38 protein-coding genes and 6 riboswitches are annotated in these 42475 nt (G+C 70.1%); of the genes, 24 read left to right on the forward strand and 14 right to left on the reverse strand.

Annotated features, from left to right (window positions below; translation table 11 throughout):
• Positions 1 to 128: 128 nt before the first annotated feature.
• From A5694_RS13510 to cobM, 6 genes are all read left to right on the forward strand, one after another.
• On the forward strand, positions 129 to 611 hold the full coding sequence (locus A5694_RS13510; RefSeq protein ID WP_234787924.1) for a hypothetical protein: 483 nt from the start codon (positions 129 to 131) through the stop codon (positions 609 to 611).
• 175 nt (positions 612 to 786) lie between these two features.
• Positions 787 to 981: a DUF7676 family protein gene (locus A5694_RS25285; protein ID WP_428844276.1), complete on the forward strand. Its 195-nt coding sequence runs from the start codon at positions 787 to 789 to the stop codon at positions 979 to 981.
• An 81-nt stretch (positions 982 to 1062) separates the two neighbouring features.
• Positions 1063 to 1911: a nitrite reductase gene (locus A5694_RS13515; RefSeq protein ID WP_064922348.1), complete on the forward strand. Its 849-nt coding sequence runs from the start codon at positions 1063 to 1065 to the stop codon at positions 1909 to 1911.
• 8 nt (positions 1912 to 1919) lie between these two features.
• Positions 1920 to 2576 (forward strand): precorrin-8X methylmutase, encoded by a 657-nt coding sequence (locus tag A5694_RS13520; RefSeq protein WP_064922349.1) that lies wholly within the window; start codon positions 1920 to 1922, stop codon positions 2574 to 2576.
• Positions 2573 to 4087, forward strand: coding sequence for a precorrin-3B C(17)-methyltransferase (cobJ, locus tag A5694_RS13525; RefSeq protein WP_064922350.1), 1515 nt, complete (start codon positions 2573 to 2575; stop codon positions 4085 to 4087). Before A5694_RS13520 ends, cobJ begins: the two co-directional genes overlap by 4 nt.
• Entirely contained in the window at positions 4063 to 4839 is a 777-nt protein-coding gene (gene cobM / locus A5694_RS13530; RefSeq protein ID WP_064922351.1) for a precorrin-4 C(11)-methyltransferase, read from the forward strand. The genes cobJ and cobM overlap by 25 nt, the downstream gene beginning before the upstream one ends.
• Positions 4840 to 4936: 97 nt before the next feature.
• Here cobM and cbiE read toward each other — a convergent pair whose 3' ends face one another.
• Both cbiE and A5694_RS13540 read right to left on the reverse strand, forming a co-directional pair.
• A complete protein-coding gene (gene cbiE, locus A5694_RS13535) occupies positions 4937 to 6148 on the reverse strand; it encodes a precorrin-6y C5,15-methyltransferase (decarboxylating) subunit CbiE (RefSeq protein ID WP_419179745.1) in 1212 nt (403 codons plus the stop codon).
• 22 nt (positions 6149 to 6170) lie between these two features.
• The gene (locus A5694_RS13540; protein WP_131809581.1) at positions 6171 to 7988 is read right to left on the reverse strand and encodes a hypothetical protein; all 1818 of its coding nucleotides are present in this window, start codon (positions 7986 to 7988) and stop codon (positions 6171 to 6173) included.
• Positions 7989 to 8348: 360 nt separating this feature from the next.
• Between A5694_RS13540 and A5694_RS13545 the strand changes: the two genes are divergently transcribed.
• Positions 8349 to 9011, forward strand: a complete 663-nt coding sequence (locus tag A5694_RS13545) for an Abi family protein (protein ID WP_064922354.1) — start codon at positions 8349 to 8351, stop codon at positions 9009 to 9011.
• 166 nt (positions 9012 to 9177) lie between these two features.
• Here A5694_RS13545 and A5694_RS13550 read toward each other — a convergent pair whose 3' ends face one another.
• Positions 9178 to 9975 (reverse strand): dienelactone hydrolase family protein, encoded by a 798-nt coding sequence (locus tag A5694_RS13550; RefSeq protein ID WP_064922355.1) that lies wholly within the window; start codon positions 9973 to 9975, stop codon positions 9178 to 9180.
• A gap of 23 nt (positions 9976 to 9998) precedes the next feature.
• Positions 9999 to 10125: riboswitch (cobalamin riboswitch) on the forward strand.
• A gap of 20 nt (positions 10126 to 10145) precedes the next feature.
• Here A5694_RS13550 and A5694_RS13555 point away from each other — a divergent pair.
• Genes A5694_RS13555 through A5694_RS24095 form a run of 6 tightly spaced genes read left to right on the forward strand, consistent with a single transcriptional unit; the run spans position 10146 to position 16466 of the window.
• Positions 10146 to 12104, forward strand: coding sequence for a magnesium chelatase subunit D family protein (locus A5694_RS13555; RefSeq protein WP_064922356.1), 1959 nt, complete (start codon positions 10146 to 10148; stop codon positions 12102 to 12104).
• Positions 12104 to 12718 (forward strand): cob(I)yrinic acid a,c-diamide adenosyltransferase, encoded by a 615-nt coding sequence (cobO, locus tag A5694_RS13560; RefSeq protein ID WP_064922357.1) that lies wholly within the window; start codon positions 12104 to 12106, stop codon positions 12716 to 12718. The genes A5694_RS13555 and cobO overlap by 1 nt, the downstream gene beginning before the upstream one ends.
• Positions 12712 to 15063 carry a cobyrinate a,c-diamide synthase gene (locus A5694_RS13565; protein WP_064922358.1) on the forward strand — a complete coding sequence of 784 codons (2352 nt, stop codon included), beginning with the start codon at positions 12712 to 12714 and terminating at the stop codon, positions 15061 to 15063. The genes cobO and A5694_RS13565 overlap by 7 nt, the downstream gene beginning before the upstream one ends.
• A complete protein-coding gene (locus A5694_RS13570) occupies positions 15063 to 15977 on the forward strand; it encodes a cobalamin biosynthesis protein (RefSeq protein WP_064922359.1) in 915 nt (304 codons plus the stop codon). The genes A5694_RS13565 and A5694_RS13570 overlap by 1 nt, the downstream gene beginning before the upstream one ends.
• Positions 15978 to 15997: 20 nt before the next feature.
• On the forward strand, positions 15998 to 16336 hold the full coding sequence (locus tag A5694_RS13575) for a hypothetical protein (RefSeq protein ID WP_234786352.1): 339 nt from the start codon (positions 15998 to 16000) through the stop codon (positions 16334 to 16336).
• Positions 16314 to 16466, forward strand: coding sequence for a hypothetical protein (locus tag A5694_RS24095; protein WP_165604295.1), 153 nt, complete (start codon positions 16314 to 16316; stop codon positions 16464 to 16466). The genes A5694_RS13575 and A5694_RS24095 overlap by 23 nt, the downstream gene beginning before the upstream one ends.
• A gap of 7 nt (positions 16467 to 16473) precedes the next feature.
• On the opposite strand, the gene A5694_RS13580 is transcribed toward A5694_RS24095, so the two are convergent.
• Genes A5694_RS13580 through A5694_RS13590 form a run of 3 tightly spaced genes read right to left on the reverse strand, consistent with a single transcriptional unit; the run spans position 16474 to position 17578 of the window.
• The gene (locus A5694_RS13580) at positions 16474 to 16839 is read right to left on the reverse strand and encodes a hypothetical protein (RefSeq protein ID WP_064922360.1); all 366 of its coding nucleotides are present in this window, start codon (positions 16837 to 16839) and stop codon (positions 16474 to 16476) included.
• Between the two features lie 11 nt (positions 16840 to 16850).
• On the reverse strand, positions 16851 to 17273 hold the full coding sequence (locus tag A5694_RS13585; protein ID WP_064922380.1) for a nitroreductase family deazaflavin-dependent oxidoreductase: 423 nt from the start codon (positions 17271 to 17273) through the stop codon (positions 16851 to 16853).
• A gap of 14 nt (positions 17274 to 17287) precedes the next feature.
• A complete protein-coding gene (locus A5694_RS13590) occupies positions 17288 to 17578 on the reverse strand; it encodes an antibiotic biosynthesis monooxygenase family protein (protein WP_064922361.1) in 291 nt (96 codons plus the stop codon).
• A gap of 123 nt (positions 17579 to 17701) precedes the next feature.
• Between A5694_RS13590 and A5694_RS13595 the strand changes: the two genes are divergently transcribed.
• Positions 17702 to 18151 (forward strand): hypothetical protein, encoded by a 450-nt coding sequence (locus A5694_RS13595; RefSeq protein ID WP_064922362.1) that lies wholly within the window; start codon positions 17702 to 17704, stop codon positions 18149 to 18151.
• Here the strand turns inward: A5694_RS13595 and A5694_RS13600 are convergent.
• From A5694_RS13600 to A5694_RS13615, 4 genes are read right to left on the reverse strand one after another with little or no spacing between them, the layout of a single operon-like run.
• On the reverse strand, positions 18137 to 18871 hold the full coding sequence (locus tag A5694_RS13600; protein WP_064922363.1) for a cobalt-precorrin-6A reductase: 735 nt from the start codon (positions 18869 to 18871) through the stop codon (positions 18137 to 18139). The genes A5694_RS13595 and A5694_RS13600 overlap by 15 nt on opposite strands.
• A complete protein-coding gene (locus A5694_RS13605) occupies positions 18868 to 20319 on the reverse strand; it encodes a cobyric acid synthase (protein WP_064922364.1) in 1452 nt (483 codons plus the stop codon). The genes A5694_RS13600 and A5694_RS13605 overlap by 4 nt, the downstream gene beginning before the upstream one ends.
• The gene (cobF, locus tag A5694_RS13610; RefSeq protein WP_064922365.1) at positions 20319 to 21056 is read right to left on the reverse strand and encodes a precorrin-6A synthase (deacetylating); all 738 of its coding nucleotides are present in this window, start codon (positions 21054 to 21056) and stop codon (positions 20319 to 20321) included. The genes A5694_RS13605 and cobF overlap by 1 nt, the downstream gene beginning before the upstream one ends.
• Positions 21053 to 24625: a cobaltochelatase subunit CobN gene (locus A5694_RS13615; RefSeq protein WP_064922366.1), complete on the reverse strand. Its 3573-nt coding sequence runs from the start codon at positions 24623 to 24625 to the stop codon at positions 21053 to 21055. The genes cobF and A5694_RS13615 overlap by 4 nt, the downstream gene beginning before the upstream one ends.
• Before the next feature lie 32 nt (positions 24626 to 24657).
• Positions 24658 to 24790, reverse strand: a riboswitch (cobalamin riboswitch).
• Positions 24785 to 24974, forward strand: a riboswitch (cobalamin riboswitch). (Overlaps the previous riboswitch by 6 nt.)
• Before the next feature lie 37 nt (positions 24975 to 25011).
• Between A5694_RS13615 and A5694_RS13620 the strand changes: the two genes are divergently transcribed.
• Genes A5694_RS13620 through A5694_RS13635 form a run of 4 tightly spaced genes read left to right on the forward strand, consistent with a single transcriptional unit; the run spans position 25012 to position 29523 of the window.
• Positions 25012 to 26196, forward strand: a complete 1185-nt coding sequence (locus tag A5694_RS13620; protein WP_064922367.1) for an ABC transporter substrate-binding protein — start codon at positions 25012 to 25014, stop codon at positions 26194 to 26196.
• Entirely contained in the window at positions 26193 to 27230 is a 1038-nt protein-coding gene (locus A5694_RS13625) for a FecCD family ABC transporter permease (protein ID WP_064922368.1), read from the forward strand. Before A5694_RS13620 ends, A5694_RS13625 begins: the two co-directional genes overlap by 4 nt.
• The gene (locus tag A5694_RS13630) at positions 27227 to 28954 is read left to right on the forward strand and encodes an ATP-binding cassette domain-containing protein (protein ID WP_064922369.1); all 1728 of its coding nucleotides are present in this window, start codon (positions 27227 to 27229) and stop codon (positions 28952 to 28954) included. Before A5694_RS13625 ends, A5694_RS13630 begins: the two co-directional genes overlap by 4 nt.
• Positions 28951 to 29523 carry a DUF7676 family protein gene (locus A5694_RS13635; protein ID WP_064922370.1) on the forward strand — a complete coding sequence of 191 codons (573 nt, stop codon included), beginning with the start codon at positions 28951 to 28953 and terminating at the stop codon, positions 29521 to 29523. The genes A5694_RS13630 and A5694_RS13635 overlap by 4 nt, the downstream gene beginning before the upstream one ends.
• A 41-nt stretch (positions 29524 to 29564) precedes the next feature.
• On the opposite strand, the gene A5694_RS13640 is transcribed toward A5694_RS13635, so the two are convergent.
• Together A5694_RS13640 and A5694_RS13645 are read right to left on the reverse strand one after the other, a co-directional pair.
• Entirely contained in the window at positions 29565 to 31280 is a 1716-nt protein-coding gene (locus A5694_RS13640) for a PPE family protein (RefSeq protein WP_064922371.1), read from the reverse strand.
• Positions 31281 to 31313: 33 nt separating this feature from the next.
• Positions 31314 to 31497: riboswitch (cobalamin riboswitch) on the reverse strand.
• A 23-nt stretch (positions 31498 to 31520) separates the two neighbouring features.
• Positions 31521 to 32828 carry an aminotransferase class I/II-fold pyridoxal phosphate-dependent enzyme gene (locus A5694_RS13645; RefSeq protein ID WP_064922381.1) on the reverse strand — a complete coding sequence of 436 codons (1308 nt, stop codon included), beginning with the start codon at positions 32826 to 32828 and terminating at the stop codon, positions 31521 to 31523.
• Positions 32829 to 32868: 40 nt separating this feature from the next.
• Between A5694_RS13645 and A5694_RS13650 the strand changes: the two genes are divergently transcribed.
• The gene (locus A5694_RS13650; protein WP_064922372.1) at positions 32869 to 33525 is read left to right on the forward strand and encodes a pyridoxamine 5'-phosphate oxidase family protein; all 657 of its coding nucleotides are present in this window, start codon (positions 32869 to 32871) and stop codon (positions 33523 to 33525) included.
• Here the strand turns inward: A5694_RS13650 and A5694_RS13655 are convergent.
• Together A5694_RS13655 and A5694_RS13660 are read right to left on the reverse strand one after the other, a co-directional pair.
• Positions 33507 to 35096 carry a PPE family protein gene (locus A5694_RS13655; RefSeq protein ID WP_064922373.1) on the reverse strand — a complete coding sequence of 530 codons (1590 nt, stop codon included), beginning with the start codon at positions 35094 to 35096 and terminating at the stop codon, positions 33507 to 33509. The genes A5694_RS13650 and A5694_RS13655 overlap by 19 nt on opposite strands.
• A gap of 29 nt (positions 35097 to 35125) precedes the next feature.
• Positions 35126 to 35305, reverse strand: a riboswitch (cobalamin riboswitch).
• An 82-nt stretch (positions 35306 to 35387) separates the two neighbouring features.
• Positions 35388 to 37622, reverse strand: a complete 2235-nt coding sequence (locus A5694_RS13660; RefSeq protein WP_064922374.1) for an NADP-dependent isocitrate dehydrogenase — start codon at positions 37620 to 37622, stop codon at positions 35388 to 35390.
• Positions 37623 to 37764: 142 nt separating this feature from the next.
• Positions 37765 to 37885, forward strand: a riboswitch (SAM riboswitch).
• 131 nt (positions 37886 to 38016) lie between these two features.
• Between A5694_RS13660 and A5694_RS13665 the strand changes: the two genes are divergently transcribed.
• From A5694_RS13665 to A5694_RS13685, 5 genes are all read left to right on the forward strand, one after another.
• Positions 38017 to 39339, forward strand: a complete 1323-nt coding sequence (locus A5694_RS13665) for a bifunctional o-acetylhomoserine/o-acetylserine sulfhydrylase (RefSeq protein WP_064922375.1) — start codon at positions 38017 to 38019, stop codon at positions 39337 to 39339.
• Between the two features lie 11 nt (positions 39340 to 39350).
• Entirely contained in the window at positions 39351 to 40490 is a 1140-nt protein-coding gene (gene metX / locus A5694_RS13670) for a homoserine O-acetyltransferase MetX (protein WP_064922376.1), read from the forward strand.
• Positions 40487 to 41236: a class I SAM-dependent methyltransferase gene (locus A5694_RS13675; protein ID WP_064922377.1), complete on the forward strand. Its 750-nt coding sequence runs from the start codon at positions 40487 to 40489 to the stop codon at positions 41234 to 41236. Before metX ends, A5694_RS13675 begins: the two co-directional genes overlap by 4 nt.
• A gap of 161 nt (positions 41237 to 41397) precedes the next feature.
• A complete protein-coding gene (locus tag A5694_RS13680; RefSeq protein ID WP_064922378.1) occupies positions 41398 to 41874 on the forward strand; it encodes a DUF732 domain-containing protein in 477 nt (158 codons plus the stop codon).
• Positions 41875 to 42073: 199 nt separating this feature from the next.
• Positions 42074 to 42475, forward strand: a 402-nt coding sequence (locus tag A5694_RS13685) for a class I SAM-dependent methyltransferase (protein ID WP_207516003.1), incomplete at its 3' end; no start/stop codon positions are given.

Here is a 42475-nt window from a genome sequence, read left to right on the forward strand (position 1 = left end):
CTGCCGATAGAAAATTTTCCGATCATCACGGGTTGTGCGGAATATGATCTGGGCTTAGCGTGACAACGAGGCCCCGGTGGGCGGGGGCGGTAAGGTTTCGGCGAGCCCGAGAGGTCATGTAGCCCGCAGTGTCAGCCCTTCCCAGCGCCAACCACCGCACCCGTGCCGACCGGTGCCCGGGCGTGCTGCGCCCGTGGCCGGCTGAGGACGGGCTGCTGGCGCGGCTGCGGCTGGTCGGTGGCCGGCTTTCGGCGGCCTCGCTGGCGCGACTGCTCGACGCCAGCGCCGAGTTCTCCGACGGCTCCGTTCACCTGACCACCCGGGCCAACCTGCAACTGCGGGGCCTGCCCGGGCGCGACGGGCGCCTCGATCCGGCTGTCGTGGCCGCCATCGAAGCCACCGGGCTGCTACCGTCACGCAGCCACGAGCTGATCCGCAACATCCTGGTCTCCCCGCAGACCGGACATGCCGGCGGGCGCGTCGACCTACGCCCGGTGGCGGAGCGGCTCGACGCGCTGCTCTGCGCCGACTCGCGGCTGGCCCGGTTGCCGGGACGCTTCCTGTTCGTCCTCGACGACGGCCGCGGCCCCGCTGACCGAGAAAACCGCTGATTCCCGCCGGTTCAGCAGTACGCTCCAGCAGCGCCAAACAGGCCGCCGACCGGGTAACGCGGCGTGGCGACTCAAGCTGGCCGGTGTGGCTGCAATGCGCTGTCGACCGGACAGCAGAGGTGGCTCGACATGACTCAGGCCGTTATCGCCGAACCAGCCGTCGTCGAAGCCGGAGATCTGGTTCGGCACCATCCTCCACGGCGCCGCTTGGGAAGTGGTTGCGCCGAATGCGCCCGAGCGGATGTCGGTGGCGGACGGCTACGCCACCGTCGACTTCGGTCGCTGGCATTTCCACTTGCGCATCGGCAATCACATTGGGGCGACTGCCGATAGAAAATTTTCCGATCATCACGGGTTGTGCGGAATATGATCTGGGCTTAGCGTGACAACGAGGCCGCGGTGGGCGGGGGCGGTAAGGTTTCGGCGAGCCCGAGAGGTCATGTAGCCCGCAGTGTCAGCCCTTCCCAGCGCCAACCACCGCACCCGTGCCGACCGGTGCCCGGGCGTGCTGCGCCCGTGGCCGGCTGAGGACGGGCTGCTGGCGCGGCTGCGGCTGGTCGGTGGCCGGCTTTCGGCGGCCTCGCTGGCGCGACTGCTCGACGCCAGCGCCGAGTTCTCCGACGGCTCCGTTCACCTGACCACCCGGGCCAACCTGCAACTGCGGGGCCTGCCCGGGCGCGACGGGCGCCTCGATCCGGCTGTCGTGGCCGCCATCGAAGCCACCGGGCTGCTACCGTCACGCAGCCACGAGCTGATCCGCAACATCCTGGTCTCCCCGCAGACCGGACATGCCGGCGGGCGCGTCGACCTACGCCCGGTGGCGGAGCGGCTCGACGCGCTGCTCTGCGCCGACTCGCGGCTGGCCCGGTTGCCGGGACGCTTCCTGTTCGTCCTCGACGACGGCCGCGGCGACCTGATCGACCGGACCGCCGACACCGGCCTGGTGGCGCTCAGCGACACCGAAGCACAGCTGCGGGTCGGGGAGAGCTGGGGCGCCGTGCTCAACCTCGCCGACGCCGCCGAACGGGTGGCCGCGGTGGCGGCGGCGTTCCAGGCCGCCCGCGGCGACGGACCCGACGCCCCCTGGCATATCCGGGAACTTTCCGGCCCGCTTGCGCCTGCCGTCACGGCCGACGCCCGCCTGCCCGGACCGTCGGGTCCGCTACCCTACGGTCCGGTGCCTGGCGGCACCCATGTGCCGGTGCCTGACGGGGTGTTGACAGCCGCATTCGGACGCACCCTGCTGGATGCCGCCGAGCTCGTCGTGACCCCGTGGCACGGCATCTTCGTCCCTGCGTAGGAGTTGGCTTGAACAGACCCACCAAGCGCTACGACTACCTCGACGACGGCCCGGCCATCTACGTCGAATCGTTCGCCACCATCCGCCGCGAGTCCGACCTGTCGCATATCCCGGCGAGTGCGGAGCGGCTCGCGGTGCGGATGATCCACGGCGCCGGGCAGACCGACGTCGCCAAGGAACTGCTGATCCACCCCGAGGCGGTGCCCGCCGGCCGCGCCGCCCTCGACGCCGGCGCACCGATCCTCTGCGATGCCCGGATGGTGGCGGTCGGGGTGACCGCCGGGCGGCTGCCCGCCGGCAACGCGGTGCGCTGCTACCTGCGCGACGAACGGGTGCCCGAGCTGGCCCGCAAGTGGGGCACCACCCGTTCGGCGGCGGCGGTCTCCTTGTGGGAGCCGGAGCTCGCCGGTGCCGTCGTCGCGATCGGCAACGCCCCCACCGCGCTGTTCCATCTGCTGGAGCTGATCCTCGACGGGGGGCCGCGCCCCGCGGTGATCGTCGGCTGCCCGGTGGGGTTCATCGGCGCCGCCGAGTCCAAGGAGGCGTTGGCCGCACTGCACGCCGAGCACGGCATCGACATCCCGTTCGTGACGGTGCGCGGCCGGCGCGGCGGCTCGGCGATCACCTCCTCGGCGTTGAACGCCCTCGCCTCGGATGCCGAATGACCGGCACGTTCTACGGGGTGGGCCTCGGGCCCGGTGACCCGGAGCTGATCACCCGCAAGGCCGCGCGGATCATCGCCGACGCCGACGTGGTGGCCTATCACGCCGGGGTCAACAAGGCGTCGTATGCGCGCACCATCGCCGCTGATCTGATCCGTCCCGGCGTTCTCGAGGAGGAGCTGCGCTACCCGGTCACCACCGGCGTCACCGACCACCCCGGCGGCTACGCCGGAGCGCTCGCCGACTTCTACGAGGCCTCGGCGGCACGGCTGGCCGCCCACCTGGATGCGGGCCGCACGGTCGCGCTGCTGACCGAGGGCGATCCGCTGTTCTACGGCTCGTTCATGTACATGCACGACCGGCTGTCGACGCGCTTCGACACCGAGATCATCCCCGGCGTGCCGGCGTTCAGCGCCGCCACCGCCGCACTCGGGATGCCGTTGGTGCGCCAGACCGACGTGCTGACCGTGCTGCCGGGCACTCTGGCCGAGCACGAGCTGGCGATGCGGCTGGCCGACACTGACGGCGCGATCATCATGAAGCTGGGCCGCACCTTCCCGGCCGTGCGCCGCGCGCTGGCCGCCGCCGGCCGGTTGGAGCACGCCTACTACGTCGAACGGGCCAGCCATCCGCAACAGCGCTGGCTGCCGGTTGCCGCCATGGGCGAGGCCGACGAGGTGCCGTATCTGTCGCTGATCGTGGTCGACGGGGATTCCCGCAACGGGCAGCGGTCCCGGACGCCGGCCGATGCGGTCCCGGCCGTTGTCGAGCCGGTCGCCGAGCCGGCCGAGTTGCTGGTGATCGGGCTGGGCCCGGGGCCCGGCGAGTGGCTGACCGGCGAGGCGGTCGCGGCACTGGCCACCGTCGACCACGTGGTGGGCTATGGCCCCTACCTCGCGCGGATCCCGCAGCGAGCCGGGTTGCAGCGGCACTCCTCGGGCAACACCGTCGAGCTGGATCGGGCCCGCTTCGCGCTGGATCTGGCGGCCCGCGGTGAGAAGGTGGCGGTGGTCTCCGGCGGGGACGCCGGGGTCTTCGGTATGGCCGCCGCCGTGTTCGAAGCGGCCTCCGATGAGCAATACCAGCATGTTTCGGTGCGGGTCCTGCCCGGCGTGTCGGCGGTGCAGGCGGTGGCCGCGGCGGCCGGCGCTCCGATCGGGGCCGACTTCGCGGTGCTGAGCCTGTCGGACCGGCTCAAGCCGTGGGAGGTGATCGAGGCGCGGCTGGCCGCGATCGCGCAGGCCGATCTGGTGCTGGCGATCTACAACCCGGCCTCGCGGGCAAGACCCGACCAGATCGCGATGGCCCGCAAAGTGCTGCTGGAGCACCGCGCCCCGCAGACCGTGGTGGTGGTCGGCCGCGACGTCGGCCGGGAGTCCGAGGCGCTCACGGTCACCACGCTGGGTGAGCTGGACACCGACGCGATCGACATGAAATGCCTTGTCCTGGTGGGGGCGTCGTCGACGCGGGTGGCGTCGTCGGGCCGGGTATGGACCCCGCGGTGGGTGCGGTGACGGTGCGGTTCGTCGGCGCCGGACCGGGCGCCGCGGATCTGCTGACGGTGCGGGCGACACGCCTGCTGGCCGACGCCGAGGTGGTGCTCTACCCGGGCAGCTACCTGGATCCGCAGGTACTCGAAGAGTGCTGCGGCACAGCAGAACTCGTCGACACCGCCGATCTGGACCTGGACTCGATCGTGAACCGGCTGATCACCGCCTCCCGGGCGGGCCGGCGGGTGGTGCGGCTGGTGTCGGGTGATCCGTCGCTCTACAGCGCGGTCTTCGAGCAGACCCGCCGGCTCGATGCCGCCGGGGTGCCGTGGGAGATCACGCCCGGAGTGCCGGCCTATGCGGCAGCGGCCGCGGCGGTCGGGCGTGAGCTCACGGTGCCGCTGGTGACGCAGTCGGTGGTGCTGACCCGGGCGCAAGCCGCCTCCACCGCGATGCCGGAGTCCGAATCACTGGCTGCGTTCGCCGCGACCGGGGCCAGCCTGGTGCTGCACCTGGCGATCACCCGGACCCGAGAACTGATGAGCCAGCTGGAATCCGACTACGGTGCGGACTGCCCGGTCGCGGTGGTCTACCGCGCGTCACAGCCCGACGAACTGGTGCTGCGCGGCACCGTCGCCGACATCGCCGATGCCGTCGAGGCGGCGGGATTGCGTTCGGCCGCAGTCATTCTGGTGGGCCGAGCGGTTGCCGACCTGCCCGACCCGTGTGCCGGGGAGAGCCACCTCTACGACCCGGCGCGGGACCGGGGACTCTAGTCGCAAGACACTGACCCGCCGAACGTGTAACCACTGCGAAAAATCTCGCGGAAACTCGCAATGGTTACACGTTCGGCGGGCAGGCTGTTCTTCGTCGTCAAGCGGGCAGGGTTAGCGCCCACTGGGTGACCGCGCGGGCGGGCCGCCAGCCGGTCAAAGCACCGAGCGGGGCAGCGTGTTCGACCTGGATACGGGTCAGCTCGCCGCCGCGCTCGGCGTAGGCCAGGGCCAGCTGCGCCTCGGTTTCCAGCGTGACGGCGTGGGCGACCAGTCGCCCGCCGGGCCGCAGCGCGACCAGGCAGGCGTCGAGCACCCCGGGCCGGCTCAGCCCGCCCCCGATGAAGATGGCGTCCGGTGTAGGTAGCCCTGCCAGCGCCGTCGGGGCCTCGGCGCATACCACCTGCAGCGCGGGCACCCCGAGGTTGGCCGCGTTGCCCGAGATACGCTGCGCCCTAGCCGAGTTGGCTTCGATGGCGATGGCCCGGCAACTCGGGTGGGCGCGCATCCACTCGATACCGATCGAGCCGGCACCCGCGCCGACATCCCACAGCAGCTGTCCCGGCGCCGGGGCCAGGCGTGCCAGCGCGGAGGCCCGCAGGTCGCGTTTGGTGAGCTGCCCGTCGTGGTCGTAGGCGTCATCGGGCAGGCCGGGCGCCCAGCCGGTCAGCAGCGGACCGGCCAGCTCCAGGGCGGCGATGTTGAGCCGCGGGGCCGGTCCGGTGAACGTGGCCGCAGTGGAGTCCAGCGTGGATTCGCCCGCCCCGCCCAGGTCGCCGAGCACCACCATCCGGCTTGCCCCGTAGCCACGGTCTACGAGTAGGGCCGCCAGCTGCCGGGGGATGGTCTCATCGGCGGAGAGCACCAGCACCCGCCGGCCCGGCGCCAACTCGCGCAGCACCGCATGGACATCGCCAGCCCGGACGACCGCCGCCGACTCGGCCGGCCAGCCCAACCGGGCCCGGGCCAGGGCCACCGAGGAAACGGCCGGGATCACGGTGACCTTGTCGGTACCGAACAGCTCGATCAGGGTGTTGCCCACACCGGACAGCAGGGGATCGCCGGAGGCCAGCGCGACCACCCGTTGGCCGGCCAGGCCGTCGAACAGCGCGGGCAGCCCGGCGCGCAGCGGTGAGGGCCAACTGTGCCGCTGCTGCCCGGTTGATTCCGGCAGCATCGCCAGCTGCCGCGGCGCGCCGACCACGGCGTCGGCGGCCATGATTGCCGCCCGCGCAGCCTCGGTCACCCCGTCCCACCCGTCGGCGCCGATACCGATGACCGTGATGCGATCCGGTACGAACACGGCACCGATGCTAACGGGAGAAGAACCCAACTTATCCGGGCAGCACCGCAGGCTCACTGCTGTGACTGTGGATCTCAGTCCCGTCCCCGTTGATGGCGGTCGCTTGCCCGAGCCGTTTATCGATGAGGAACCGCAGCAGCTTTCGGATCACAGTCAACGCGGCGTGCAGCTGTTTGATCCGTGGGCAGCCAGGGTCGCTGAACGGTTCGAGCCGGTTGAGTTCAGCGGCGATCTGGGTCTCCAGGAGGGTGAGCTGACCCCACAGTTGGGTGTCCTCGGGTAGCTGAAGTAATTGATGGGCCCGTGCGGCGGCAACCCGGAGCGTGAGTTGGGTGACGTTGAGCATCACTCGTTCCGGGCTGGTGTCGTTGAATGCCGCCCCAGCTGCCAGGCCGGCACCGCTGGCAGCGAGCCCACCGAGGGTGGCCAGTCCGCCGATCATCCCCCCTGGGCCGAATGCCGCCAACCCACCGGTGATCGCAGCAGCCCCGAAGGCCGATGCAAGGGCTGCCATGGCCAGGCCGACCGGACCGGCGGCCAGTAGCGCCAGTCCTGCAGCGGCGATTCCGATCCGGCCCCAAGGGAGTCCGCCACTGCGGTTGAGTGCAGCTTCAACATCCTCTAGAGCGCTGATGATCTGCACCCGGTGCTTACGCGGCATGCCCAGGGCCAGGAGCATGTCACCGATGGCCTCCTTCTGCGCATCGCCGGTGTCGATCTCATACGGCTCGATGAAATTCGTCGCCGCCAGGGAGACCAGCATGCTGACCACATCACGCAGGTCGAACCGTTCCGGCAGCGGCGGAACCTTTCCGTCGATGACGTCGTACCACTCTGACGGCAGCGGAACGCTGTTCCGCGCTATCTGTTCTGCTTGAGCGGCCAGGTCATCCTGAATCAGCTTCAAGGCATCCATATAGCGGGTCCTGCGTTCCTCATCTTTGATGTGCTTGCCGACGGCGTGAGCGAACCGGAGCCTGACCAGGGTCGCCAGGTCCTTGTCACTCAGTCGGATCGCCAAGTCGTATCTTGCGGGAACCGGTTCCTTGGACGGATAGAGAACCTGGGCCACGAGCTTGGTGACGACTGGGTCTCTGAGGTATTCCTCCGCGCCATGTACGAGGAACCCGGCCGCGTTCAGCGCGAAGTCCTGTGCGCCCGGGAATACCGAGGCCAGCCCTCGCCCGCTGGTGACGATGTCGCGGTGGTTGAAGATGTTCGTCCAGTCATCGACCCGCGCGTACGGGAACTTCTTCAACAACCGTTCCCTGCCCCGGTAGAGCGATGGGCTATTGGCTGGGCTGCCAGCGGTGATGAACCGGCGTACATGTAGCTTCTCGGGCAGGTGATCAAGCAGGTCGATCGCGATCACGCTGCCCAGGCTGTGGCCGATGAGGATGATTTCCCTCCGCACCGGGAGCTGATCGAGGATGCACCGCAGAACCGCGCCCCGGACGCCCTCGTTGTTCACGTAATTCTCGACGTAGTCGAGGTCCATCATTCGGAGCCGTTGAACACCGAGGTCGACGGCGACGTCCATCCACGGCTTGGGGAACTTGTTGAAGCCGAACCCCGCAGCGGTGTCTTCTCGCTGGATGAATCGCTGCACCGCGGCCTGGCGACGCTCAAACTCCCGCCGACTCTTCCGGTCGTCTTTGGGTCGGTACGTCACGTCGGGTATCTTCGCCGAAATACCCTTGGTGGCCAGGATCGACGCGTATGAGGGCGCTATGACGTCCCGTTCATCAATCGGTAGATGTCCAGCTGCTTGTAGTCCTTGGTTGAGGCCCCGCAACCAACTCTTATTGGGGTCGCCGTCGCCGATACCGTGCAGGAAGACAATCTTCATGGACTAGTTCTTACGGCAATGGTCCGACATTCCGTACCGCCGGGGGCGGTCTCTACCGAGTTGGTCCGGCCATACGCAGTGCCTCGAAGGTGCGCTACGAGGTGATCCACGATCCTGGGCAGTTCTTTGTCCTCCTAGCCTCAGCCCGAATGCCGGTCAACAGCCGGCCCGATGTGGGATAGTCACCGTGCCGTGACACAGAGATGCCGATCGCGCGGGGGCATCACGATTGCCGCCGCGGGGAAAGTCGGAGGCTACCTCCGGAAAGACAGAACCCCGGCCGTTTGATCGGCCCTCCGGGGAGGACTACAGGGACGGTTCCGGGGTGTTCGGCTTCGATAGTACAGATAGAAGGGTTTCGTGGGCAATTGGGCGTTCTACGACCACCACTTCGGTCCGGCACGTCTTGGCCACTACCTGGCCTTCACGGGTGGTGACAAATCGCGGGCGATGGAACTCTACCGTTGGAACACCGCCGTGTCAGCCGCATTCTGGGAGTCATTCGCCTACTTCGAAGTGGCATTTCGCAACGCCGTCGACCGCCGCATGTCCCAACGGCACACGCAACTCGGACGCAGCGGGCACTGGATCTTCGATGACGCCTGTGAACTCGGGCGAGATGCGGGTGGGTTGGGAAGGCATCGTCGACCCTATGTCGACGTCGATGAAGCCAAGCGTCGTGTCCGGAGGAACCGGAAGAGCCTGAACTCCGGCCAGATTATCTCCGAGCTATCGTTCGGATTCTGGCATCAGATGGTGTCTAAAAAGCAGACGTTTCTGTGGCCGGACCTCGTGTCGGCGTTTCCTCACGCCCCGAACCGGAATCTGGGAACCATCCATGACCCGATAAGCCGTCTCCGTGAGTTTCGCAATCGGATCGGCCATCATCACCGTGTCTGGTCCGAAGATATCGCAGGCCGGTACGCAGATCTGCTCGGCGTTTCGGGTTTTCTCGATCCCGCGCTCCGCACCTTCATCGACGGGCACAGCCGTGTCCCCACGATGCTTGCCCACCGGCCGTGAAGAGCACCGACACTCTGTCGTCACCCCATGTTGGCGTGGAGGGCTGATTCATTAACGGACTAATTCCGGATTCATCATCGGTTGGTCGTGGGTTCGAGCCCCGCCCGCCCTACGACGGTGCTGTATGGGAAACATCGACAAGCTCTCGGGACCGAGGTGCGCTCCGTTACCTCAACCGCTCGGTGAGGAACTGCACCACGCGCTTGCGCGCCTCGTAGGCCGGGTGGCCGTCGATTTCGCGGACCTGGTCGGTGAGCACCGAGTGCGCCATCCGGGACAGCCCATGCGGATTGCCCGGCGACGAATCGATCTCGATCACCTCGAACGCGTCGCCCAGCCGCGCCTTCAGCGTCGCGAAGCGATCCCCCGGGGCCATCTTGTCCTCACTGAACCGCAGGCCGAGCGCGCACAGCCCGTCGTTGGCGGCGCGGTCGGCGACCACACCCAGCTCGACCTCGGAGAGCCCCGGGTCGCGGCGCTGTTTCAACGTCAGCGGAAGCGGCACCGACGGCTGGCTGAGCACCGGCGCCAGCACGGCGTCATCGACCGCGGCGGCCAGCGCGAAACCGCCGGTGAAGCACTGGCCGATCACCCCGACGCCCTTGCCCGGCGTCGTCTCGTTGAGGTCACGGGCCAGCGCCCGCAGAAACTGGGTGACCGGGCGCTGCTTGCCGGTGGCGAACGCGGCGAACTCCCGCGTCACGCAGGCCCGCGCGATGGTGCTCAGCGCGTAGCCGGGCGTGATCGCCTTACCGGGCTCGCCGAACAAGGAGGGAATGGCGACGGTGAATCCGTTGTCCATCAAGTGATTTCCCAAACCCAGCACCCCGGGGTGCAGACCCGGGATCTCGGGGATCAGCACCACCCCGGGGCCCTCGCCCTTACGGTACACGTCGTGGGTGAAACCGCCACCGGTGAACGGTGCCGGGGTCCATCCGGTCAGGTCTGCTTCGGGTGCGGTCATCTGTGGGTGTCCTTTCGGTTGGTGTTAGGGTATCGGCGCGAAGTGCCAGGGAAGTCGGTGTGACTCCGACACAGGCCCGCTACGGTGTTCCGCGGCGCATTTCGGTGCGTCGCGGTCAGTCCGAATACCGGCTTCGCGTTGCCAACACCGGCATCACGAGCGGAGCCTCAATGCAACAGCTCTACCCCTTCCCCGCCGTCCTCGGCGGCGACCCGGACGCCCCGGGCGGCCTCGACGACATGGCGCTGGCGCTCGTCCTGAGCGCGATCTCCCCCGGCATCGGTGGGGTGCTCATCCGCGGCGAGAAGGGCACCGCCAAGTCGACGCTGGTCCGGGCGCTGACCCAGGTGCTCCCCGCCATCGACGTGGTCGCCGACGACCGGTTCTCCTCCGATCCCGCCGAGGCCAACCCGCTCTCCCCCGACGGCCCGTTCCCCGCCGACGCCCCCGTGCAGACCCGCCCGGTGCGGCTGGTGGAGCTGCCGGTCGGCGCCACCGAGGACCGGGTGGTGGGGTCGATCCACCTGGAGCGGGCGCTGGGCGCCGGCGTAGTGGAGTTCGAGCCCGGCCTGCTGGCCCGGGCCAACCGCGGCATCCTCTACGTCGACGAGGTCAACCTGCTCGCCGACCACCTGGTGGACCTGCTGCTGGATGCGGCTGCCATGGGACGACTGACGGTCGAACGCGACGGCGTCTCGGTCACCCACGCGGCGCGTTTCGTGATCGTCGGGACGATGAATCCCGAGGAGGGCGAGTTGCGCCCGCAACTGCTGGATCGGTTCGGGTTGACCGTGGAGGTCGCCGCGCCGCGTGATCCGGCGGTGCGTGCCGAAGCGGTACGCCGCCGGCTGGCCTTCGACGCCGACCCGGAGGGTTTCGCAGCGGGGTACGCCGCCGCCGAGGAACGGTTGCGCACGCGGATCCGTGCTGCGCAGCAGTTGCTTTCGCACGTGCAGCTCACCGACGCCGCACTGGTCAAGATCGGCGAGATCTGCGCGGCGTTCGACGTGGACGGCCTGCGCGGCGACATCGTCTGTGCCCGCACCGCGGTCGCCCATGCGGCATGGCAGGGCCGCGACGCGGTCAACATCGAAGATCTGCGGGTCGCCGCCCGGTTGGCGCTGCCGCATCGCCGGCGGCGCAAGCCGTTTGACGCCCCCGGCTTCGACGAGGCCGAACTCGACGAGTTGCTGCCGCCGGAGGATCCTGAACCCGACCCGGACCCCGAGGGCCCCGAACCCGATGGCGGCCACACCGCCCCAGCCGGCCCGAACGGTCCGGCGCCGAACAAAGCCGACAGCACCTCGACCGTCGGCGCAGATACCCCTTACCGGGCACGGCTTTTCACCGTCGACGGGGTGGGTGCCGGGCGCGCCGGACGGCGCAGCCGGGCCCGCACCAGCTCCGGGCGCCGCGTGGGCGCCACCGCCGCCGGCACCACCGGGGGGCTCCACCTGTTCGAGACAGTGCGGGCCGCCGCCCCGCATCAGGGCAGCCGCGGCCGGGTGGGTGGGCCGATGGTGCTGCAGGCCAACGACCTTCGCCGCGCCGTGCGGGAGGGCCGCGAGGCGAACCTGGTGCTGTTCGTAGTCGACACCTCCGGGTCGATGGCCGCCGCCGAGCGGATGCGGCATGTCAAGACCGCGATCCTGTCCCTGCTGCTGGACGCCTACCGCCGCCGGGACCGGGTCGCGGTGGTGACGTTTCGCGACACGCATGCCGAGGTGGCGCTGCCCGCGACCGGGTCGGTGGAGATCGCCGCGGCGCGCCTCGAGCAGTTGCCCGCCGGTGGCCGCACGCCGCTGGCGGAAGGGCTGCTGCAAGCCGCCGAGGTGATCCGCCGCGAACGGCTACGCGAGCCGGCCTGCCGTCCGCTGCTGGTGGTGCTCACCGACGGCCGGGCCACCGCCGGTATCAACCCTGTCGAACGGTCCCGCCAGGCCGCTCTTGCGCTTGCCGCCCAAGGTTTTTCGACGGTCGTCGTGGACTGTGAGAGCGGCCGGATGCGGCTCGGGTTGGCGCGCACACTGGCTGAGCATCTGCGGGCCGAATACGTTCCGCTGCCGCAGCTCAGTGCCGAGGCGCTGGCCGACATCGTCCGGGACGCCACCGGAAAGGGAGCCGCCTGATGCCGCAAGGACAACCGCTGACGGTGCCCGACGACAACCTGACCACCCGGCAGCGCCGCAACCGGCCGCTGCTGATGGTGCACACCGGCGACGGCAAGGGCAAGTCCACCGCGGCGTTCGGGATGGCGCTGCGCGGTTGGAATCAGGGCTTTCGGATCGGGGTGTTCCAGTTCGTGAAGTCCGCGAAATGGCGGGTCGGCGAGCAGGCGGTGCTGGAGCGGCTCGGCACCCTGCACGACGAGACCGGTGTGGGCGGCCCGGTGCAGTGGCACAAGATGGGCTCGGGCTGGTCGTGGAGCCGCAAGTCCGGCAGCACCGAGGACCACGCCGGCGACGCGCTGGCCGGCTGGACCGAGATCAAACGCCGTCTCGCCGAGCAGACCCACGACCTGTACGTGCTCGACGAGTTCACCTACCCGATCAACTGGGGCTGGGTGGACATCGACGACGTGGTGACGACCCTGGCCAACCGGCCGGGCCACCAGCATGTGATCATCACCGGCCGCCGCGCTCATCCGCGGCTGGTCGAGATCGCCGACCTGGTCACCGAGATGACCAAGGTCAAGCATCCGATGGACGCCGGCCAGAAGGGCCAGCGCGGGATCGAATGGTAAGTCTCCCCCGCGTCGTTGTCGCCGCGCCCGCATCCGGGCACGGCAAGACCACCGTGGCGGTCGGGCTGATGGCGGCGCTGGCCGCGCGCGGCCTGCAGGTCAGCGGGCACAAGGTCGGCCCGGACTACATCGATCCGGGCTATCACGCGCTGGCCACCGGGCGCCCGGCCCGCAACCTGGACCCGGTGCTGGTCGGTGCGGACCGGATCGTGCCGCTGCTGCTGCACGGTGCCGCCGGCGCGGATATCGCCGTAATCGAAGGCGTGATGGGGCTTTTCGACGGCCGACTCGGTTCTGACGGTGAGGCCTCCACCGCCCACGTCGCGGCGCTGACCGCCTCCCCGGTGGTGCTGGTCGTCGACATCTCGCATGCCGCGCGCACTCACGCGGCGGTGGTGGCGGGGCTGGCTGGTTTCGACCCGGAGGTGCACGTGGCCGGGGTGATCCTCAACCAGGCCGCCAGCGCCCGGCACGCCGACGAGGTCGTCGCTGCCTTGCGCCCGAGCGGTATTCCGCTGCTCGGGGTGCTGCCCCGTGATGCGGGTGTGCAGACCCCGTCGCGGCATCTCGGGCTGGTGCCGGCCGCCGAACGCGACGAGTCCGGTGCCATGCTGGCCAGGCTGGCCGAGCTGATCGAGCAGCATGTCGACCTCGACGCGGTGACGGCCGTGGCGCGCCAGGCACCGGATCTGGTTGGCACCGCGTGGGATCCGGCCGCCGAGGTATGCGCCGCGTCGTCGGCGCGTCCGGTGGTGGCGGTCGCCGGCGGGCGAGCGTTCACGTTCGGCTACACCGAGACGTTCGAACTGCTGCGCGCCGCAGGTTGCGAGGTGGTCTGCTTCGACCCGCTCACCGACTCCCGCCTGCCGGCCGGGACGGCGGGGATCTACCTGGGCGGCGGGTTCCCGGAGGTGTACGCCGGACAGCTTGCCGCCAACACCGCACTGTTGGGTGCACTGCGGGCGGCTATTGCCGCCGGGGTGCCGACCGTCGCCGAATGCGGCGGGTTGGCCTACCTGTGCCGCAGTGTCGGCGAGGCGCCCGGCGTGGGGGCGCTGGCCGGGGCCGCGCAGATGTCGCCGCGGCTGACCCTGGGCTACCGGGATGCCGTCGCACCGGCCGATTCGCTGCTCGCGGAGGCCGGCTTGCGGGTCACCGGGCATGAATTCCACCGCACCCGAGCCACTTTCGAGGAGCCGGTGAGTCCCGCCTGGCAGCTGCCGGACGGCCCGGACGGTGTGGCCGGGCCGCGGCTGCACGCGTCGTATCTGCATATCCACTGGGCCGGGTATCCGCGGCTGGCTCAGCGTTTCGCCGACGCCGTGCATGAGTTCACCGGCCCGGACCTGCACCATCACGGCGATACCGAGGCGCGGCCCGGGCTGGTGGATTTCGCGGTGAACGTCGTCGGCGGGCCGCGCCCGGACTGGCTCGAGGCCGCCCTGCACGCCTCGCTGGATGACGCCTCGGCTTATCCGGATGCGTCCGCCGCCCGTGATGCCCTGGCCGCCCGGCATGGCGTTGGCGCCGATGCAGTGCTGCCCACCGCGGGCGCCTCGGAGGCCTTTGATCTGGTGGCCCGGCTGCGCCGGTGGCGACGGCCGGTGGTGGTCCACCCGCAGTACACCGGGCCGCACGCCGCGCTGATCGCCGCCGGCCACACCGTCGAGACCGTGCTGTGCCGGGCCGACGACGGTTTCGCCCTGCACCCCACCGCGGTGCCCGACGACGCGGACCTCGTCGTCGTCGGCAACCCGACCAACCCGACCGGGGTGCTGCATCCGGCTTCGGTGTTGCTTTCGCTGATGCGGGCCGAGCGGGTGGTTCTGGTTGACGAGGCGTTTCTGGACGCTGTTCCCGGTGAGCCGGAAGGTTTGGCTGGTTCGCCACAGCCGGGTCTGCTGGTGAGCCGCAGCCTGACCAAGCACTGGTCGATTCCCGGGGTGCGGGCGGGGTATCTGGTAGGCGATCCGTCGTTGATCGCCGATGCGGCGCGGCTGCAGATTCCCTGGTCGGTGTCGGCGCCGGCGCTGGCCGCCATGCTGGCCTGCTCTGATGAGCGGGCGCTGGCCGAAAGCGAGTGCCGGGCAGGCCGGTTGGCGCAGTGGCGGGATCAGTTGGGCACGGCACTCAGCGAGCGCGGGGTGCCGTTCGTCGCCGGTGTCGCCCCGTATGTGCTGGCCCGTGTGGGCGCAGGCGTCCATGCGGCGTTGCGGGACAACGGTATCGCGGTGCGGCGGGCCGACACCTTCCCGGGCCTCGACGACAGCTGGGTGCGGATCGCGGCCCGCCCCCCGGAGGTGACGGCTCGGCTGCTGACCGCCCTCGACCGGATTCTGCGGTGATGGCGGCCCGGGCTTTCGGGTTGCTGCTCGGCTACACCGCCGACCGCGCCTGGGCGGATCCGCGCCGACGGCACCCGGTCGCCGGATTCGGGACGTGCGCGCTGGCGTTGGAGCAGCGGCTCTACCGCGACAGCCGCGCCAGCGGTGTCGCCCACACTCTGGTGCTGCTCGCAGGGGTCACCGGGCTGGCCTATGCCACTGAACGCTGCGCCCGAAACCCGTTGGCGCATACCGCGCTGACCGCCCTGGCGACCTGGGCGGTGCTCGGCGGGCGATCCCTGGAGCGGGAGGCGTGCGCGGTGCATGACTTGCTGGCCGCCGGAGACCTTGACCGGGCGCGCGTTCAGGTGCGGAACCTGGTCGGGCGTGACACCGCCGCGCTGGGACCCGACGAGATCGCCCGGGCTGTCGTCGAATCCGTCGCGGAGAACACCTCCGATGCGGTGGTGGCATCCCTTGTGTGGGGTGCAGTGGCGGGGATTCCGGGTCTGGTGGCGCATCGTGCCGTCAACACCCTGGACGCGATGATCGGCCACCGCAACCCTCGCTACGGCCGCTTCGGCTGGGCGGCGGCCCGGCTGGATGACGTGCTGGGCCTGCCGGGCTCCCGGCTGAGCGGAGTCCTGGCCGCCGCCTTGGGGCCGGATTCCCTTGGCGCGCTGCGGGCGTGGCGTCGCGACGCCCGGCATCACCCCAGTCCCAACGCCGGGGTGGTCGAGGCCGCTTTCGCCGGGGCGCTGGGCTTGCAGCTCGGCGGCGTCAACCACTATTACGGCAATCGCCGTGAGGACCGTGCCCTGATGGGACACGGGCGGGCTCCGGTTCCCGCCGACATTCCGCGGGCGGTGCGGCTGGCCCGGCGGGTGGGCGTCGGTGCGGTGGCCGGCGCGGTGATTCTGGGTGCGCGGACGTAACCCGGCTCTAGGCGTTGTTGGTGGGCCTGGCCGGCTTTAGCGTCAGGTTCGTGCCCCCACAATCCTGGGTGACGTTGATCGTCGGCGGTCTGGCGACCGTCGGCGTCGTCGTCACCTGGCAGCAGAAGAACCGGGCCGACCGGCGTAGCGAATGGTGGCGACGCACCACCTGGGCTTTTGAGCGGACGTTCGACCAGAGCAACAGCCAGGCCGGACTCGGCTGGTCCCTGCTGGCCACGCTGATGCGGTCTAAACTGGTGACCGTCGATGACGGCTCTATCGTTCAGGTCATTGCGGAATACGCGGCTTTGGCCGCTGCGGGCAAGGAGGACAGCCATGGCAGCCGAAGACAGGCCTGAGCCCTCGAAACGCCGGGATTACATGTCCGACCTCGATGTCGCCAAGGCAGCCGCCCGAGCCGCTGTGGCCGCCAGCAAGGTCACCGGCCGGCCAGTCGACCCCAGGGTCAAGGAACTCGCGGAGTCCTGAGCGCCGTTCAGTCGTGTGCGATCAGTTCGGCAGCATGGCTTTGCTCGCTGGGCCGGACCTGGCCGGCAGCGGCAGATTTCAGCCGCCAATTCGTCACCAGCCCGTCGGGACCGGTCAGTTCTCCGGCAGCGAGCGCCTCGTCGATGAGGCGCCGGACGCGCGATTCGTCGGCGGCTTCGGCGGCGAACAGGACCCGCAATACCAGGTCGTCGCCGACGACTTGGTTGGCGACGTGGTGCGGCGCAAGCGGGCAGGGCGGCAGGTGATCCCAGCTCCCGCACAGTGCTTGGGCGATGGCACCGCCGGGAGCGTCGGGGCTACCACCGGGGTGCAGCACGACGACCGCGTCATGCGCGTAGGCGCAGCGAGCCATGGGTCGAAATGCTACGTGGTTCTGGTCAGCTCGATGACGGGGATGACCCGATCGGTGCGCTCCCGGTAGGTGGCGAAACCCGGGTAGCGTTCGGCCTGGATGTCGTAGAGCCGGTCGTGTTCTGCGCCGGTGATCTCGGTGGCGGTGACGGGAAAGGTCTCGGTGCCGATCTCGGCCGTGGCCGACGGGTTCGCCCGCAGGTTGTGATACCAGCTGGGATGGCGGTCCTTGCCTTCGTTGGAGGCGAACACGATGATCCGCTCCCCCTCGGGCAGATACATCATCGGGCTGGTGCGCGGCTGCCCGGATTTGGCGCCGGTGGTGGTCAGCAGCAGGACCGGCGCACCCTCGAACGCGCCGCCCAGTTTCCCGCCGTTGCTGCGGAACTCCGCGATGTTGCGGGCATTGAATTCCAGGGTCCGCTTCGCGTCCACGGCCACATCACCCCTTACTCGATTTCGACGAAGTGCTCGATCACCGGCGGGGACTCGTAGAACTCGTGCAGCAGCGCCCGCCACTGCGCAAACTCCGGCGACTTACGAAAACCCTCGGTGTGCGCCTCGACAGTCTCCCACTGCACCAGCAGCAGATAAAGGTTCGGCGACTCGATCGAACGGGACATCGAGATCCCGAGGAAGCCCGGCTGCGCGGCGATCAACGGCCGCGCTTTGGCGAACGCCGCTTCGAACTCGGCCTCGGCGCCGGGGCGGATGGGCAGCACTCCATGCTCGACAATCACGGCTGCCAGTGTGCCGGACGTCCTGTGTCGAGCATTACCCCCCTCCGCACTTGTCTGTGACCGAGTTGCACAGATACGTTTTCTGCAACCGGCAGACACAGATAACTCGGGAGGCGCGGCGAGATGGGTGCGATCGCAGCGGCAGTCGTCTTCGCCTGGCTGGGCATGGTGCTCGCGATCTCGTTTCTGGAGGCGCCGCTGAAATTCCGGGCGCCGGGAATCACCGTGCACCTGGGGCTGGGCATCGGCCGGCTGGTGTTCCGGGCGCTCAACGCGGTCGAGATCGTGCTGGCGGCCGTCGTGGTGCTCACGGTCGCCGTCGATCCGCCGGGCCGGCTCGCGCTGGCGGCGGTCGGTGTGGCGGTGACCGTGCTGGCGGTTCAGTCGCTGCTCGTCCGGCCCCGGCTGCGCCGCCGATCCGACGCGGTGCTGGCCGCCGCCGAGGCCACAACGCCTGGCGGGATGCTCGACCGCTCGCACGCCCACTACGCCTACGCCGGCCTGGAAGTGGTCAAGGTCGCCGCGCTGCTCACCGGCGGCGCGGCCCTGCAAGTCTGGTCAATCGCCGGTTAGCACCCAGGCCAGCGCCTGCTCGACGTCGTACACGCATCGCACGCCGGCCGGCCGGTCCGGACGGCGCACAATGACCACCGGCAGCCCGAGTTCGTCGGCGGCCAGCATCTTCGGCCAGGTGTACTCGCCGCCGGAATCCTTCGTCACCACCACGTCGGCGCGGTGCTCGCGCAGCAGCGCCAGCTCGCCGGGCAGCGCATACGGCCCCCGGTCGGTGACCACCGTCCAGGTGGGCGGCACCGTGATCGACGGCGGGTCCACGACCCGCGCCAACACCGCCGCCTGTGCCAGCGCCACCAGGTAGGACGCCAGCTGCTGGCGCCCGATGGTGAGCACCGGCCGCCGGCCCAGCCGGGCCGCGCGGGCGGCGGCCTGCTCGTGCGAGTCGACCCACTGCCAGGACGGTCTGGCCCGCTCCCCCCAGCCGGGCCGCTCCAGCCGCAGCAGTGGCCGGCCGGCAGCCGAACAGGCGGCGGCCGCGTTGCGTGACATGGTGGTCGCGAACGGATGGGTGGCGTCGACGACGGCGTCGTAGTCGGCCAATGCCGCACGCAGGCCGTCGATCCCACCAAAACCACCGACCCGCACCGCCCCGGCCGGCAGCCGCGGATTGGCCACCCGGCCGGCCAGCGACGTCGTCACGTCGACCCCGGCGGCAACCAGTCGGTCGGCCAACGCACGGGCTTCGGCGGTGCCCCCGAGCAGCAGCACGTGCGTCACGGTGCCCCCGGCGGCAGAAACGGCAGTCCCGGCGGCGGGCCGCCGAGCGCCAACTTCAGCACGGCGTCGACGTCCAGGTGCTCTTCGATCAGATCGGCCAGCAGGTCGAGTCGGTATTCGCGAGCGGCGGGAAACGACGCCCCCGATGGCGCCAGGCCGAGCGTTTCGGCCAGGAACGCTGCGCGCGGCGCGTCGGCTTCGAAGCTCCCGTGTCGCATGGTGCCGAACACCTGGCCGCTGCGGGCGCCGCCGGGAAACTCCTCGGCACCGTCACCGCGGGTGATCCGGCCGTGGTGGATCTCGTATCCGCCGCCGGAGACCCGCAGCACTTTATCTGCGCCGAAACAGGTTTCGACATCCAGCAGGCCCAGACCGGCCACTTCGCCCGGCGGTCCCTCCACGCCGTCGGGGTCGCTGATCGTCCGGCCCAGCATCTGGAAGCCCCCGCAGATCCCCAGCACCGGCTTGCCCGCGGCGGTGTGCGCGGCGATCGCACCATCCAGTCCGCGCGAGCGCAGCCAGGCCAGATCGGACATGGTGGCGCGGGTTCCCGGCAGCACCACCAGATCGGCATCGGACACCCCCCGCGGGTCGGAGGCGAACACCACGTCCAGGTCGGGTTCCAAGCCGAGAGCGTCCAGGTCGGTGAAATTGCTGATCCGCGGCAGCCGGATCACCGCCACCCGCCGCGCGCCGGTGCGCGTCGAGCGCCGGCCCTCCAGGTCAAGTGCGTCCTCGGAGTCCAGCCACAACCCGGGGTGCCACGGCAGGGTGCCGAAAACCCTTCGGCCGGTGAGCTGTTCCAGGTCGGCCAGGCCCGGTTCGAGCAACCGCTGCTGCCCGCGGAACTTGTTCACGATGAATCCCGCCACCAGGGCCTGGTCTTCGGCCGAGAGCAGCGCGACGGTGCCGAAGAACGCGGCGAACACCCCGCCCCGGTCCACATCGCCGACGACCAGCACCGGCAGGCCGGCGTGTCGCGCCAAGCCCATGTTGACGTAATCGCCGGTGCGCAGATTGATTTCGGTCGGGCTGCCGGCGCCCTCGGCGAGCACCACCTCGTAGCGCCCGGCAAGATCGTCGTAGGCGCCGTGCGCGGCCGCAGCCAATTCGGCTCGACCGTGCATCCAGTTCGACGACGACAGCTCACCCCAGGGCCGGCCCATCAGCACCACATGGCTGCGCTGGTCACTGCCGGGTTTGAGCAATACCGGGTTCATTGCCGGCTCGGGAACGGCTCGGGCGGCCAGCGACTGAATCCATTGCGCCCGGCCGATTTCGGCGCCGACACCATCCGCGCCGACAACCACCATCGAGTTGTTCGACATGTTCTGCGCCTTGTACGGCGCCACCCGCACTCCGCGGCGGGCCAACGCCCGACACAGCCCGGTGGTGACCACGGTCTTGCCGGCGTCGCTGGTGGTTCCGGCGATCAGCAGACCGGCCATCAGGTCCGCCGCACCAGGAACACGTCCATCACCCAGCCCGCCTCAGCCTTCGCGGCGTGGCGGGCAGCCGCGATCTTGTCGACGACGTCAGAAACCCGGCCGCTGACCAGCCGCTCCCCTGCCGCACCGAGGTTGGCGCCCCACCAGATCGTCCAATCGGCCACCGCGGAAAGGTCCAGCCCGTCCGGGTTGAGCATCGCGACGATGTTGTCCTGTCCAGCGGTGACGGCCTCGGAAAGCCGCCGACCGGTGGTGATGTGCACCGGCCGGCCCACCTCATGCAGCACGATCCGATGCCGGGCGGCCAGCAGCTGCGGAGCGCTGATCCCGGGCATTACGTCGTAATCTAGCTGCACTCCAAGGGCTTTCACCCGCTCGACGATGCGGATCGTCGAATCGTACAACGCCGGGTCACCCCAGACCAGGAACGCGGCGGTGCCGCCCCGCGCCCGCAAGACGTCCGCATAGCGCGCGGCCCGGGCGGCATGCCAGTCGGCCACCGCCCGGGTGTAGCCGGTCCCGGTCAGCTCCGGCGAGCGGTCGCGGGCCGGATCGGCCACGGTAACGATCGGCACCGACCCGGCATAGGCGTCGACGACAGCCCGCCGCAGCGCCAGTAGCCCGTCGGCGTCGCTCTTCTCGGCTGCCAGCACATAGTCGACCGTCTGCAGTGCGTCGGCCACCTCGGGCGTGACGTGCTGCGGGCCCATCCCGATCCCGAGAATCCAGACTTTCACCGATCCTCCAGGTCTCCTTCGACCTCCAGGTAGGCCTGTTGCAATGCTGCCATGGTCTCAGGATCCGGGTCCGCCCACAGCCCTCGGTCGGCGGCCTCGGTCAACCGCTCCACGATGCCCTGCAGCGCCCACGGATTGGACTTGTCGAGGAACTCGCGGGTGACCGGGTCCAGCACGTATTCGGCGGCGAGCTTCTCATACATCCAGTCGTGCACCACCCCGGCGGTGGCGTCGAAACCGAACAGGTAGTCGACGGTGGCGGCCAGTTCGAAGGCGCCCTTGTAGCCGTGCCGGCGCATGGCGGAGATCCAGCGCGGGTTGACCACCCGGGCCCGAAACACCCGGGCGGTCTCCTCGGCCAGGGTGCGGGTGCGCACGGCATCCGTCGATGTCGAGTCGCCCACATAGGCTTTCGGGTCGGACCCGGACAGCGCCCGCACCGTCGCGATCATGCCGCCGTGGTAGACGAAGTAATCATCGGAGTCGGCGATGTCATGCTCGCGGGTATCGATGTTCTTGGCGGCCACCTTGATCCGGCGATAGTTGGTGCGCATGTCATCGGCTGCGGCACAGCCGTCGAGTCCGCGGCCGTAGGCGAACCCGCCCCAGGTGGTGTAGACCTCGGCCAGATCCTTGTCGTCGCGCCAGGTTCCGGACTCGATCACCTGCAGGATGCCGGCCCCGTAAGAGCCGGGCGCCGACCCGAATACCCGGGTGGTGGCCCGGCGCAGGTCGCCGTGGGCGGCCAGGTCGGCGCGGGCGTGGGCGGCCACGAAGTTCTGCTCGTCCGGCTCGTCGAGGGTCGCGACCATCTGCACGGCGTCGTCGAGCATCGTCACCACGTGCGGGAAAGCGTCCCGGAAGAACCCCGAGATCCGCACCGTCACATCGATTCTGGGCCGCCCGAGCTCCTCAAGCGAGATGATCTCCAGCCGCGACACCCGCCGGGAGGCCTCATCCCAGTCGGGCCGCACCCCGAGCAGGGCCAGCACCTCGGCGACGTCGTCGCCGGAGGTGCGCATCGCCGAGGTGCCCCACACCGACAGCCCCACCGACTCCGGATAGCGTCCGGTGTCGTCGAGGTAGCGTCGCACCAGCGAGTCGGCCATCGCCTGCCCGGTCTGCCACGCCAGCCGCGACGGCACCGCCCGCGGGTCGACGGTGTAGAAGTTGCGTCCGGTGGGCAGCACGTTGACCAGGCCGCGCAGCGGCGACCCCGACGGCCCGGGCCGCACGAACCCCCCGGCCAGTGCGTGCAGCACCGAGTCCAGCTCGGCCGCCGTGCCGGCGAGCCGCGGAACCACTTCGGTGGCGGCGAATCTCAGCACCCGGCACACCTCGGGGTCGGGGTGCAGCGAATCGGCGGCCCCGACCTCCCAGCCGGCGGCCTCCATGGCTTGCACCAGCGACCGGGCGCGCTCCTCGATCTCGTCGACGGCGGCCCCCGGGGCATCTTCTTTGAGTCCCAAAGCGGCCCGCAGGCCGGGCACCGCGTGGTCCACCCCGCCCCAGACCTGCGGGGCCCGCAGGATCGCCAGCACCAGGTTCACCCGCTCGAGACCGGTCGGGGCGCCGCCCAGCACGTGCAGGCCGTCGCGGATCTGGGCGTCTTTGATCTCGCAGAGCCAGCCGTCGACGTGCAGCAGGAAGTCGTCGAATTCCTCATCCTCGGGCCGCTCGTCGAGCCCCAGGTCGCGGTGCATCTCCGCGGCGCGCATCAGGTTCCAGATCTCGCCGCGGATCGCCGGCAGTTTGCCGGGATCCATGGTGGCGATGTTGCCGTACTCGTCGAGCAGTTGCTCGAGCCGCGCGATGTCGCCGTAGGACTCCGCACGCGCCATCGGCGGGATCAGGTGGTCGACGATGGTGGCGTGCGCCCGGCGTTTGGCCTGAGCGCCCTCGCCGGGGTCGTTGACCAGGAACGGGTAGATCAACGGCAGGTCGGCGATCATCGCGTCGGTGGCGCAGGCGGAAGACAACGCCGCGGTCTTGCCGGGCAGCCACTCCATCGAGCCGTGCTTGCCCAGGTGGATCACCGCGTGCGCACCGAATCCATGTGCCAGCCAACGATAGGCGGCCAGGTAGTGGTGACTCGGAGGCAGCTCCGGGTCATGGTAGATCGCCACCGGGTTCTCCCCGAACCCGCGCGGCGGCTGGATCATCAGCACGATGTTGCCGGATCGCAGGGCGGCCAGCACGATCTCACCGGCGGCGTTGACGAACAGCTTGCCGGGTGCGGGGCCCCAGGCCGTCGTCATCGCGTCGCGCAGCGCGTCGGGCAAGTCGGCGGTCCAGGACGCGTACTGATCAGCGGTCACCCGCACCTGCGCCTCGGTCAGCTGCGCCGCAGAAAGCCAGTCCTCGTCCTGGCCGCCGGCCGCGATCAGGGTGTGGATCAGCCGATCCCCGGCCTCGGCTTCGTCCTCGATGTCGAGCACCCCGAAGCCGTCGCCGACGTCGTAGCCCGCGGCGGCCAGCCGGCGCAGCAGCCGCACCGCCGACGCCGGAGTGTCCAGGCCGACCGCATTGCCGACCCGGGAGTGCTTGGTGGGATAGGCCGAGAGCACCAGCGCCAGCTTCTTGTCACGGTTCGGGATGTGGCGCAGCACAGCATGCTTCACCACCACACCGGCAACCCGTGCACACCGCTCGGCATCGGCGGCGTAGTGCGGCAGCCCGTCGTCGTCGATCTCCTTGAAGGAGAACGGCACCGTGATGATCCGGCCGTCGAACTCCGGGATCGCGATCTGGGTGGCCGAATCCAGCGGGGTGACGCCGTCGTCGTTGGCCTGCCAGTCCGCCCGCGACGACGCCAGGCACAGGCCCTGGAACACCGGAATGTCCAGCGCGGCAACGCGTTCGATGTCCCACGCGCCGTCGTCGTCGCCGGCGCTGACGGTCGCGGTGGCGTTCATCGCCCCGCCAGCGGCCAGCATGCAGACCACCACCGCATCCAGCGTGCCCAACGCCGTGTAGAGCTCGTCGGGGGCGTTGCGCAGCGAGGCGGCGAAGATCGGTATCCCGACCGCTCGGCCGGTGGCATCGATGGCGTCGGCCAGGGCGTGCGCGAAACCGGCGTTGCCGCTGACCTCATGGGCGCGGTAGTACAGCACCCCGATCCGCACCCGGTCGGGTGCGCTGACCGGCTCCCGCTCCGCGTACCCCCATTCCGGGATCACCGCCGGCTCGTCGAAACCCTCACCGGTCAAAAGCACGGTGTCGCACAGGAACGCATGCAGCTGGGCCAGGTTGCCCGGCCCGCCCTCGGCGAGATAGGCGTGCGCCTGGGCGGCCAACCCGATCGGGACCGTCGAGCACTCCATCAACTCGGCGTTGGGTGACCGCTCCCCACCGAGCACCACCAGCGGCAGGCCGGTCGCCCGCAGCAGCTTCAGTTCGTCGGCGATCTCCGCCGAGGACCCCAGGATCCGCAGCACCACGACGTCGACTCCGTCGACCAGCGGTTCGATGTCGTGACGTGCCGGGTTGCCGAGCCGGTAGGCCGCCCCACTGGCACGTGCCGACAACAGGTCGGTATCCGAGGTGGACAGAAGCGCAATGCGCCGCATAAGGCAGGCCTCCTGAGGGGTTCGCGCCCCTCGTCGTCGGAAGTCCCGCGGCCAGTATCTGGCTCGAGGAGCTGTGCCTGTCAGCGCCCCTCACAGTGGCGGAACCGCCCCGGATTCGCACCGGGTTCCTGACGCCACGAGACGGCCGCCAGCCTAACGCAGCGCGGCGTGCAAGAATGTCGCCGGTAAGGCGATGACGAAATGAGGAAGCCGGTGGGAATCCGGCGCGGTCCCGCCACTGTCATCGGGGAGTGACCCTCATCAGCCACGGCCCGCCGCTTGTGGGGCTGGAAGGCGAGGCGAACAGTGATCCGAGAGCCAGGAGACTCACGTCCTCGCGTCCTGCGAACCGGGGCGGTGTACCCCGAGGAAGCTGATGCACGCCCATGTCCCGTGCGGTAGTCCCTGCGCTCGCGCTGGTCCTGGCGTTGGTCGCCGGCGTGGCCGGCTGCTCCGACACCCCGCCCCCCCGACAGGCCCGGCCCGGCTGCATCACCGACTTCGACCCGCACGCCGACTACTTTCCGGACAAGTCGACGCTGGCCGAAGCCACCAATTTCCGACTCGAGTATCACCGCAGCTATCAGATCCTGACCGTGCACCGCCCCTACCTCGGCGGCAAACCGGTGTCGTATGTGCTGGTGCGCTGCGGGACACCGGCTCCGGCGCTGACCGGTGAACTGGCTCGCGCCCAACAGATCACGGTCCCGGTGCGCAGCTTGTACTCGGGGTCGACGACGCATCTGGCGATGATCAGCGAGCTGGGCCAGGCCGGGGTCGTCACCGGGGTGGCAAACCCGGCCGCGGTGGCCGACCCGCAGATCCGGGACCGCATCCATGCCGGTGCGACCGTCGGCTACGCGCCGGGCGGACAGCTCAACATCGAGAGCGTGCTGCACGCCGGGCCCGACGTGCTGGTCACCGAGGGCATGGACGACCCCGGCTATCCCAAGCTGCGTGAGGCCGGCATCCCGGTGCTCGCCGACGCCGAGTGGCTGGAGCCGACCCCGCTGGGCCGGGCCGAGTGGGTCAAGGTGTTCGCGGCGCTGACCGGCACCGAGCGACAGGCCGCGCAGACCTACCAGGACATCCGCGACCGCTACCGCGCGCTGGCCGCCCAGGCCGCGCAGGCGGCGCCGGCCGAGGTGCTGGTGGGCACCATGTATTCGGGCAACTGGGCCATGCCCACCGGGGCCAGCTACTCGGGCCGGCTGGTGGCCGACGCCGGCGGCAGCTATCCCTGGCTGGCCGACGACGGCGCCGAGACCCGGCAGCTGAATTTCGAGTCGGTGTACACCCGGGCCGGGAACGCACCGCTGTGGCTGGTCACCGACGCTTGGGAAACGCTCGGCGACGCGGTGGCCCGCGACAGCCGGTACGGTGAACTGGCCGCGGTGCGCACCGGGCAGGTGTGGTCGGCGACCCAGGCGATGACCCCCGGGGGCGGCAACCTGTATTGGGAACGGGGCACGGCGCGACCGGATCTGCTGCTCGGTGACCTGATCGCGATCCTGCACCCGCAGCTCGCCCCGGGCCACTCCTTCGAGTTCTACCGTCAGGTGCGGCGATGACGACGAGACCGCCGCGCACCACGCTGGTGCTGGCCGGGCTGGGGGCCGCGGTGCTGGCGCTGGCCCTGCTGGGTCTGGCGCTGGGTCCGGTGCGGGTGCCGCTGGCCGACACCGTCCGGGTGCTGTTCGGCGCCCAGCCGTCGGATGCGCGCTGGCAGGTGATCGTGACGAGCATGCGGCTGCCGCGAGTGCTCACCGCGCTGGCCGCCGGGGCTGCCCTGGGGGTCGCCGGCCTGCAGCTGCAGACCCTGTTCCGCAACACCCTGGCCGACCCCTACATCCTCGGGGTCAGCTCCGGGGCCAGCCTCGGTGTGGCGCTGGTGGTGTTGGCCGGCGGTGCGGCCGGTTTCAGCACCGCCGGGGCCAGCCGGACCGGTCAGGTCGTCGCGGCAGCCGTGGGCGCCGCGGCGATGCTGACGTTGGTGCTGGGCCTCTCCCGCTGGACCCGCTCGGCGGCGACGCTGCTGTTGATCGGGGTGATGCTGGGTGCGGCCAGCACCGCGCTGGTGAGTCTGGCGCTGGTCTACTCCGATCCGCAGCGGGTGCAGCAATACCTGCTGTGGGGGCTGGGCAGTTTCGCCGCGACCGGCTGGGCCGATCTGCGGTTGCTGCTGCCGCTGGTGGCCGTCGGACTGGTCACCGCAGCGATGACGATTCGGCCGCTCAACGCGCTGCTGCTCGGTGAGAGTTACGCGGCCACAATGGGTATCAACGTGCACCGGGCCCGTATCGTCACGGTCGCCTCGGCGTCGCTGCTGGCGGGGGTGACGACCGCGTTCTGCGGGCCGATCGCGTTTCTCGGGCTGGTGGTGCCGCACGTGGCGCGCATCGCCGTGGGCACCTCGGATCACCGGGTGGTGCTGCCGACGGTGGTGCTGCTGGGTGCGGTCGCCGCGCTGGGGTGCGGCATCGTCAGCCAGGTGCCCGACAGCAACCTGGTCATCCCGATCAATGCCGTCACCGCGCTGGTGGGGGCGCCGGTGGTGATCGCGGTGCTGTTGCGGGCCCGCCGCGGGTCGGGGATGCCGTCATGACGCCCCCAACAGCGGCCGTGCAGCTGGCCGACCTGACGATCGGTTACCGCCATCGGCGCCGATCGACCACCGTGGCGACCGGCCTGAATGCCCGGGCCCGCCGCGGTGAGCTGACCGTGCTGATCGGCCCCAACGGCGCCGGCAAGTCCACCCTGATCCGCACGCTGGCCGGGCTGCAGCCCGCGCTGGGCGGCCGGGTGCTGCTGGACGGCGCTGACCTGACCGGGTTGCCGCGCGACGAGCTGGCCCGTCGGATCGCGGTGGTGTTGACCGGGCGAATCGACCCGGGCCTGCTGTCGGCCCGGGCGCTGGTCGGGCTGGGCCGCATCCCGCACCTGGGCCTGGGCGCCCGGCTGCGCCCCGAAGACGACGAGATCATCGACTGGGCGCTGCGAGCGACCGGCGCGCAGCATCTGGCCGCGCGGCCGGCGGCGGAATTGTCCGACGGGGAATGCCAGCGGGTGCTGACCGCACGCGCCCTGGCGCAGCAGCCGGGCCTGTTGATCCTCGACGAGCCGACCGCGTTCCTGGACGTGTCCTCGCGGGCCGGATTGTTCGGTTTGCTCCGTGAGCTGGCCCGTGACCAGCAGCTGGCGGTGGTGCTCAGCACTCACGACCTGGAGTTGGCGCTGCGCGTGGCCGATCGGGTGTGGCTGCTGGATCCCGCGGGAACGCTGGTGGACACCGTGGGTGAGGAGCTGATGTTGTCCGGGCGCATCGCGGCGATGTTCGACACCGACACGCTGCGCTTTGACCCGGCCAGCGGCATGTTCGCGTTCGGCACCGCCGGCGGTGCGCGCCGATCCGCCCGCGTTGACGCCGGCGAGCCGTTGCGTGCCGCACTGACCCGGGTGCTGTCGCGGGAGGGCTGGGATGTCGGCGAACCCGCCGAAATCATGGTCAGCGCAACCGCTCCCGATGCGGTCGCACTGCGCACCGCGCCGTCGACCACCCGCACCGCGCTACGTGACCTGCCACAGCTGCTGCGCTCCCTTCCCGCCGAACCGCACCGCCGCTTGGCGCCCCAGGATCAGGTGGTGTCGGCCCTGGCCGACTTGTCCACCGTCAGCCCGTATTTCGCGGTGTCCACCGGAACCTTAGACGGCGACTGGCGCCCGGTCACGCGGCTCTACAGCGATCAAATGATGCTCGCCCGAGCTGTCGGCAACGTCGGGCAGCGCATCGGAGCATCCGATCACCGGGTTGCGGCGTCGACCTTCTTCCTCGGATTCGCCGCCCGGCTGTGGTCGATCGGACTGGGCGCACTCGCCGAGCACGGGCTATTGCTGGATCTGGACCCTGATCACCTGTGGTACAACGAATCCGGCGGCACGGTTCGACTGCACCTACCGGAGCCGATGGGCTGGCACGGCGACGACCTGGACACGCTACTGGCCGAGACAGTCCTGGGCCGACACCTGACCCCGCTGGCCGCTGCGCTGCGCCGGCTCGGTCCGATCTCGGAGAAGCTGCTGTACGGAAATGCCGCCTCCGCCGCTCTCGGTGCCGCCCGGGCCCTGGCCACCGAGTCGGGCTGGGGTCTTGCCCGCGACGTGTGCGAAGACGAACGGCTCTCCGGCGCAATCCGTTTCAACGGCGCTCACACCGACTACCGGCGCACCACCTGCTGCCTGTTCTACCGCACTCCCGGCGGCGGACTGTGCGTCGACTGCGCCTTGGACCACAAACCCGAAATCCCGAGGAACAGGAAGGCACCCACATGACCGAGAACACCGTCGTCGCCGATCCTCCGATCGTCGACACCGAAGACCGCGGCCGCGAACAACTGTGGCCGTTGCCCGCCGATCAGCAGAGCCTGCTGGAGCTGCTGCACCTGTGCTTCGACGAGTACTGGGACGAGATCTGGTTCGGCATCATCATGCAGGGCGCCGCCTGGGAGGTCGCCGCCCCTAACGCGCCGCGCAAGATCGCGATGCTCGACGGGTATGCCACCGTCGATTTCGGCCGCTGGCACTTTCACCTGTGCATCGGCAAGCACCGGGCCAGCGGTTCGGAGCTGGGCCGGATTCGCCGGTGCAGCCGCGCCGAGCTGTACCGGCGGATCGGCAAGGACGGCAACCCGATGTCATGGGGCGTGCGGCTGTTCAACGGGCGCGACGAGCAGATGATGACGATCATGCTGCCGAACCCCTTCCTCACCAACGATCAGCAGATGCGCGAAGAGCCCGAGTGGGGCCAGCTGGAACTCTGGGACAAGTTGCGCGCGAAGTACCTGGGCCTGGGCCCGGACCCGTTGGACCGCAGCGGGAACCGGATTCGCTGCGGCGGCTAGCGCCGCTGCCAAGCGCGGCGGTGCCGGGCGCCGCCGCCAGGTCAGTCCGGGTCGGCCGGCCAGGTGTTCGGCATCATCGGGCTGACCGCGCCGCCGCCGAACCCGTCGTCGGCCAGTGCGGTCAGCCCGGCCGGACGCGCGGTGGTCACCCGCCGGGTGGCGCCGGCGAAGCCGTGCGAACCGGTGCCCCGATCCGAGGGCAGCGCCGCAACGGGCTCAGGCTCCAAATCCATGTACTCGTGCCCGCGACCCAGCATGCCGACCTTCGCCTTGCGCCGACGCCGCTGGGGCGCAACCTCTTCCGCCGATTCCGCGGCGGGAACATCGGCACTGTCCGGTTTGGGCACCGGCTTCTTGCGGGCGCTGGTCCCCGATGCCCGTCGAGCACCCATGTCCAGGCCGCCGACCAGGTACATGTAGGCCGGCATGGTCACCGGGGGCGGCCCGGCCGGTGTCGGCGGCGGCGCGCTGGGCGGCGGGGCGGCGGCTGCGGCGGGTGCGGCCGGCGGTGCCGGGGTCGGTGACGGGGCCGGTGCGGGAGCCGGTGCCGGTGCCGGCGGCTGGGCCATCACCAGCCCGGGCGGCGGAGAGGCGGGCGGTGGCACCGCGGCGGCCACCGCGTGATGTGCCAGCGCCCCGATCCCCAGACCGCCGATCACCCCGGCCGGAGCCAGCACGGACGTGGCGGCAAGCGCCGGTAACAGCGCCGGGATCAGCGCCGTCTGGGTGATCAGGTAGTTCAGCGCCTGGATGGTGTTGCCGATCGTCGACCCGACGATCTCGACCATCGCCATCGGCACGACCAGCCCCAGCGCCTGGGGGTTGAACAGGGCGGTGTACATGATCGCCAGCAGGTCGTCGACGATGACGATGCTGGTGAACGCGAAGTAGGACCCCGGGTCCAGCGGCACCGAGAAGATGTAGGCCAGGTTGGCAGGATTGAGATAGCTCAGCGGGTTGCCCGTCCAGGCCAGCCAGGACCCGGGGACCCCCGGTGGCGGCAGCACGCCCGAGCCGGCGAGCTCGGCGAAGAACTTGGCCAGCGGGTCCGCGATTCCCGTGTAGCCGATCTTGTTGAAGAAGTCCACCAGCTCGGCGTACAGCGGGTATTGGCCGCTGTCGGGATAGGGCGGATGTGGCACCAGTCCTTCTAGCCATTTGGCGAAGTCGAGGAACCACTGCGGCGGCTGTGGGGCCGACGCGTCGGCGCTCCCGGGCGCTTTGAGCACCGCGGGCGCCGGCTCGGTCTGCGGGGCCGCGGCCACCGCGGTGCTCGCCGTCGCCTGATAGACCGTCATCACGGTGGCGGCCTGCAGCCACATCCGCGCGTAGTCGGCCTCGTTCAAGGCGATCGGAATCGTGTTGATACCAAAGAAATTGGTGCCCACCAGCACCCCGTGGGTGGCGTGGTTGGCGGCCAGTTCGGCCAGCGTCGGCATCGCCGCCAGCGCGCTGGTGTAGGCCGCCGCCGCGCTCTGGTGCTGCGCGGCCGTCACGGTCGCATCCCCACCGGCCCGCAGCAGCCACGCCAGATAGGGCGCGTTGGCGGCCACGAACGCCTCCGCCGACGGGCCCTGCCACGCGCCGGCCTGCACCGCGGCCAACACGGTGGTCAGTTCGTCGGCGATCGCCGTGTACTCGACGGCCAGGGCGCTCCAAGCCGCCGCGGAGGCCAGCAGCGGGCCGGCTCCGGGGCCGGCGGACAACAGGGACGAATGGATCTCAGGGGGCGACGCCACCCAGATAGGCGCAGTCAAGGTGATCAGCTCTCTCGGGGTACACCGCCCCGGGTCGCAGGACGCGACGATGTGAGTGTCCTGACTCTCGGATCACCGCTCGCCTCGCCTTCCAACTCCACCTGGAGCCGTGGCTGTTGAGGGTCGCTCCCCGATCACAGTGGCGGGACCGTGCCGGATTCACACCGGCTTCCTGCACCATCGTTGCCTTACCGGCGCATTATCGCACGGCCGCCGAGCCTCGCCGGTCGCCGTGCGCGGCTAGACGCTGGACCGCCCGGGGCCGCGCACTGCAGCGGCGACCGCATCGGCGAGCGGGTCGATATCGGCGGGCGCCAGCTCGGCGATGGTGACCCGCAGGCCCGGAGCGCACCGGATCCGGAACCGCGCCCCCGGTGCCGCCGCCCAGCCCGCCGCAAACAGCGCCGTCATGGCCACCGCCTCGTCGGGCACCGGGACCCACACGTTGAGCCCGGACCGGCCGTGCGCCACCACATCTCGGGCGGCCAGCGCCGCGCACAGCCCGGCGCGGGCGGCGCCGTAGGCGCTTTCGGCGTCGGCCACCTGCCGGGCCACCGCGGGGTCGCGCCACAGCCCGACCGTCAGATTCTGCAGTAGGTGACTGACCCAGCCCGGCCCCAGCCGCAGCCGGCCGGCCACCCGTTCCACGGTGCGTTGATCCCCGGCCAGCACGGCCAGGCGCAGATCCGGACCGTAGGCCTTGGCCGCCGACCGGATGAACGCCCAGTGCCGGCTCACTCCGGCCAGTGTGTGCAGCGGCACGCCGGCGATAGCCGCACAGTGGTCGTCTTCGATGAGCAGCACATCGGATCCGTCCAGCAGAGCCCGCAGGTCATCTGCGCGGTCAGCGGAAACCGCTGCACCGGTGGGATTCTGGGCGCGGCTGGTCACCACCACCGCACGCACCCCGCGTCCCAGCGCGCGGGCCAGATCGGCGGGCAGCGGACCGTCGTCGTCGACCCCGACCGGTTCGGGGACGAGCCCCAGCGCAGCAAGCAGGTCAATCAGGTTGGGCCATCCCGGGTCTTCGACGGCCACCCGGTCACCGGGGCGCAGGTGAGCAGCGAGCACCCGCTCGATGCCGTCCAGCGCTCCGGAGGTGGCCGCGAGGTGGTCGGCCGGCACCCCGTCGGCGGCCAGTTCGGCCGCGGCAAGCTCGGCCAACGCGGGCGTGATCGGCGGATCCCCGTAGAGCACCACTGGCCCGGGCGCTACCGAAATCGCGGGCAACAGTGCAGGATTCGGGTTTCCGGTGGAAAGGTCCCGCACGCCCGGAGGTACCGCGAGCCCACGCAACGAGCGCGGTGTGGTCGCCGGCCGGTCGCGCACCCGGGTGCCGCGGCGGCCCGCGCTCTCAACGGCGCCGCGGTCACGCAATAACCGGTAGGCGGCGGCCACCGTGTTCGGGTTCACCCCGAGCTGCTGCGCCAGCTCGCGAATCGCCGGCAACGCGGCGCCGGGCGCCAGTGCGCCGGCGGCGATGCCCTCTTCGACGCTGGCCGCGATCGCCTCGGCACCGCCACCGCTGATCCTGTATTGTACTGGCACAGCCATAATATTGCACTAGTACATTAACGGAGGCAAGCCCGTGACCTACGCGCCGACACCGCAGACCATCCCCACCCGCTACCGGGAACGGGCCCGCTACGACCGCGACACCGTGCACCGCATCCTGGACGAGGCCCTGATCTGCCATCTGGGTTATGCCCGCGAGGGCCATCCGGTGGTGCTGCCCACCACCCATGCCCGGGTCGACGAGACGCTGTATCTGCACGGCTCCACCGGCAGCGGCCCGGTGCTGGCCGCCGGCCCCGCCGGTCTGCCGGTCTGCGTCACCGCCACCCTGGTCGACGGGCTGGTGTTGGCCCGCTCGGCGCTGCACCACTCGATGGCCTACCGCTCGGTGGTTGTCATCGGAAACGCCCGGCTGGTCGAGGACGACGCCGAGAAGCGCCTCGGGCTGGATGCGCTGCTCGATCACGTCGCGCCCGGACGGTCCACCGACGCCCGGCCACCCAACCGCCGGGAGCTGGCCGCAACGGCCGTTCTGGCCCTCGACCTCGTCAAAGTGTCCGCCTCGGTGCGTGACGGCGGCCCCAACGACGAACCCGAGGACATCGCGTTGCCGCACTGGGCCGGCGTGGTTCCGCTGCGCCTGGAGGCCGGGCCGCCGGAGCCGGCCGCCGACCTTGACCCGGCCATCGCGCTGCCGTCTTACCTGGAGTCCTACCGCAGGCCGCGCTGATACTCCGGCATCCAGGTGCGCGGCGTCATCGGCGTGGTGGCCCCGCCGCCGAAGGCGTCTCCGGACAGCGCGGTCAGCCCGCTCGGCAGCACCGGTTCTTCGAGGTCCATGTACTCATAGCCGCGGCCGAGCAGGTCGGCCTTGGCCTTGCGGCGCCGACGGGCCCTGGTGTTCTCCTCTGCGGCAACGGCCTCCGCGGGCGCCTCGGCGGTGTCGGGTTCGGGTGCTGTGCGACGGCGCACGCTGGTCCCGGCCGCCCGGCGGGCCTGCTGGCCCAGGCCGGCGACCATATACATGGCGGACAGGCCCTCCACTGGAGACAGCGGCGGCGCGGGCGGCGGCGGTGGGGACCCGGGTGCGGCCGGCAGCGGCGCCGGGTCGGGAGCCGGTGCCGCTGCGGGCGCCGGCGCGGGCGCCGGGACCGGTGGGGTGGGCGCCACCGTCAGCCCGGCGAACGGCGGCGGCGCCGGGGCCAGCGGCACCGGAACGGCGTGCAGACCGGCCAGGCCGGACAGCCCCGCCAGCCCGGCCAGCGGCGCGGCGGCCAGCGGCGCCAGCGCGGTGGTCAGCATCGGCAGCACCATCGGGATCAGCACCACCGCCTGCTCCAGCAGCGTCTTGAGCAGGGCGATCACGTCGGTGATGATGGTGCCGATGGCCTCGACGGCGGTGAACAACAGCGTCGAGGCGATGGTGCCGGGATTGCCGGAGGCAAACGCCGCGGTGAGGTCGGCGGCGATGAACGCGAACGTCTGCGACAGGTAGGCGGCGAACGAGCCGAAGTCCATCGGGTAGCCCAGTGCGAACGCGATGTTGTAGGGACTCAAGAAGCTCAACGGGTTTCCGGTGATCGTCAGCCAGGGGTCGAACCCGGCGAAGATCGACTGGAAGTAGGAGTTGCTGGCCAGTTCGTTGATCATCGGCTGCAACACGTTGTTGTAGAAGTCGGTGTAGCCGCTGTTCTGCAGCCACTCCATGATGTCGTTCTGGCGGTCCGGCGGCAGCTGCGGCTGGCTGGAGTCGGCTGATCCGACTTTGGCGATCTGCGGCGCCGCGACCGTCTGCGGACTCGACGCCACCGCCGCCCCGGCCACCGCCTGATAGGTGGCCATCACGGTGGCGGCCTGGATCCACATCCGGCCGTAGTCGGCCTCATTCACAGCGATCGGGATGGTGTTGACACCGAAGAAGTTGGTGGCGACCAGCACCGCATGGGTGGCGTGGTTGGCCGCCAATTCAGCCAGTGTCGGCATCGCCGCCAGGGCGCTGGTGTAGGCCGTGGCCGCGGTCTGCTGCTGGGCCGCGATCGCCGCGCTGGTGGCACCGGCCTGGGTCAGCCAGGCCAGATACGGCGCGTTGGCCGCCGCGTACGCCTCGGCGGACGGGCCCTGCCACGCCCCGGTCTGCACCGCAGCCAGCAGCGCCGCCAGTTCGTCGGCGATCTCGGTGTATTCGGTGCTCAGCGCCGTCCACGCCGCCGCCGAGGCCAACAGCGGACCGGCGCCGGGGCCGGCCGATAGCAACGTCGAGTGGACTTCCGGTGGAGAGGCGATCCACATCGGCGCCGTCACGTTTGCCAGCTCTCTGGGGTCCCCGCCCCGAATCGCAGGATGCGACGACGTGAGTGTCTGGCTCTCGGGTGAAGCTCATTCCCCCGATCACAGTGGCGGGACCGCTCCGGAATTGAAGCGGCGGTTCCAGCTTCGCTGAACCGCCGGATTCGCACCGGCTTCCTACATCGTCGTCGCCTTACCGGCGCATTGTCGCACGCTAGCCCCCGCTCAGCGTGAAGTTGGGCTCACTCTCGCGCTCGAACGTGAAGCTGTCTTCACGTTCGGCCGGGGGGTCAGGCGCTCCGGACGTCAGGCCTTGGCGTCGATCGCGGCGTTCAGCGTCGGGCTGGGCCGCATCACCGCCGCCGTCATGTCGTGGTCGGGCGCGTAGTAGCCGCCGATGTCCACCGGCTTGCCCTGCACCACGGTCAGTTCGTTGAGAATGACGTCCTGGTTCTTGGTCAGCGCATCCGCCACCGCGGCGAAGTGCTTGGCCAGCGCGGGATCCTCGGTCTGCGCGGCGAGTTCCTCGGCCCAGTACTTGGCCAGGAAGAACTGGCTGCCGCGGTTGTCGAGCTCACCGGTCTTGCGCGACGGGCTCTTGTTGGCGTCGAGCAGCTTGCCGATCGCCGAGTCCAGCGTGGCCCCCAGGATCTTGGCGCCCACATTGCCGGTCTTGACGCCCAGGTCGTCGAAACTTGCTGCCAGCGCGAGGAATTCGCCGAGCGAATCCCAGCGCAGGTGGTTCTCCTCGACCAGCTGCTTGACGTGCTTGGGCGCCGAGCCGCCCGCCCCGGTCTCATACATGCCGCCGCCGGCCATCAGCGGCACGATCGACAGCATCTTGGCGCTGGTGCCCAGCTCCAGGATCGGGAACAGGTCGGTGAGGTAGTCGCGCAGGATGTTGCCGGTGGCGGCGATGGTGTCCTGACCGCGGATCAGCCGCTCCAGGGTGTAGCGCATGGCCCACACCTGCGGCATGATCTGGATCTCCAGGCCCTCGGTGTCGTAGTCCTTGAGGTAGGCCTTGACCTTCTTGCGCAGCTCCGCCTCGTGCGGACGCTCGGTGTCGAGCCAGAACACCACCGTCATGCCGGAGGCCTTCGCCCGCTGCACGGCCAGCTTCACCCAGTCCCGGATGGCGGCGTCGGTGACCCGGCACAGCCGCCAGATGTCGCCGGCCTCCACGTTCTGGCTCATCAGCACCTCACCGGTGGCCAGGTCGACGACGTCGGCGACGCCGGCCTCGGGAACCTCGAACGTCTTGTCGTGGCTGCCGTACTCCTCGGCCTTTTGCGCCATCAACCCGACGTTGGGGACGGTGCCCATGGTGGCCGGGTCGAACTGGCCGTGGGTCTTGCAGAAGTTGATCAGCTCCTGATAGATGCGGGCGAAGGTGGACTCGGGGTTGACGGCCTTGGTGTCCTTCTGCCGCCCGTCGGCGCCGTACATCTTGCCGCCGGCCCGGATCATCGCCGGCATCGAGGCGTCGACGATCACGTCCGAGGGCGAGTGGAAGTTGGTGATGCCGTTGGCCGAGTCGACCATCGCCAGCTCGGGACGGTGCTCGTGGCAGGCGTGCATGTCCTCGATGATCTCCTCGCGTTGCGAGGCCGGCAGCGTCTCGATCTTGCTGTAGAGGTCAGATAGGCCGTTGTTGACGTTGACGCCCAAGTCGTCGAAGAGCTTCTGGTGCTTGGCGAACGCGTCCTTGTAGAAGACCTTGATGGCGTGGCCGAACACGATCGGGTGGCTGACCTTCATCATGGTGGCCTTGACGTGCAGCGAGAACATCACGCCGGTCTTGCGGGCGTCTTCCATCTGCTCTTCGTAGAACTCGCGCAGCGCTTTGACGCTCATGAACATCGAGTCGATGATGTCGCCGTCGAGCAGCGACACCTTCTCCTTGAGCACAATCGTCTTGCCGCCCTTGGTGTTCAGCACCATCTTGACGTCGCGGTCGCGATCCAGGGTCATCGACTTCTCGCCGTGGTAGAAGTCGCCGTGGCGCATGGTGGCCACGTGCGTGCGCGACGCCTGCGACCACTCCCCCATGCTGTGCGGATGCTTGCGCGCGTACTCTTTGACCGCCTTGGGCGCACGCCGGTCCGAGTTGCCTTCCCGCAGAACCGGGTTCACCGCGCTGCCCAGGCACTTGGCGTAGCGGTCGTGGATGTCGCGCTCGTCGTCGGTCTTGGGGTCCGCGGGATAGTCCGGCAGGTTGAATCCCTTGCCCTGCAGTTCTTTGATGGCGGCGACCAGCTGCGGCACCGAGGCGCTGATGTTGGGCAGCTTGATGATCGTGGTGTCGGGCAGTCCGGTGAGCCGGCCGAGTTCGGCCAGGTTGTCGGGCACCCGCTGTGCTTCGGTCAGGACGTCGGGGAACTCGGCCAGGATGCGGGCCGCCAGCGAGATGTCACTGGGTTTGACGTCGATACCCGCCGGCCCGGTGAAGGCCTGCACGATCGGCAGGAACGAATACGTCGCCAGCAGCGGCGCCTCGTCGGTCAGCGTGTAGATGATGGTCGGCTGGTCGGCGCACATGGCTGTTCTCCCGGCGTCAGGGTTCGTGTGTCGTTTTGCTCCGCGTTGTACACGGCGGCCCCAGTATCCCGCACCGCGTAATGGCGGCCACCGGCGGTGAGCAGGTGGCGACAGCCGCGCGGGATGCGATAGGCTGCGACACGGTCATGAGTGCCAGCGCTAAGCCCCGGCTTGCTGGCCGGCAACCCTCCAACCGCGGTGGGGTGCCCCGGGTGATTGACCGGGTTGAGTAGCCACCACCGGCTACGCGGCAAGCGCGGGTCCGCCACAACGGGCCCCCCGAGTAGACAGGGGAACCTGATGCGTGCCTCCTTGTGCCCGCTCGCCCGTTGCTGTTGTCGCTAACCCCACTCCTGCACCAGCGATAACACCTCACGAAGAAAGCATTCACACCATGACCGCCGGTAACAACTGGTCGTTCGAGACCAAGCAGATCCACGTCGGCCACGCCGGTGACCCGGAGACCGGGTCGCGCGCCCTGCCGATCTACCAGACCACGTCGTATCTGTTCAGCGACACCGACGAGGCCGCTGCTCGCTTCGCACTGGCCGAGCCGGGCAACATCTACACCCGCCTGACCAACCCGACCAGCGCGGTCATCGAGGAGCGCATCGCCGCACTCGAGGGTGGGGTGGGCGCCACCCTGCTGTCGGCCGGGCAGGCTGCCAGCACGTTCGCGATCTTCAACCTGGCCGGCGCCGGCGATCACATCGTGGCCAGCCCGCGGCTGTACGGCGGCACCTACAACCTGTTCCGGTACTCACTGCCCAAGCTGGGCATCGAGGTCAGCTTCGTCGAGGACCCCGACAACCTGGAGTCCTGGGCCGCGGCGGTGCGGCCGAACACCAAGGCGTTCTACGCCGAGACCATCTCCAACCCGAAGATCGACATCCTCGACACCCCCGGCGTCTCGCAGGTGGCCCACGAGCACGGGGTGCCGCTGATCGTCGACAACACCATCGCCACCCCGTACCTGATCCAGCCGATCAGCCAGGGCGCCGACATCGTCGTGCACTCGGCCACCAAGTACCTGGGCGGGCACGGCACCGCGATCGCCGGCGTGATCGTGGACAGCGGCAACTTCGACTGGACCCAGGGCCGTCACCCCGGCTTCACCACGCCGGACCCGAGCTACAACGGCCTGGTCTACGCCGACCTGGGCGAGCCGGCGTACGCGATCAAGATCCGCGCCCAGCTGATGCGCGACTACGGGTCGGTGGCCTCCCCGTTCAACGCCTTCCTGATCGCGCAGGGCCTGGAGACGCTGAGCCTGCGGGTCGAGCGCCACGTCGCCAACGCCCAGCGGGTCGCGGAGTTCCTGGCCGCCCGCGACGACGTGCTCAGCGTCAACTACGCCGGGCTGCCCAGCTCACCGTGGTATCAGCGGGCACAGCAGCTGGCCCCCAAGGGCGTCGGGGGCGTGCTCTCCTTCGAGGTCGCCGGCGGGATCGAGGCTGGGAAGGCCTTCGTCAACGCGCTGAAGCTGCACAGCCACGTCGCCAACATCGGTGACGTGCGCTCGCTGGTGATCCACCCGGCCTCCACCACACATAGCCAGCTGTCCGGGGACGAGCTGCTGAGCACCGGTGTCACCCCGGGCCTGGTGCGGCTGGCGGTCGGCATCGAGGGTATCGAGGACATCCTGGCCGACCTGGAGCTCGGATTCGCCGCGGCGGCCGCTCAGCTCGGCGACTCCTCGGCGCTGGCGGCGCGTTGAGGCGGTCGGCGATGACGATCTCCGACGTGTCCAGGCAGGTGCTGCCCGCCGAGGGAGAGACCGGCGTGGTCGGGATCGGCTCGCTGCGCCTGGAGAGCGGGGCGGTGCTCGACGACGCCCATATCGCCGTGCAGCGCTGGGGTGAGCTGTCGCCGCAACGCGACAACGTCGTGATGGTGCTGCACGCGCTGACCGGGGACTCGCACGTCACCGGGCCCGCCGGCCCCGGGCATCCCACCGCGGGCTGGTGGGACGGAATCGTCGGGCCCGGTGCCCCGATCGACACCGACCGCTGGTGCGCGGTGGCCACCAACGTGTTGGGTGGCTGCCGCGGATCGACCGGCCCGAGTTCGCTGGCCCGCGACGGAAAGCCCTGGGGTTCACGATTTCCCGCCATCTCGATTCGCGACCAGGTGGAAGCCGACATCGCCGCGCTGGCTGCGCTCGGCATCACCGAGGTGGCCGCGGTGCTGGGCGGTTCGATGGGCGGCGCCCGCGGGCTGGAGTGGATGATCGGCCACCCCGACAAGGTGGGCGCGGGTCTGCTGTTGGCCGTCGGCGCCCGGGCCACCGCCGACCAGATCGGCACGCAGAGCACCCAGATCGCCGCGATCAAGGCCGACCCGAACTGGTGCGGCGGCGACTACCACGGCACCGGCCGCAGTCCCGACACCGGGCTGGCGATCGCCCGGCGCATTGCGCACCTGACCTACCGCGGTGAAGCCGAGCTGGACCGGCGGTTCGGCAACGCCGCCCAGGACGGCGAGGACCCGGCCGACGGCGGCCGCTACGCGGTGGAGAGCTACCTGGGCTACCAGGGCGGCAAGCTGGTGGCCCGGTTCGACGCGGGCAGTTATGTGACGCTGACCGATTCACTGTCCTCCTTCGACGTGGGCCGCGGCCGAGGTGGCGTCGCGGCCGCTTTGCGCGGCTGCCCGGTGCCGGCGGTGGTCGCTGGGATCACCTCCGACCGGCTGTATCCGCTGCGCCTGCAGGCGGAGCTGGCCGAGCTGCTGCCCGGCTGCGACGGCCTGCAGGTGGTCGACTCCGAGTGCGGGCATGACGGCTTCCTGCTGGAGACCGACCGCGTCGGCGAGCTGATCCGCCAGACCCTGGAGCTGGCGGGCCCGGCCGGGGACCGCCGGCGGTGAGCTCCGGGGCGCGGCAGGACCGATCGCTGTCGTTCGGCTCGCAGGCCGCCGCCTACGAGCGTGGCCGCCCGTCCTATCCCCCGGAGGCCATCGACTGGCTGCTGCCACCGAACGCCCGGGATGTCCTCGACCTGGGCGCGGGCACCGGCAAGCTGACCGCCCGGCTGGTGGAACGGGGCCTGGATGTCGTAGCCGTGGACCCGATCGCCGAAATGCTCGAGGTGCTGGCCGCGGCGCTGCCCGACACCCCGGCCCTGCTCGGGACCGCCGAGCAGATCCCGCTGCCGGACAACAGCGTCGACGCGGTGCTGGTGGCCCAGGCCTGGCACTGGTTCGACCCGGCGCGCGCCATCCCCGAACTGCTGCGGGTGCTGCGGCCCGGCGGCCGGCTGGGCCTGGTGTGGAACACCCGCGACGAACGGCTGGGCTGGGTCAAGGAGCTGGGCACGATCATCGGCCGCGAAGACGCCCGCGACGCGGTGGATGCCGGCGTGCAACTGCCCGAACCGTTCGGCGACATCGAGGGCCATCAGGTGGAGTGGACCAACTACCTGACCCCGCAGGCGCTGATCGACCTGGTCGCCTCCCGCAGCTACTGCATCACCTCCCCGGACGCGGTGCGCACCAAGACCCTGGATCAGGTTCGGCAACTGCTGGCCACCCATCCGGCGCTGGTCGGTGCGACCGGGCTGGCCCTGCCCTACATCACGGTGTGTGTGCGGGCAACGCTGTCAGGCGCCGCCTGACCACATCCCCGGCCGCAGTTTGGTGCGACTTCGCCGGCGCTGCGGCGACAGCGCCGTACCCGAAGCGTGACCTGGCCGTATCGTCGACGTGACGGTGCTGCTGCAGAGTTGCAGCTGACGGGGGCTGTCCGGGTACCCCATACGAACATGGGGGGACCGACATGGGGCATAACCGCGTGCGAGCGGCGGTACCGACGGTGACCGCGATGGCGGCGGCCGGCACGATATGGGCGGGCATGATCACCTCCGTCTGGCTGGCGATACCGGCGCAGGCGAGTCCGGTCGACACCTCGTTCCTGTCCGATCTGGCCGGGGCGGGGGTCCCGGTCGGTGACCCGGCCGCGACGGCCGCGCTCGGCCAGTCCGTCTGCCCCATGCTGACCGAGCCCGCCGGCACCGCCGCCTCGGTGGCATCCCCGATCGCCGGACTCGGCGGCGGTCCGGCCATGTCACCGGAGATGGCGCAGCTGTTCACCGAGATCGCGGTGCAGGCCTACTGCCCGCAGATGCTGTCGCAGTTGGCCAGCGGCCAGGTACCGGAACTGCCGCAGATCCCGGGCATGTCAGCCGGTATCCCGGGGCTGTCCGGCGGGATCCCAGCCATCCCCGCACTTCCGGGCTTCCCCGCCGGCCTGTAACCCGGCGGAGGGCCTTGGCGGCCGTACCGGGCCGAATCTCATTGCGGCGCAAGTGCGGTTGCGCGCATCCGTTCTCCTGTTGTTTACCCGCGTCGGCGTTTGCCGCGGCCGACAGCGGGTATGCGGCTTCGGCCGGCCGGGAGGGACGGTCCTATGGGCGGCACTGACAAGGCCCCCACGGACCGAAAGGCCACCGCCCATGACTCACCGCCTGACCCCGCATTTCGCCGACGTGCAAGCCCATTACGACCTGTCCGACGATTTCTATCGGCTCTTCCTCGATCCGTCCCAGACCTACAGCTGCGCCTACTTCCGGCGCTACGACATGACCCTGGAGGAGGCCCAACTCGCCAAGATCGACCTTTCGCTGGGCAAATTGGGTCTGCGGCCGGGCATGACGTTGCTCGACATCGGCTGCGGCTGGGGTGCCACCATGCGCCGGGCCATCGAGAAGTACAACGTGAACGTGATCGGCCTGACGCTGAGCAAGAACCAGGCCGTCCATGTGGAGTCGATGTTTGCCGCGATGGACACGATCCGGTCGACCGGCTCGTCGAACTCCTCCCAACCGGCCAGCAGCACGCGTCTGCTGCACGAGGTG

This window comes from Mycolicibacter sinensis (assembly GCF_001667945.1).
GTDB lineage: Bacteria > Actinomycetota > Actinomycetes > Mycobacteriales > Mycobacteriaceae > Mycobacterium > Mycobacterium sinense_B.

Bases quoted from the DNA above. Each gene is read 5' to 3' on its own strand.
- cobJ (WP_064922350.1), top strand. From the start codon at position 2,573: ATGACCGGCACGTTCTACGGGGTGGGCCTCGGGCCCGGTGACCCGGAG.
- A5694_RS13630 (WP_064922369.1), top strand. From the start codon at position 27,227: ATGACGCCCCCAACAGCGGCCGTGCAGCTGGCCGACCTGACGATCGGT.
- A5694_RS24095 (WP_165604295.1), top strand. From the start codon at position 16,314: ATGGCAGCCGAAGACAGGCCTGAGCCCTCGAAACGCCGGGATTACATG.
- A5694_RS13625 (WP_064922368.1), top strand. From the start codon at position 26,193: ATGACGACGAGACCGCCGCGCACCACGCTGGTGCTGGCCGGGCTGGGG.
- A5694_RS13540 (WP_131809581.1), bottom strand. From the start codon at position 7,988: ATGAAGATTGTCTTCCTGCACGGTATCGGCGACGGCGACCCCAATAAG.
- A5694_RS13635 (WP_064922370.1), top strand. From the start codon at position 28,951: ATGACCGAGAACACCGTCGTCGCCGATCCTCCGATCGTCGACACCGAA.
- A5694_RS13665 (WP_064922375.1), top strand. From the start codon at position 38,017: ATGACCGCCGGTAACAACTGGTCGTTCGAGACCAAGCAGATCCACGTC.
- A5694_RS13565 (WP_064922358.1), top strand. From the start codon at position 12,712: ATGGTAAGTCTCCCCCGCGTCGTTGTCGCCGCGCCCGCATCCGGGCAC.
- A5694_RS13550 (WP_064922355.1), bottom strand. From the start codon at position 9,975: ATGACCGCACCCGAAGCAGACCTGACCGGATGGACCCCGGCACCGTTC.
- metX (WP_064922376.1), top strand. From the start codon at position 39,351: ATGACGATCTCCGACGTGTCCAGGCAGGTGCTGCCCGCCGAGGGAGAG.
- A5694_RS13660 (WP_064922374.1), bottom strand. From the start codon at position 37,622: ATGTGCGCCGACCAGCCGACCATCATCTACACGCTGACCGACGAGGCG.
- cobO (WP_064922357.1), top strand. From the start codon at position 12,104: ATGCCGCAAGGACAACCGCTGACGGTGCCCGACGACAACCTGACCACC.
- A5694_RS13555 (WP_064922356.1), top strand. From the start codon at position 10,146: ATGCAACAGCTCTACCCCTTCCCCGCCGTCCTCGGCGGCGACCCGGAC.
- A5694_RS13615 (WP_064922366.1), bottom strand. From the start codon at position 24,625: ATGCGGCGCATTGCGCTTCTGTCCACCTCGGATACCGACCTGTTGTCG.
- A5694_RS13570 (WP_064922359.1), top strand. From the start codon at position 15,063: ATGGCGGCCCGGGCTTTCGGGTTGCTGCTCGGCTACACCGCCGACCGC.
- A5694_RS13580 (WP_064922360.1), bottom strand. From the start codon at position 16,839: ATGGCTCGCTGCGCCTACGCGCATGACGCGGTCGTCGTGCTGCACCCC.
- A5694_RS13680 (WP_064922378.1), top strand. From the start codon at position 41,398: ATGGGGCATAACCGCGTGCGAGCGGCGGTACCGACGGTGACCGCGATG.
- A5694_RS13595 (WP_064922362.1), top strand. From the start codon at position 17,702: ATGGGTGCGATCGCAGCGGCAGTCGTCTTCGCCTGGCTGGGCATGGTG.
- cobM (WP_064922351.1), top strand. From the start codon at position 4,063: ATGGACCCCGCGGTGGGTGCGGTGACGGTGCGGTTCGTCGGCGCCGGA.
- A5694_RS13605 (WP_064922364.1), bottom strand. From the start codon at position 20,319: ATGGCCGGTCTGCTGATCGCCGGAACCACCAGCGACGCCGGCAAGACC.
- A5694_RS13620 (WP_064922367.1), top strand. From the start codon at position 25,012: ATGTCCCGTGCGGTAGTCCCTGCGCTCGCGCTGGTCCTGGCGTTGGTC.